This window comes from Leucobacter sp. wl10 (assembly GCF_003569785.1).
Classification (GTDB): domain Bacteria; phylum Actinomycetota; class Actinomycetes; order Actinomycetales; family Microbacteriaceae; genus Leucobacter.
Genome location: NZ_KZ983990.1, coordinates 110,329 through 165,568, shown reverse-complemented (window position 1 = coordinate 165,568; position 55,240 = coordinate 110,329). Strand labels below are relative to the sequence as shown.

At 70.4% G+C, this 55,240-nt stretch carries 54 protein-coding genes and 1 tRNA gene (2 of these 55 running past the window's edge); 29 read left to right on the top strand and 26 right to left on the bottom strand.

Annotated features, from left to right (window positions below; all coding sequences use genetic code 11):
* The 6 genes in view from D1J51_RS05800 to D1J51_RS05775 are tightly spaced (at most 54 nt apart) and all read left to right on the top strand, a layout consistent with a single transcriptional unit that may run on beyond the window.
* On the top strand, window positions 1-492 hold the 3' portion of the coding sequence (locus tag D1J51_RS05800; RefSeq protein WP_240422962.1) for an ABC transporter permease. Its footprint begins 459 nt before the window's first position; only the last 492 of its 951 coding nucleotides appear in the window; its start codon lies beyond the left edge, outside the window; the stop codon is at window positions 490-492.
* Window positions 489-1,373, top strand: coding sequence for an ABC transporter permease (locus D1J51_RS05795; protein ID WP_119074237.1), 885 nt, complete (start codon window positions 489-491; stop codon window positions 1,371-1,373). The genes D1J51_RS05800 and D1J51_RS05795 overlap by 4 nt, the downstream gene beginning before the upstream one ends.
* Window positions 1,370-2,227, top strand: coding sequence for an ABC transporter ATP-binding protein (locus D1J51_RS05790; protein WP_119074236.1), 858 nt, complete (start codon window positions 1,370-1,372; stop codon window positions 2,225-2,227). The genes D1J51_RS05795 and D1J51_RS05790 overlap by 4 nt, the downstream gene beginning before the upstream one ends.
* Window positions 2,224-3,066, top strand: coding sequence for an ATP-binding cassette domain-containing protein (locus tag D1J51_RS05785; RefSeq protein WP_119074235.1), 843 nt, complete (start codon window positions 2,224-2,226; stop codon window positions 3,064-3,066). The genes D1J51_RS05790 and D1J51_RS05785 overlap by 4 nt, the downstream gene beginning before the upstream one ends.
* Window positions 3,063-4,589: a chlorohydrolase family protein gene (locus D1J51_RS05780; RefSeq protein ID WP_119074234.1), complete on the top strand. Its 1,527-nt coding sequence runs from the start codon at window positions 3,063-3,065 to the stop codon at window positions 4,587-4,589. Before D1J51_RS05785 ends, D1J51_RS05780 begins: the two co-directional genes overlap by 4 nt.
* A gap of 54 nt (window positions 4,590-4,643) precedes the next feature.
* Entirely contained in the window at window positions 4,644-5,042 is a 399-nt protein-coding gene (locus D1J51_RS05775; protein WP_119074233.1) for an acyl-CoA thioesterase, read from the top strand.
* A 6-nt stretch (window positions 5,043-5,048) separates the two neighbouring features.
* Here the strand turns inward: D1J51_RS05775 and D1J51_RS05770 are convergent, their stop codons facing one another.
* The 3 genes from D1J51_RS05770 to D1J51_RS05760 all read right to left on the bottom strand — a co-directional run bounded on the left by D1J51_RS05770 (window position 5,049) and on the right by D1J51_RS05760 (window position 7,132).
* Complete coding sequence (locus D1J51_RS05770) at window positions 5,049-5,525, bottom strand: GNAT family N-acetyltransferase (RefSeq protein ID WP_119074232.1); 477 nt, start codon at window positions 5,523-5,525, stop codon at window positions 5,049-5,051.
* A complete protein-coding gene (locus D1J51_RS05765; protein WP_119074231.1) occupies window positions 5,522-5,812 on the bottom strand; it encodes a cupin domain-containing protein in 291 nt (96 codons plus the stop codon). Before D1J51_RS05765 ends, D1J51_RS05770 begins: the two co-directional genes overlap by 4 nt.
* A gap of 96 nt (window positions 5,813-5,908) precedes the next feature.
* Window positions 5,909-7,132 carry a PucR family transcriptional regulator gene (locus tag D1J51_RS05760; protein ID WP_119074230.1) on the bottom strand — a complete coding sequence of 408 codons (1,224 nt, stop codon included), beginning with the start codon at window positions 7,130-7,132 and terminating at the stop codon, window positions 5,909-5,911.
* Window positions 7,133-7,310: 178 nt separating this feature from the next.
* Here D1J51_RS05760 and D1J51_RS05755 point away from each other — a divergent pair, with 178 nt between their 5' ends.
* The 3 genes from D1J51_RS05755 (at window position 7,311) to D1J51_RS05745 (ending at window position 12,931) form a co-directional block, all read left to right on the top strand.
* A complete protein-coding gene (locus D1J51_RS05755) occupies window positions 7,311-9,347 on the top strand; it encodes a hydantoinase/oxoprolinase family protein (RefSeq protein WP_119074229.1) in 2,037 nt (678 codons plus the stop codon).
* Complete coding sequence (locus D1J51_RS05750; protein WP_119074228.1) at window positions 9,347-11,335, top strand: hydantoinase B/oxoprolinase family protein; 1,989 nt, start codon at window positions 9,347-9,349, stop codon at window positions 11,333-11,335. The genes D1J51_RS05755 and D1J51_RS05750 overlap by 1 nt, the downstream gene beginning before the upstream one ends.
* A 210-nt stretch (window positions 11,336-11,545) precedes the next feature.
* Window positions 11,546-12,931: a purine-cytosine permease family protein gene (locus D1J51_RS05745; RefSeq protein WP_119074227.1), complete on the top strand. Its 1,386-nt coding sequence runs from the start codon at window positions 11,546-11,548 to the stop codon at window positions 12,929-12,931.
* A 75-nt stretch (window positions 12,932-13,006) separates the two neighbouring features.
* On the opposite strand, the gene D1J51_RS05740 is transcribed toward D1J51_RS05745, so the two are convergent.
* Window positions 13,007-14,473, bottom strand: a complete 1,467-nt coding sequence (locus D1J51_RS05740) for a helix-turn-helix domain-containing protein (RefSeq protein WP_119074226.1) — start codon at window positions 14,471-14,473, stop codon at window positions 13,007-13,009.
* A gap of 93 nt (window positions 14,474-14,566) precedes the next feature.
* Here D1J51_RS05740 and pxpA point away from each other — a divergent pair, with 93 nt between their 5' ends.
* The 6 genes from pxpA (at window position 14,567) to D1J51_RS05710 (ending at window position 19,070) form a co-directional block, all read left to right on the top strand.
* Window positions 14,567-15,301 carry a 5-oxoprolinase subunit PxpA gene (gene pxpA, locus D1J51_RS05735; protein ID WP_119074225.1) on the top strand — a complete coding sequence of 245 codons (735 nt, stop codon included), beginning with the start codon at window positions 14,567-14,569 and terminating at the stop codon, window positions 15,299-15,301.
* A gap of 95 nt (window positions 15,302-15,396) precedes the next feature.
* Window positions 15,397-15,633, top strand: coding sequence for an acetyl-CoA carboxylase (locus D1J51_RS05730; RefSeq protein ID WP_119074224.1), 237 nt, complete (start codon window positions 15,397-15,399; stop codon window positions 15,631-15,633).
* A gap of 35 nt (window positions 15,634-15,668) precedes the next feature.
* Window positions 15,669-17,024 carry an acetyl-CoA carboxylase biotin carboxylase subunit gene (locus tag D1J51_RS05725; protein WP_119074223.1) on the top strand — a complete coding sequence of 452 codons (1,356 nt, stop codon included), beginning with the start codon at window positions 15,669-15,671 and terminating at the stop codon, window positions 17,022-17,024.
* Window positions 17,021-17,914, top strand: coding sequence for a 5-oxoprolinase subunit B family protein (locus D1J51_RS05720; RefSeq protein ID WP_119074222.1), 894 nt, complete (start codon window positions 17,021-17,023; stop codon window positions 17,912-17,914). Before D1J51_RS05725 ends, D1J51_RS05720 begins: the two co-directional genes overlap by 4 nt.
* Window positions 17,904-18,866, top strand: coding sequence for a 5-oxoprolinase subunit C family protein (locus D1J51_RS05715; protein WP_119074221.1), 963 nt, complete (start codon window positions 17,904-17,906; stop codon window positions 18,864-18,866). Before D1J51_RS05720 ends, D1J51_RS05715 begins: the two co-directional genes overlap by 11 nt.
* Before the next feature lie 9 nt (window positions 18,867-18,875).
* Window positions 18,876-19,070, top strand: coding sequence for a tautomerase family protein (locus D1J51_RS05710; RefSeq protein ID WP_119074220.1), 195 nt, complete (start codon window positions 18,876-18,878; stop codon window positions 19,068-19,070).
* A 58-nt stretch (window positions 19,071-19,128) separates the two neighbouring features.
* On the opposite strand, the gene D1J51_RS05705 is transcribed toward D1J51_RS05710, so the two are convergent.
* The 5 genes from D1J51_RS05705 to D1J51_RS05685 all read right to left on the bottom strand — a co-directional run bounded on the left by D1J51_RS05705 (window position 19,129) and on the right by D1J51_RS05685 (window position 22,092).
* A complete protein-coding gene (locus D1J51_RS05705) occupies window positions 19,129-19,605 on the bottom strand; it encodes an SseB family protein (RefSeq protein ID WP_119074219.1) in 477 nt (158 codons plus the stop codon).
* 54 nt (window positions 19,606-19,659) lie between these two features.
* On the bottom strand, window positions 19,660-20,274 hold the full coding sequence (locus D1J51_RS05700; protein ID WP_119074218.1) for a CbiQ family ECF transporter T component: 615 nt from the start codon (window positions 20,272-20,274) through the stop codon (window positions 19,660-19,662).
* On the bottom strand, window positions 20,271-20,978 hold the full coding sequence (locus tag D1J51_RS05695; RefSeq protein ID WP_119074217.1) for an energy-coupling factor ABC transporter ATP-binding protein: 708 nt from the start codon (window positions 20,976-20,978) through the stop codon (window positions 20,271-20,273). The genes D1J51_RS05700 and D1J51_RS05695 overlap by 4 nt, the downstream gene beginning before the upstream one ends.
* Before the next feature lie 122 nt (window positions 20,979-21,100).
* The gene (locus D1J51_RS05690) at window positions 21,101-21,733 is read right to left on the bottom strand and encodes a biotin transporter BioY (RefSeq protein ID WP_119074216.1); all 633 of its coding nucleotides are present in this window, start codon (window positions 21,731-21,733) and stop codon (window positions 21,101-21,103) included.
* Window positions 21,730-22,092, bottom strand: coding sequence for a CHY zinc finger protein (locus D1J51_RS05685; protein WP_119074215.1), 363 nt, complete (start codon window positions 22,090-22,092; stop codon window positions 21,730-21,732). Before D1J51_RS05685 ends, D1J51_RS05690 begins: the two co-directional genes overlap by 4 nt.
* A gap of 116 nt (window positions 22,093-22,208) precedes the next feature.
* Between D1J51_RS05685 and D1J51_RS05680 the strand changes: the two genes are divergently transcribed.
* A complete protein-coding gene (locus D1J51_RS05680; RefSeq protein WP_119074214.1) occupies window positions 22,209-22,754 on the top strand; it encodes a TetR/AcrR family transcriptional regulator in 546 nt (181 codons plus the stop codon).
* 50 nt (window positions 22,755-22,804) lie between these two features.
* Here the strand turns inward: D1J51_RS05680 and nucS are convergent, their stop codons facing one another.
* The gene (gene nucS / locus D1J51_RS05675) at window positions 22,805-23,497 is read right to left on the bottom strand and encodes an endonuclease NucS (RefSeq protein ID WP_119074213.1); all 693 of its coding nucleotides are present in this window, start codon (window positions 23,495-23,497) and stop codon (window positions 22,805-22,807) included.
* 18 nt (window positions 23,498-23,515) lie between these two features.
* On the bottom strand, window positions 23,516-24,769 hold the full coding sequence (locus D1J51_RS05670; RefSeq protein WP_240422960.1) for an MFS transporter: 1,254 nt from the start codon (window positions 24,767-24,769) through the stop codon (window positions 23,516-23,518).
* A gap of 195 nt (window positions 24,770-24,964) precedes the next feature.
* On the opposite strand from D1J51_RS05670, the gene D1J51_RS05665 reads away from it, so the two are divergent.
* On the top strand, window positions 24,965-25,744 hold the full coding sequence (locus tag D1J51_RS05665; RefSeq protein WP_162903676.1) for a helix-turn-helix domain-containing protein: 780 nt from the start codon (window positions 24,965-24,967) through the stop codon (window positions 25,742-25,744).
* A 254-nt stretch (window positions 25,745-25,998) separates the two neighbouring features.
* Here D1J51_RS05665 and D1J51_RS17860 read toward each other — a convergent pair whose 3' ends face one another.
* Both D1J51_RS17860 and D1J51_RS05660 read right to left on the bottom strand, forming a co-directional pair.
* Window positions 25,999-26,427 (bottom strand): hypothetical protein, encoded by a 429-nt coding sequence (locus D1J51_RS17860; RefSeq protein WP_162903675.1) that lies wholly within the window; start codon window positions 26,425-26,427, stop codon window positions 25,999-26,001.
* 209 nt (window positions 26,428-26,636) lie between these two features.
* The gene (locus tag D1J51_RS05660) at window positions 26,637-28,013 is read right to left on the bottom strand and encodes an MATE family efflux transporter (protein WP_119074210.1); all 1,377 of its coding nucleotides are present in this window, start codon (window positions 28,011-28,013) and stop codon (window positions 26,637-26,639) included.
* Window positions 28,014-28,188: 175 nt separating this feature from the next.
* Here D1J51_RS05660 and D1J51_RS05655 point away from each other — a divergent pair, with 175 nt between their 5' ends.
* Both D1J51_RS05655 and D1J51_RS05650 read left to right on the top strand, forming a co-directional pair.
* Window positions 28,189-29,316: a Fic family protein gene (locus tag D1J51_RS05655; protein ID WP_240422958.1), complete on the top strand. Its 1,128-nt coding sequence runs from the start codon at window positions 28,189-28,191 to the stop codon at window positions 29,314-29,316.
* Window positions 29,317-29,370: 54 nt separating this feature from the next.
* On the top strand, window positions 29,371-31,365 hold the full coding sequence (locus D1J51_RS05650) for a M13 family metallopeptidase (protein ID WP_119074208.1): 1,995 nt from the start codon (window positions 29,371-29,373) through the stop codon (window positions 31,363-31,365).
* Between the two features lie 37 nt (window positions 31,366-31,402).
* Here the strand turns inward: D1J51_RS05650 and D1J51_RS05645 are convergent, their stop codons facing one another.
* The 3 genes from D1J51_RS05645 to D1J51_RS05635 all read right to left on the bottom strand — a co-directional run bounded on the left by D1J51_RS05645 (window position 31,403) and on the right by D1J51_RS05635 (window position 33,055).
* The gene (locus D1J51_RS05645; protein WP_119074207.1) at window positions 31,403-31,627 is read right to left on the bottom strand and encodes a hypothetical protein; all 225 of its coding nucleotides are present in this window, start codon (window positions 31,625-31,627) and stop codon (window positions 31,403-31,405) included.
* Window positions 31,628-31,629: 2 nt separating this feature from the next.
* Window positions 31,630-32,022, bottom strand: coding sequence for an ArsR/SmtB family transcription factor (locus D1J51_RS05640; protein ID WP_119074206.1), 393 nt, complete (start codon window positions 32,020-32,022; stop codon window positions 31,630-31,632).
* Window positions 32,023-32,128: 106 nt separating this feature from the next.
* Complete coding sequence (locus tag D1J51_RS05635) at window positions 32,129-33,055, bottom strand: oxygen-dependent tRNA uridine(34) hydroxylase TrhO (protein ID WP_119074205.1); 927 nt, start codon at window positions 33,053-33,055, stop codon at window positions 32,129-32,131.
* Between the two features lie 301 nt (window positions 33,056-33,356).
* On the opposite strand from D1J51_RS05635, the gene D1J51_RS05630 reads away from it, so the two are divergent.
* Together D1J51_RS05630 and D1J51_RS05625 are read left to right on the top strand one after the other, a co-directional pair.
* Entirely contained in the window at window positions 33,357-34,766 is a 1,410-nt protein-coding gene (locus D1J51_RS05630; RefSeq protein ID WP_119074204.1) for a pyridoxal phosphate-dependent decarboxylase family protein, read from the top strand.
* Window positions 34,767-34,880: 114 nt separating this feature from the next.
* Window positions 34,881-35,774, top strand: a complete 894-nt coding sequence (locus D1J51_RS05625) for a MerR family transcriptional regulator (protein ID WP_119074203.1) — start codon at window positions 34,881-34,883, stop codon at window positions 35,772-35,774.
* Here D1J51_RS05625 and D1J51_RS05620 read toward each other — a convergent pair.
* Together D1J51_RS05620 and D1J51_RS05615 are read right to left on the bottom strand one after the other, a co-directional pair.
* Entirely contained in the window at window positions 35,750-37,201 is a 1,452-nt protein-coding gene (locus D1J51_RS05620) for a carboxylesterase/lipase family protein (RefSeq protein ID WP_119074202.1), read from the bottom strand. The two genes, D1J51_RS05625 and D1J51_RS05620, sit on opposite strands and share 25 nt — an antisense overlap.
* A gap of 15 nt (window positions 37,202-37,216) precedes the next feature.
* Window positions 37,217-37,999: a FadR/GntR family transcriptional regulator gene (locus D1J51_RS05615; RefSeq protein ID WP_119074201.1), complete on the bottom strand. Its 783-nt coding sequence runs from the start codon at window positions 37,997-37,999 to the stop codon at window positions 37,217-37,219.
* 293 nt (window positions 38,000-38,292) lie between these two features.
* Between D1J51_RS05615 and D1J51_RS05610 the strand changes: the two genes are divergently transcribed.
* Window positions 38,293-38,844, top strand: a complete 552-nt coding sequence (locus D1J51_RS05610) for a YbhB/YbcL family Raf kinase inhibitor-like protein (protein WP_119074308.1) — start codon at window positions 38,293-38,295, stop codon at window positions 38,842-38,844.
* 146 nt (window positions 38,845-38,990) lie between these two features.
* Here D1J51_RS05610 and D1J51_RS05605 read toward each other — a convergent pair whose 3' ends face one another.
* Window positions 38,991-40,004 carry an SIS domain-containing protein gene (locus tag D1J51_RS05605; RefSeq protein WP_119074307.1) on the bottom strand — a complete coding sequence of 338 codons (1,014 nt, stop codon included), beginning with the start codon at window positions 40,002-40,004 and terminating at the stop codon, window positions 38,991-38,993.
* Between the two features lie 141 nt (window positions 40,005-40,145).
* Between D1J51_RS05605 and D1J51_RS05600 the strand changes: the two genes are divergently transcribed.
* Window positions 40,146-40,895, top strand: coding sequence for a GntR family transcriptional regulator (locus tag D1J51_RS05600; protein WP_119074200.1), 750 nt, complete (start codon window positions 40,146-40,148; stop codon window positions 40,893-40,895).
* A 23-nt stretch (window positions 40,896-40,918) separates the two neighbouring features.
* Here D1J51_RS05600 and D1J51_RS05595 read toward each other — a convergent pair whose 3' ends face one another.
* From D1J51_RS05595 to D1J51_RS05585, 3 genes are all read right to left on the bottom strand, one after another.
* Entirely contained in the window at window positions 40,919-42,016 is a 1,098-nt protein-coding gene (locus tag D1J51_RS05595; protein ID WP_119074199.1) for a LacI family DNA-binding transcriptional regulator, read from the bottom strand.
* Window positions 42,017-42,042: 26 nt separating this feature from the next.
* Window positions 42,043-42,954 (bottom strand): PfkB family carbohydrate kinase, encoded by a 912-nt coding sequence (locus D1J51_RS05590; protein ID WP_119074198.1) that lies wholly within the window; start codon window positions 42,952-42,954, stop codon window positions 42,043-42,045.
* A gap of 121 nt (window positions 42,955-43,075) precedes the next feature.
* The gene (locus D1J51_RS05585; protein WP_119074197.1) at window positions 43,076-44,077 is read right to left on the bottom strand and encodes an SIS domain-containing protein; all 1,002 of its coding nucleotides are present in this window, start codon (window positions 44,075-44,077) and stop codon (window positions 43,076-43,078) included.
* A 320-nt stretch (window positions 44,078-44,397) separates the two neighbouring features.
* Here D1J51_RS05585 and D1J51_RS05580 point away from each other — a divergent pair, with 320 nt between their 5' ends.
* The 4 genes from D1J51_RS05580 (at window position 44,398) to D1J51_RS05565 (ending at window position 48,407) form a co-directional block, all read left to right on the top strand.
* Window positions 44,398-45,714, top strand: a complete 1,317-nt coding sequence (locus tag D1J51_RS05580) for an ABC transporter substrate-binding protein (protein ID WP_119074196.1) — start codon at window positions 44,398-44,400, stop codon at window positions 45,712-45,714.
* Window positions 45,715-45,785: 71 nt separating this feature from the next.
* On the top strand, window positions 45,786-46,673 hold the full coding sequence (locus tag D1J51_RS05575) for a carbohydrate ABC transporter permease (protein WP_119074195.1): 888 nt from the start codon (window positions 45,786-45,788) through the stop codon (window positions 46,671-46,673).
* Entirely contained in the window at window positions 46,670-47,554 is an 885-nt protein-coding gene (locus D1J51_RS05570; RefSeq protein WP_119074194.1) for a carbohydrate ABC transporter permease, read from the top strand. Before D1J51_RS05575 ends, D1J51_RS05570 begins: the two co-directional genes overlap by 4 nt.
* Before the next feature lie 16 nt (window positions 47,555-47,570).
* Complete coding sequence (locus D1J51_RS05565) at window positions 47,571-48,407, top strand: sugar phosphate isomerase/epimerase family protein (RefSeq protein ID WP_119074193.1); 837 nt, start codon at window positions 47,571-47,573, stop codon at window positions 48,405-48,407.
* Between the two features lie 58 nt (window positions 48,408-48,465).
* On the opposite strand, the gene D1J51_RS05560 is transcribed toward D1J51_RS05565, so the two are convergent.
* A complete protein-coding gene (locus tag D1J51_RS05560; RefSeq protein ID WP_119074192.1) occupies window positions 48,466-49,599 on the bottom strand; it encodes an FAD-dependent oxidoreductase in 1,134 nt (377 codons plus the stop codon).
* On the bottom strand, window positions 49,596-49,718 hold the full coding sequence (locus tag D1J51_RS18540; protein ID WP_256385998.1) for a hypothetical protein: 123 nt from the start codon (window positions 49,716-49,718) through the stop codon (window positions 49,596-49,598). The genes D1J51_RS05560 and D1J51_RS18540 overlap by 4 nt, the downstream gene beginning before the upstream one ends.
* A gap of 506 nt (window positions 49,719-50,224) precedes the next feature.
* Here D1J51_RS18540 and D1J51_RS05550 point away from each other — a divergent pair.
* Complete coding sequence (locus D1J51_RS05550; protein ID WP_119074191.1) at window positions 50,225-53,923, top strand: aldehyde dehydrogenase family protein; 3,699 nt, start codon at window positions 50,225-50,227, stop codon at window positions 53,921-53,923.
* Window positions 53,924-54,012: 89 nt separating this feature from the next.
* Here D1J51_RS05550 and D1J51_RS05545 read toward each other — a convergent pair whose 3' ends face one another.
* Window positions 54,013-54,477: a GNAT family N-acetyltransferase gene (locus D1J51_RS05545; protein WP_119074190.1), complete on the bottom strand. Its 465-nt coding sequence runs from the start codon at window positions 54,475-54,477 to the stop codon at window positions 54,013-54,015.
* Window positions 54,478-54,593: 116 nt separating this feature from the next.
* Here D1J51_RS05545 and D1J51_RS05540 point away from each other — a divergent pair.
* Window positions 54,594-54,675 (top strand) — tRNA-Tyr (locus D1J51_RS05540).
* Between the two features lie 451 nt (window positions 54,676-55,126).
* Here D1J51_RS05540 and D1J51_RS18535 read toward each other — a convergent pair.
* Window positions 55,127-55,240 carry the 3' portion of a hypothetical protein gene (locus D1J51_RS18535; protein ID WP_256385997.1) on the bottom strand. Its footprint extends 15 nt past the window's final position, so the window shows 114 of its 129 coding nt (coding positions 16-129); the start codon falls outside the window, past its right edge; it ends in the stop codon at window positions 55,127-55,129.

Sequence of the window (55,240 nt, the reverse complement as noted above, 5' to 3'; positions counted from 1 at the left end):
ATCAGCGTCTTCGCCGTGGGACTCGGGTGGTTCCCCACCAACGGCAGCGGCGGAGGCGGCCTCAACACGGTCTTCCATCTCACGCTCCCGGCGATCGCGCTCGCCGTCGCGAGCGCAGCGTACCTCGCCCGCATCACCCGCGCCGCGGTCTTGGAGGAGGAGGGGCGCGAGCACGTGCAGACGGCCGTCGCCCGCGGCCTCCGGCCCGGGCTCATCGTGCGGCGGCACGTGCTCCGCAACGCGCTGATCCCGATCACGACCGTCATGGGCCTCACGATCGCCACCCTCATCGCGGGCGCCGTGGTGGTGGAGAACGTGTTCGCGCTCGACGGTCTCGGCTCGCTGCTGGTCCGGGCGATCCTGCAGCGCGACTTCGCGGTCGTGCAAGCCGTGATCCTCGTGCTCGTCATCGCCTTCGTCCTCATCAACGCGATCGTCGACTTCCTCTACACCCTGATCGACCCGCGCATCCAGCTGGGGAGCAAGCAATGACCGTGCCGAGCACCACCCGGATCGCCCTCTCCCGCGACGTCGCGCAGCAACCGGGCCGGTTCGCGCGGCTCACCCGCAAGCTCGGCGTTCCGGGCCTCATCGCGGCCGTCGTGCTCGCGGTGTTCGTGCTCGTCGCGGCGCTCGCGCCCTGGGCGGCTCCCTACGATCCCAACTTCCCCGACCTCCTCGCTGCGCTCTCGGGGCCGAGCGCGCAGCACCTCCTCGGCGCCGACGCGCTCGGCAGGGACCTGCTCTCGCGCCTCATGTGGGGGGCGCGCATCACTCTGCTCGGGCCGACGCTCGTGATCCTCATCTCGACGGTCATCGGCACGATGCTCGCGCTGCTCGCCGCCTGGAACCGCGGCCGGGTCGACACGGTCATCTCGTGGGTGCTCGACGTGCTGTTCGCGGTGCCCGGCATCGTGTTCGGCCTCATCGCGGTCGCGATCTTCGGCCCCAACCTCATGACGGTGGTGGTCGGGCTCTCGATCGGCTACATCCCGTACGTGGCGCGCGTGGTGCGCGGCGCGGCCCTGCGCGAGCGCGGCATGCCGTACGTGCAGGCGGCGTGGTTGCAGGGGCAGTCGGGCATCGGCATCAGCCTCACCCAGATCCTGCCGAACGTGCAGCCCATCGTGGTCGCCCAGGCCGTGTCCTCGCTCGGCTTCGCGGTGATCGACCTCGCCGCCGTCTCGTTCCTGGGACTCGGCGTGCAGCCGCCCACCGCCGATCTCGGCCTCATGGTCAAGAGCGGCTTCGACTCGGTGCTGCGCGGTCAGCCCGCCGAGGCCATCAGCGCGGGCCTCGCCATCGTCCTCATCGTGTGGAGCATCACCGTGATCGGCGACCGCCTCACCTCGAACGCAAGGAGCATCCGATGAGCGAGCCGCTGCTCGAGGTCGCAGACCTGCACGCCACCCTCGTCGGCGGGTACCGCCGGCTCGACCTGCTGAACGGCGTCGCCTTCACGCTCGACCGCGGCGAGGCGCTCGGCCTCGTCGGAGAGTCCGGATCGGGCAAGTCGCTCACCACGCGGGCCATCACCCGCATGCTGGCCAAGGGCTTCCGGGTGCGGGGCGAGATCCGCTTCGACGGCGAATCCGTGCTGCAGATGAACCGCTCCCGGCTGCGGCAGTACCGGGCGAACGACGTGGGCATGATCTTCCAGGATCCGCGCGCGCACGTGAACCCGGTGCACACCGTCGGCGACTTCCTCACCGAGGTGCTCGTGCGCGAGCGGGGCGCGCACCGGGACGAGGCCGAGCGGCGAGCGGTGCAGCTGCTCGACGAGGTCGGCGTGCGGCACCCGGAGCGGCGGCTGCGGCAGTACCCGCACGAGCTGTCGGGCGGCCTGCTGCAGCGCGTGATGATCGCGAGCGTGCTGCTCGCCGAGCCGCGCCTGATCCTCGCCGACGAACCCACCACGGCTCTCGACGTGACCGCGCAGTCGGACGTCATGGCGATCCTCGACGAGCAGCGCCGCGCGCGCGGCCTCGCTCTGCTCTTCATCACCCACGACCTCGAGCTCGCGAACGCGTGCTGCGACCGGCTCGCGGTCATGTACGCGGGCGAGATCGTCGAGCAGGGCGCCCACGTCTACGACGCACCCACCCACCCCTACACGAAGGAGCTGCTGGGCGCGCGCCCCAGCATCGAGCAGCGGCTCGACCGGCTGCCCGTGCTCGAGTACAACCTCGAGCTGCATCAGGAACTGAAGGCGAGGATCACCCCGTGAACGTCGAAGACCAGGGCGCCGGGCCGCTCATCTCGGTGAGCGAGCTGCGCAAGGTGTTCCCCGCGCCGCGCGGCACGAAGGGCGAGGACGTCGTCGCCGTCGACGGCGTCTCGTTCGAGCTGCTGCCCGATGAGTGCCTCGCGATCGTGGGGGAGTCGGGATCGGGCAAGACCACCGTCGCCCGCATGATCGTGGGGCTCGAGACGGTGACGAGCGGCACTGTGACCGTGGACGGGCAGGATCGTTCGCGGCCGCCCAAGCGCCTGCGCGACCGTCGAGCGCGGGCGCGCGAGGTGCAGTACGTCTTCCAGGACCCGTACTCCTCGCTCAACGGCAGGCAGCGCATCGGCGACGTGATCCTCGGCAACCTCCGGCTGCATGCCGCTGAGGGCGACCGCGGCGGCCTGCGCGCCCGCGCGCAGGAGATCCTCGACGCCGTCGGCCTGCCGCAGCGCTTCTTCGACCGCCTGCCCAGGGAGCTCTCGGGCGGGCAGCGGCAGCGCGTCGCCATCGCGCGAGCGCTCGCCGCCGACCCGAAGGTGATCGTGCTCGACGAGGCGGTCGCCGCGCTCGACGTCTCGATCCAGGCGCAGATCCTCAACCTGCTCGCCGACATCAAGGCGCAGCGGCGGATCAGCTACCTGTTCATCTCGCACGACCTCGCCGTGGTCAACCAGATCTCGGACCGCATGATCGTGATGGAGAACGGACTGGTGGTGGACCGGGGCGTCACGGCCGAGCTGCTGGCGAACCCGACCCACCCGTACACGCGCGCACTGCGCGCCGCGGTGCCCGGGCCCGGGTGGAAGCCGGTGCGGCGGGAGCGGCTGGCCTCGTGAGCGCCGCGGAGCGCGGGGTCGCCCGCGAGCGCTCGGTTGCCGTGCGCGCCGCCTTCGCGATCGTGTTCGACGAGGCTCGCGGGGGCTTCGCCGAGCTGCGCGGCGCGGTGGTGCTCGCGCGGGGCGAGCGCATCGAGGCGGTGGCGGGCGGGGCCGAAGGCGAAGCCCTCGCGGCGGCAGCCGACGAGGTGATCGACCTCGGCGAGAGCCTGCTCATGCCGGGCCTCATCGATCTCGAGGGGCTGGTCGACATCGACCACCTGCTGCTCGACTCGTGGTGGAGCCCCGCGCACGAGGCGCGGCTCGAGTGGTCGGCCGCGTACGCACGCGACCCGCGCGAGGTGCTCACCCCCGGCGAGCGCAGCGCGCTGCGCCGGTACGGACTCGTGCAGCTGATCCTGCACGGGATCACGAGCGCGATGCCCATCGCCACCGAGATCCACGGCGCGTGGGCCGAGACCCACGACGACCTGCTCGACACCGCGCGCACCGCGAGCGAGCTCGGCATCCGGGTCTTCCTCGGCCCCTCGTACCGGTCGGGCGCGCACGTGACGCGCGCCGACGGCTCGCACGGCATCCACTGGGACGAGGCGCTCGGCGAGGCCGGCTTCGCCGACGCGGTGCGCTTCCTCGACACCGCCGAGGCGCTCGGCGACCCGCTCATCACAGGCGTGCTCGCGCCGTGCCGGGTCGAGACCGTGAGCGATGCGATCCTCGCCCGCACCGCCGAGGCGTCGGCCGAGCGCGACGCGCTGGTGCGCGTGCACGCGACCCAGGGGCTCGACTCCGAGATCGGCATCCTCGCCGCCGAGCGCGACGCGACGCCGCTCGGGCTCATCGAGCGCGCCGGCCTGCTGAACGAGCGGCTGCTCCTCGCCCACGGCGTCTACCTCGACGTGCACCCCAATGTGCACGGCGAGGATCGCGGCGACCTCGCCCGCCTCGCCGCCGCGGGCGCCACCGTCGTGCACTGCCCGCTCACCAACGCCCGCTACGCCTTCTGGCTCGAACGGCTCTCGCAGTACCTCGACGCCGGGGTGAACGTCGCGCTCGGCACCGACTCCTTCCCGCCCGACCTGGTGCGCGCCATCGACGCGGGCGTGCAGCTCTCGAAGGCCCAGCACGGCGACCTCGGGCGCGGGCTGCTCGCCGAGTACGTCGAGGCGGCGACGCTCGGAGGGGCCCGGGCGCTGCGGCGGCCCGATCTCGGTCGCATCGCGCCGGGTGCGGCCGCCGACCTGGTGGCGTTCTCGCTGAGCGACCTGCGCACGGGCGCCGTCGACGACCCCGTGCGCACGCTCGTGCTCGCCGGCACCGCGCGCGACGCCCGCTTCAGCATGGTGGCGGGGCGCGTCGTGATGCGCGACGGCCGCATCCCCGGAGTCGACGAGGAGGCGCTGCGCGCGGAGGGGCAGCGCGTCTTCGAGAAGCTGCGCGCCGCCTACCCCGAGCGCGACGCCCTCGCCGCGCCCGCCGGATCGCGCGAGGCGGAGCTGTTCCCGCCGGTGTTCCCGCGGGCGTGAGCGGCGATCCGGGCGCCGCGCCGACCCGATCCCCCTCGCGCGTAGGCTGAGGGCATGAGCGAGTACCGGCACATCGTGCGCAAGTGGGTCAAACCGGAGGATCTCAACCAGCACGGGGCGCTCTTCGGCGGGCGCCTGCTGCAGTGGGTCGACGAGGAGGCGGCGATCGTCGCGGTGGCGCAGCTCGGTACCGTCGACGTGGTGACGCGGCACATGTCCGCGATCGACTTCTCGTCGCGCGCCGACCGCGGCGACCTGCTCGAGCTCGAGTACCGGGTCGTCGGGTTCGGGCGCACCTCGATCACGCTCGCGTGCCGCGTCGAGAACGCGGTCACCGGGCAGGAGGTGCTCACCCTCGAGCGCATCGTGTTCGTGTCGGTGGATCGCGACGGCCGCCCGGTCGTGCACGGGCGCGTCGCGACCACGGGCGGAACCGAGCGGCTGCGCGCCTGAGCGCGGCTACTCCGACGGCGGGAGGTCGTAGGTGACCCAGGCGGTCTGCGCGGCGACGCGGTCGTAGAGGCTGCGCGCGGCGGCGTTGCTCTCGGCGGTGATCCAGCGCACGAGCGCGGCGCCCTCATCGCGCGCGATGCCGCCGAGGCGGCGCAGGATCGCGGACGCCGCTCCGGTTCCGCGCGCCTCGGGCGCGGTGAAGAGGTCGTCGAGATACAGCCCGTACCCGCCGTCGATGGGGCGCGCGAAACGCCGGAAGTGCCCGATCCCGACTACCGCGCCGTCGACCTCGGCGACCAGGCAGCGGCTCTCGTGCGCGGGGTCCATGAGCCAGCCCCACACGGTCTCGTACACCGCGGGGTCGTGCGGCTTGCCGTAGAAGTCGCGGTATCCGCGGTACAGGGCGGCCCACGCGTCGCGGTCGGCCTCGGCGACGAACCTGACCGACGCCTCGCCCCGGCCCGCGGCTGCCCCCGCGCTCACGAGAGCCGCTCCACCTCGACGAAGACGATGGGAGCCGTTGAGGCTCGATTCTCCACCCGGTGCTCCGAGCCCGCGGGGCGCGTGTAGCTCCGGCCGGCGGTGAGCTCGGCTACGGCCTCGCTGCCGTCGGCGTTCGTCACGTGCATAGTGTCGGTGACGAGGGGCACCACGACGTACTCGTGCTCGTGGCGGTGCATCGGGATCGCGCCGCCCGGCTCGATGGTCCACCGCGTGACGCGGAAGTGCTCGTTCTCGAGCTGGACGTCTCCGTGCGATCCGGTGCTCACGATCCTCCTCCTTCCCGGCGTCGGATTCCCGGCCCCGGCGCCGTGCACTCACAGCATAGCCAGGTTCCGGGGATGCTCGCCGGGCGCGGGGCTCCGCTACGGCATCGGGTCGTGCAGGTCGAGCCGCCGGTGCTTCGCCGCGACGCCGACGAGCGCCGGGTAGAGGGCGAGCACGAAGTTCGACATCGCCATCGCCGAGGCGACGGGCATGCCGATCGCCTCCTCGATCCGGCTCAGCCGGTACCGGATGGTGTTCGGGTGCACGAAGAGCGCCTCGGCCGTGCGGGCGACATTCTGCTCGGCCGCGAGGAAGGCGATGAGCGTCTCGCGCAGCAGCGGCGAGCCGATCGGGTCGAGGGTGCGGGCGATGCGCTCCTGCAGCTGCCGGGGGTCGACATGGGAGAGCAGCCAGGTGGAGAGGTCTATCCGGTCGATCCGGATCGGTCCGAGCCGCTCGGGGTGCTCGGTCGCACGGGCCCACTGCCGGCCGATCCCGAGGGCGGTCTCGGCTTCGCGCGCGCCGTCCGGAGTCTGCGCCAGCGCGGTGAACGTTCCCGAGGCTCCCACGAGGTAGCGCTCCGACATCGCGTCGATCCACCGCCCGCTGGCGGCCGAGTCGGGGACCAGGGCCGCGATGACGGCGGGCGAGTCGGCGTCCGCCCGATGGAGCATGATCAGCAGCGGGACGTCGTCGGATCGCGCTCTGCCCACGAGGTGCGCGACGTGGGCCTCGCCGGCCGAGGCCTCGCCGAGCGGAACGAGCTCCAGCGCTCGCACCGGCGCGTAGGCGGGGAAGCCGAACTGGGCGATCCGGGTCCAGAACCGGTGCTCCCTCGAGGGGAGTATGCCGTCGTGGAGCGTCGCGATGAGCTGTTCGTTGTCGCGCCGATCGCGCAGCGTCGCCCCGTACTGGATGCCGTGGAGGGCGCCGAGCAGCCGCTCCGAGGTGTCGAGCAGGAGCTCGCCGATGCGCTCGAGCCGCTCGCCTCCCCGGCTCGCCGCGGCGATGACGTGGATCCCGTCGCGCAGGGCGACCCTCCGGGTGACGACGCGCCACCGCCCGATCCGGATGTCGAGCTCGCCGCGGTTGGTGGCGGCGATCTCGTTCCAGATGAGCTGGGTCGGCGCCTCGCCGGTGCTCGCGATGACGGATCCCTCGAAGTCGTAGATGACGGCGGCGCCGCGGCAGACGGTCCCGATGCGGGAGACGAGAGCGTGCACGGGATCGGGCGAGGAGACGGCCGCGAGCAGGGTGTTGGTGATCTCGAGAGTCGTGCGCAAGCGCTCGACTTCGGCCTGGGTGTTCACGTCGGGGGTCATCGTCGATTCTCCCGGAATTGTGCGAAGGGGATGTTTCTCGGCAGAATCATCGCGCATTTCTTGGAGTTTTCACAACTGGGATGCGGGAAAGCTTCGCATTCTCCAGTGACCGCCGCGCCCGATCGATCCATCGTTGAAGGCATCCCGGAACTCGACGAGGAACTTTCAGGAGGAAGTCATGAGCAGTGTCCGTGTCGCCGTGGACGTCGGCGGAACCTTCACCGACGTGTGCATCTTCGAGGACGACACCCAGCAGATGCGAGTGACGAAGGTGCCGTCGACGCCGCACGATCCGATGGTCGCCGTGATGAACGGCGTGGAGCGGGGCGAGATCGACCTCGGCGATGTCAGCCTGTTCTCGCACGGCACCACCGTCGCCACCAACGCGCTCATCACCCGGAACTTCCCGGCCGCGGCCCTCGTCACGACCAGGGGCTTCCGAGACGTTCTGGAGATCCGGGACGGCACGAAGGACGACCTCTGGGACGCCTACAAGGACGTCTCCGCCCCCTATATCCGTCGACGCGACCGCTTCGAGGTGACCGAGCGCGTCGACTACCTGGGCAAGACCGTCACCCCGCTCGACGAGGCCGAGGCGCGGGAGCTCGCCGAGCTGCTGAAGCGGCGCGGGGTGAAGACGATCGCGGTCTGCTTCCTCAACTCCTACGCCAACCCGGACCACGAGACCCGCATGCGGGAGATCCTCGAGGAGATGATCCCGGACGCCACGGTCTCGACCTCGGCCGAGATCCTGCCCGAGATCTTCGAGTACCCCCGCTTCAACACCGCGGTCGCGAACGCGGTGCTCGCGCCGCTCGTGTCGGGCTACGTCAACCGGCTCGCCGCGCAGCTCAAGCAGGGAGGCTACCGGGGCGACCTGCTCCTCCTCCACTCGGGCGGCGGATCGATGACGCCGCGGCTGGTGGAGAAGTTCCCCGTGCGCCTCGCCGCCTCCGGCATCGCCGCCGGCGCGATCTCCGCGAAGCACATCGCCCAGCAGTGCGGCTACGACAACGCGGTGAGCCTCGACATGGGCGGCACCTCCACCGACATCTCCCTCGTCGCCGACGGCGAGCTGCGCGTCGCGCAGGAGTGGCAGGTGGAGTACGGCCACCCCATCATCTTCCCGTCCATCGAGGTGCTCACGATCGGCGCCGGCGGCGGATCCCTGGCCCACATCGACATCGCCGGGTCGCTCCGCAACGGCCCCCAGTCCGCGGGCGCGGATCCCGGCCCGGCCTGCTACGGCACCGGCGGCGACCAGCCGACCAACACCGATGCCAACCTCGTTCTGGGAAGGCTCGGAACCTCGCTCGCGGGCGGCATGAAGCAGCTGGACCGGAGACTCGCCGAGGAGGCGATCCGCAGGGTGATCGCGGAGCCTCTCGGCATGGGCCTCGAGGAGGCCGCGCAGGCCATCGTCTCGGTGGCCAACGCGAACATGGCCGACGCGGTGCGCCTCGTCTCGATCCGCCGCGGCTACGATCCGCGAGACTTCGCGCTGCTCGCCTTCGGCGGTGCGGGGGCGCTCCACGGCGCCGATGTCGCCAGAGAGCTCGGGATCCCCACGGTCGTCGTTCCGCCGAGCCCCGGCGTCACCTCGGCCATGGGGTGCCTGCTCGTCGACATCCAGCACGACCTGGCGCAGATGCGCACCGGCCTCGCCTCCGCCGCCGATGAGGAGGGGATCGAGGAGGCCTTCGTCGCGCTCGAGACCGAGGCCTCCGCGCGGCTGCGGCACGAGGGCGTCTCCGACGAGGACGCGGTCCTGCAGCGCAAGATCTCGATGCGCTACTCCGGCCAGTGGCGTTCGCTCCAGGTGCCCATGGGTCGCGGCCGCGGGGCGCTGCAGCAGGCGGTGCGCACCTTCCACGAGCAGTACGAACGGGAGTTCAACTTCCGACAGGACGACGCCCCGGTCGAGGTGTACCAGCTGCACCTCACCGCGATCGGCAAGACCCCGAAGCCGTCCTTCCGGCCGGCGCAGCCGGTGCCGCAGGGGCCCGGCGATCCGGTCGAGCGACGGGCCGCATACTTTGGGCACGAGTGGATCGACACCCCGGTCTACGAGCGGGTCGCGCTCGCCGCGGGCACGCGCTTCGAGGGGCCCGTCATCATCACCCAGCTCGATTCCACCACCGTCGTTCCGCCGGGCGCCCGCGCCGAGATCGACGAGTGGTTCAACATCCGCATCCATCTGGAGGAGGTCAACTGATGAGCGAGAACGCTTCTCCGTCCGCAACCCTGGTCCGCGAGACCACGCTCGACCCGGTGACGTTCGAGGTGCTGAAGAACGCCTTCGCCACGAGCGTCGACCTGATGAGCGAGCAGATCCTCCGCACCTGCTACTCCTTCGTCATCTACTCCCGCGACTTCTCGTCGGCGCTGTGCGACGCCCGCGGCAACACGGTGATGCAGGGGTCGGGCGACATCGCCGTGCACGTCGGCACGCTCCACTTCCAGTGCAAGGCCGTGCTCGAGGAGTTCGGCGACGACATCCACCCCGGTGACGTCTTCGCGATCAACGACCCGTACCGCGGCGGCACCCACCTCAACGACGTCTCCTTCGTGCGCCCCGTCTTCTCCGAGGGCAGGATCATCGCCTTCGCGCAGAACAAGGGGCACTGGGCCGACATCGGCGGCAATGTTCCCGGCTCGTTCGACGTGTCGGCCTCCGAGCACTTCTCCGAGGGACTGCGCATCACGCCGGTGCGCATCTGGTCGAGGGGCGTGTATCTGCACGACGTCGCCCAGCTGCTGGTCTCGAACACGCGCGCGCCGGACCAGGCGATGGGGGATCTCCACGCCCAGTCGGAGGCGACCGCGGTGTGCGAGCGGGAGGTGCTGCGCCTCGTCGATCGCTACGGCACGGAGACCGTCGTGCTCGCGATGCAGGAGACGCAGGACTACGTCGAGCGCACCGTGCGCCGCCGGCTCGAGGGGTATCCGCGCGGCAGCTGGTCGACCGTCGACTATCTCGACCTCGACCCTGGCGCCGGAGAGGGGCTCGTTCCCGTGGAGATCACGATGACGCTCGACGGGCAGGGCATCCACTACGACGTCAAGGGAGGCCCGGTCGTCAAGACGTTCCTCAATTCGGGGTACGGCACGACGTTCTCCGCGATCTACGCCGGGACGAAGACGTTCTTCCCCGATGTGCCCCTGAACTCCGGCTTCTACGCGGCGGTCACCGCAGACATCGGACCCGAGGGGACTGTGGTGAACGCGGGGTGGCCGTACGCGGTCACGGGCACGGTGTCGGGCCCGTACGAGAAGCTCATGAACGGGATCTTCGAGCTCTGGTCGAAGATCATGCCGGAACGGGCGATGGCCTGCGCCTTCAACCTGGAGTACCTGCTCGTCGGAGGCCGTGACGCCCGCATCGAGAGCAAGCCCTACTTCATGTGGTACGACTGGATGGCCGGCGGCTGGGGCGGCCGGGCGAACAAGGACGGGTCGAGCGCCACCGCGCCCGTGTTCGGCGCGGGCCTCGCGGTGCAGCCCTGCGAGGGCCAGGAGCGGCTCTCGCCGGTCATCACCTCGATGCACCGGATCGGCACCGACTCCGGCGGGCCCGGCCGGTTCCGCGGCGGCTGCGGCATCGAGAAGGGCGGCACCATCACCGACGCCGATGCCACGGTCATGAGCTACTGCTGCGATCGCGCTCGCTCGATCACCTGGGGAATCGAGGGCGGCCTGCCGTCGATTCCGCACGGGGTGTGGCTCAATCGGGGCACCGAGAACGAGCGGTTCCTGGGTTCGATCTTCTCCTCGGTGCCCGTGCAGCCGGGCGACGCCTTCTACCGCCCTTCGGCGGGCGGCGGCGGGTTCGGGGACCCGCTCGAGCGTCCGCCGGAGGAGGTGCTGGAAGACGTGATCGATCAGTACGTCTCGCCCGAGCGGGCGGCGGAGGACTACGGGGTGGTGATCACTCCCGTCGATCCCGCGCTGGATCGGTACGAGATCGACCGCGAGGCCACCGCCGAGAAGCGGGCTTGGATCCGCGAGCACCGGGCCGGGTGGCTCGAGGTGGGGCCGGAGGAGATCGCGGCGAAGTACCGAGCCGGCGAGATCGGCCTGCTCGATGTGATTCGCCGTTACGGCGTCATCCTCGACTGGGGCACGGGCGAGCTCTTCGAGGAGACCACCCGGCAGCATCGCGCGCAGATGCTCCGCCGTTCCGCAGCCCACTGGTCGGACTGACGGGGCGGGCCGGAGAGGCGGTGCTCGGCTCACGGTCTTCCCGGTTCCGCAGCTCATCTTGTGCAAAAGCCTGAAAAATCAATATCGGTTACTGGCTTCAGCCCAATAGTTATGGGCTGACCGTCCCCACACAATTGAGGGCGCGCTAGGAGTTCACCGCCTGCAATCCGCCACCCCTTCCCCGCCCGTATACCAATGGAGGTATCCACCGTGAACATCAATCTGACAGGGACTAACGACGACGTCGAAGCCACCGACGCCCTCGCCCGCGAGGGCGACGACGAAGACCAGATGAAGCGCGGCTCGCTCGCGATGGCCTTCTACGGCGTCGCGAGCGCCTTCTTCTTCGTCTACATCGGCGCCGCGATGGCCTCGGCCTACGGCACCGTCAACGCCATCATCGGGATCGTCCTGACGATCATCGCCTACGGCCTCATCAACGCCGTGCTCTCGAAGTACGCGCTGAACAACCGCACCACCGTCGCCCAGTTCTCGCGCACCATCCTCGGCACCGCGGGGTCGACGATCGCCACGATCATCTTCGCGCTCGTCGCCATCTACTACGCCGTGTTCGAGGGCTCCATCATCGCCTACGCCTTCATGGAGATGTTCGGCGGCGAGATGTGGATGTGGAGCCTGATCGTCGTGATCTACTCCACGCCGCTGATCCTCGGCGGTGCGCGGCGCTTCCTCGACAAGCTGAACGGCTGGCTGATGCCGATCTACTTCTTCGGCCTCGTCGCGGCGGTGATCTGGGCCGGCGTGCAGTACGGCTTCAGCGATACGTGGATCACCCAGGACGTGGGGCCGGTGCCGTTCGCGATGGGCGGTCCCGGCTGGCTCGCCGTGTTCGCCGGCTACATGGGCATCTGGATCATGATGATGTTCACGATGGACTACGCCGCCCTCGGCAAGCGCCAGGACATCAAGTTCCATCAGAACGTCACCTTCGGCTGTGTGTTCTACACGCTCGCCTACGGCTTCGCGGCGTTCGTCGGCGTATTCCTCACGTTCACGATCCCCGGCGTGGAGGTCTCCGAGACGGGGCTGGCCGGCGGTCTGGTCTCCATGATGGGCATCCTCGGCCTGCTCGTGATCTGGGTGTCGCAGACGCGCATCAACACGGCGAACTACTACCTGGGCGCGGCGAACCTCCGGGCGTTCGGCGAGCGGCTGCGCATCCGGATGCCGAACATCGTCTGGATCCTGATCTCCTCGATCATCATCTACCTGCTGATGCTCCTGCCGATCGTGCGGTACCTGCTGCTGGCCCTCGCCTGGCAGGGCGTGCTGGTGACGGCCTGGGTGGCGATCGCGCTCACGCACATCCTCGTATCGCGCGGCAAGCACCAGGAGCACGCGGCCATCGGTGATCAGCACTACCGGGCGTTCAACTCGAACGGCCTGATCGCCTGGATCATCGGCACCGTGGTCGGTCTGGTGTTCCTGCAGCTCGGCAGCTTCAACGCGGATCTCGCGGGCATCGGCGCCACCTGGGGCCCCATCCTGACCGTGGCGCTCTCCGCGGCGGTGTACGCCGCCCTGTGGAAGGCCAATCCGTCGAGCCGCACCGGCCTCATCAGGGTCGTCGGCTGACCGGTCGACGGCGCTGCCGTCCGGGCTCGGGCCGCGGGATCCGTCGGGCTCGCCCGCCGATCCCGCGGCCCGATCTCAGTAGGGCTCGAGGTCGACGAGCCGCAGGGCCATGAGGCAGGTGGCGCGGCCGTCGAGGGTGTCGAGGGAGATGCCGATGATGTCCTCGATGCGGCGCAGCCGATAGCTGAGCGAATTGCGGTGGATGTAGAGCTCCTCGCAGGTGCGGGCGAGGTGGGCGTCGTTGCGCAGCCAGGTGCGCAACGTCGGCAGCAGCTCGGTCGCGCGCTGCTCGTCGTGCAGGATGAGGGGGGCGAGGAACCGCTCGGCCGACTCGCGCGCACCGCGTCCGGCGGCCGCCGCGACGACGGCGCTCAGGCCGAGGATCGGGGCGGAGCAGGGCTTGTCGATGTGCCGCACGAGGTCGAGCGCGTGCACGAGGGCGATGCGCAGCTCGTCGACCGTGCGCGACGGCTGCCTGAGCACGAGAGGGACGGCCGGCTCCATCTGCAGGATGCGGCCCGCAACCGTGGAGAAGTCGTCGCGCGGGAACTGGGCGAGGGCGATCATGTGCTCGTCCAGCTCGGCCACGCGCACGTCGTGGAACGCGTTGTGCAGCGCGACGCGCACCTGCCACGCCGCAGCGGAGTGCTCGCCCGTCATGTCGGCCACGAGCAACGCCGTCTCGGCGCGGCGGCTGAGGCCCAGCTCCTGGAAGGCGTCGGCGACGTCGCTGCGGGTGAACTCCGACCACCCGACGCAGCGGTTCACGAACCGCAGCATGTCGCGCTGGCTGCTCGCATCGACGACCACCGAGCGGTTCAGCTGCAGGGCGAGGATCGAGGTGACGGGAGCGAGCAGAGACTCGATCTCGGCGGTCGAGCCGTAGCGCTGCACCGCGAGCTGGCACGGGTTGCGCAGCCCCATCGGCAGCGACACGGTGAGGGCGTCCGGCTGGGAGGCCCGACCGGCCCCGGTGCGCCAGGTGACCGCCTCCGGGTACTGCGCGATCAGGGCGTCGAAGGCGTCGTAGACGGCGATGGGGAGCTCGAGCGCCGCGTAGATGGCGGCGAGGAGCGTGGTGATCTCCGCGCCCTGGCTGGCGAGGCGGGCGCACTCGTCCGCGAGCGACCAGCCGCGGTCGATGAGCTCGATGCGCTCCGCCTGCAGCACGCTGTCGACGTGCTGCCCGATCTTCAGCAGCGGCACCGTGGTCGGCACCTCGAACAGCGGGACGTCGTAGCGGGTGCAGGCGGAGACGAGCCCCTTCGGCAGGGTGTCGTACGCCGCGCCGACGGCGAAGGCGAGCGCCGCGACGGGCACGCGGGTGAGCCGTTCGACGTACGCGTCCCAGATGCTCTGCTCGGTGAAGTTCATGCCGATGCCAGAGGTGAGCAGCAGCACATTCGTGTCGAGGAAGGGTGTGGGGTCGAGGTGCTCGGTGGGTGCGCATCTGCTCACCTCCCAGCTCAGTCGGTCCGTTCCCGAGGGGGTCTCGAGGCGGAGCTGCAGCGAGGGCTCGGTGAGAAGATCAGCTACGCGCATGCGGCCGCCGTTCTACGTTGTGCATGATCAAAGCTCAATAATTCTTGCATATGCACAGTAACGATTTGCGCGCGGGCGACGTAGCTTGGGTGCATGGATGCACAAAGCCGTGAGAATCTGACTCTGAACTCCGATATGGGCGAGGGCTTCGGACTGCACCGCTTCGGCAACGACCCCGCGCTGATGACCATCATCGACGTCGCCAACGCGGCCTGCGGGTTCCACGCGGGAGACCCGAGCGTCATGGACGAGACGGTCGCACTCGCCAAGGAGCACGGGGTGCGCGTCGGCGCGCATCCCGGTCTTCCCGACCTGACCGGCTTCGGGCGCCGAGAGATGAAGCTCACCCCCGAGGAGGTCGAGAGCATCGTCCGCTATCAGGTGGGCGCGCTCGCCGGCTTCCTGACCAAGCACGGAATGCCGCTCAATCACATCAAGCCGCACGGCTCCCTCTACGGCATGCTCGCGCGCGACGAGCAGCTCATGGCCGGAGCTGTGCGCGTGGCGAAGGACTTCGGCGTGCCCGTCTTCGGCATCGCGGGCTCGGCGCACCAGCGCGTGGCGGAGCGGGAGGGCGTGGAGTTCGTCGGTGAGCTCTACGTCGATCTCGACTACAACGCGGAGGGCGGGCTCATCATCCTCCGTCAACCGCACGCCACCGATCCCGCCGCGGCGGCCGAGCGGGTACAGCGCGTTCTCGACGAAGGCGTGGTCCTCGCGAACGACGGCACCGAGCTCTCGATCTCCTTCTCGAGCGTCTGCGTGCACTCGGACACCCCGAACGCCGTCGAGGTAGCCACGGCCGTGCGCAAGGTCCTCGGAGGCTAGGTCTCCACTCCGCCGTCGATAGGCGACGAACCTCGCCGCGCGGTGCGCCCCGCCCGAGCACGGCGCCCCACCCCAAGGAAAAGAGAAACACACCCATGAGTTCGCAGATCACCGCACCGCTTCCCGGCATCTTCTACCGTCGTCCGGGCCCGGACAAGGACCCCTTCGTCGAGGTCGGCGACACCGTCGAGGAGGGTCAGACGATCGGCCTCATCGAGATCATGAAGCAGTTCACCGAAGTGCGCTCCGAAGCGGCCGGCGTACTCACCGCGTTCCAGATCGATGACCTGGGGATGGTCGGCCCCGGCGACGTGATCGCGACCATCGACTAGCGGCGTCGCGCAGACACTTGATGAATGAGGCAACCGTGAAGAAGCTACTCATCGCCAATCGAGGCGAGATCGCCGTCCGCATCATCCGCGCGGCGCATGAGATGGGCATCGAAGCCGTCGCGGTGGTGAGCGAGGCCGATCGGGCGTCGAGCGCCGCCGATCTCGCCGACGAGACGGCGGTCATCGGTCCCGCCCCGGCGAACCTGAGTTACCTCAACCACGAGGCCGTGCTGCAGGCCGCCGTCGACACGGGCGCCGATGCGATCCACCCGGGCTACGGATTCCTCTCGGAGAACGCGGAGTTCGCCCGGAAGGTGCAGCAGGCCGGCATCACCTGGGTCGGCCCGAACCCCGATGCGATCGAACTGATGGGGGACAAGTCGCGCGCCCGGCAGGCCGCGATCGACGCCGGTGTGCCGACGCTCGCCGGTACCGCCGGCGCGCTCGACACCTCCGTCGATATCGAGGCGATCGCGGACGAGATCGGCTACCCGCTCCTGGTGAAGGCGTCCGCCGGCGGGGGAGGCCGCGGCATCCGCCTCATCGGCTCCCGCGAGGAGGTCCGCAGCACCGTCGAGGTCGCGCAGGCAGAGGCTCTCGCAGCCTTCAACTCGAGCGAAGTGTACTTCGAGCGCTTCGTGACGCGTGCGCGCCACGTCGAGGTGCAGGTGCTGGGAGACGGCGAGAGCTGGGTGCACCTCGGGGACCGCGACTGCTCGATGCAGCGCCGTCAGCAGAAGGTCATCGAGGAGGCTCCTGCGCCGGGCCTGCCCGACGAGGTGCGGCAGCGCATGCGGGACAGCTCGGTCGAGCTCGCCCGGCAGGTGGGATACATCGGAGCCGGCACCGTCGAGTTTCTCTACGATCCCGATCGCCGAGAGGTGGCGTTCATCGAGATGAACACCCGCCTCCAGGTGGAGCACCCCATCAGCGAGGCCATCACCGGCATCGATCTCGTGCGCGAGCAGCTCCGCGTCGCGGCCGGGGAGAAGCTCGGCTTCGCGCAGGAGGACATCCGCTTCGACGGGCACGCCTTCGAGTTCCGCATCAACGCGGAGGACCCCGACAACAATTTCATGCCGAGCCCCGGCGTGATCGAGCTCCTCGAGTGCTCCGGCGGCCCCGGCATACGCTCCGACTTCGGCTTCACGGCGGGCAAGACGGTGATGCCGTTCTACGATTCGCTGCTCGGCAAGCTCATCGTCTGGGCGCCGGATCGCGATCGCGCGATCGCACGCGCGGTGCGCGCCCTCGGCGAGAGCCGGATCGAAGGGGTGAAGACGACGGTGCCCCTCATGCGCCGTCTGATAGCCCTCGACGACTTCCGCTCGGCCCAGCACCACACGACCTACATCGAGTCCGTTCCCGGCCTGCTAGGAGTGAACCCATGACACTGCCCGAACACGCTCGTTACACCTGGGGAGGCGACGAGTTCCTGCTCGTCGAGATCTCGGACGAGATGTCCCTCGAGGCGAACTTCGTCTCCAACTCCATCGCCGAGGGTCTGCAGGCCCGCGGCCTCGACGGCATCGTCGACATCTGTCCCGCCAACGCGTCGCTGCTCGTGCGCTTCGATCCGGATCGCCTCGACTACCGGACGCTCGAGCGCGTCGTCCGCGATCTCGAGCAGGAGGTGCGCGCGGCCACGGTGCAGGAGCTGCAGACGCGCATCATCGAGGTGCCCGTCTGGTACGACGACCCGTACACCCGCGAGACCGGCGCACGGTTCCGCGAGGGGTACCACCAGCGGCCCGAGGGCACCGACCTCGACTACGCCGCCGAGGTGAACGGGCTCGCCGACGCCGAGGAGTTCATCCGCCGCCACAGCGAGACGCCCTGGCTCGTCTCGATGGTCGGCTTCGTGGCGGGGCTTCCCTTCCTCTTCCAGCTGACCCCCCGCGAGCACCAGCTCGTCGTGCCCAAGTATCTGAGCCCTCGGACGGATACGCCGGCCCTGACCGTCGGCATCGGAGGCTGCTTCACCGCGCACTACTCCGTGCGCGGGGCGGGCGGCTACCAGATGCTCGGCGTCGCCCCGGCGCCGATCTACGACCCCGAGCAGCGCCTCGGCGACTTCGCGGACTTCCAGGTGTTCTTCCGCACCGGGGACATCGTCAAGTACCGTCCCGTCGACGAGGCCGAGTACCGTGCGGTCCAGGCCGAGGTCGAGGCCGGCACCTACACGTACAGGCAGGCCCCGGTGACCTTCGTCCTGGCCGACGCGCTCGCCGACCCCGAAGCCTGCAACCGCACACTCCTGGAGGCCCTCGATGTCGCTTGAGATTCTCACCCCCGGACTCGCCACGACCGTGCAGGATCGCGGGCGCTTCGGCTACTACAACGTCGGGATCCCGCAGGGCGGGGCCATGGACCAGTACAGCGCGGCGCTCGGCAACCGCCTGGTCGGGAACACCCCCGATGAGGCGGTGCTCGAGTGCACCTACCTCGGGCCCGGGCTGAAGACCGACAGCGACGCCGTGGTCGCGGTGACGGGCGCTCCGGTCGAGGTGCTCGTGAACGGGGAGCCGGCCGCGCAGAACGCCCGGCTCGAGCTGCGCGCGGGCGACGAGCTCTCCTTCGGGCCGCTGCGCGGCGGCGCGAGATTCTACATCGCGGTCGCGGGCGGCATCGACGTCCCCGTCGCGCTCGGATCCCGCTCGACCTACCCGATCGGGAGGCTGGGCGGGGTCAATGGCCGCGCGATCCAGGCCGGCGACGTACTGCCCGTCGGAACGCCTTCAGGGGCGCTTCCGCAGCTCGACTCCCTGCCCGAGGATCTCATCCCCGAGTACGAGCGCGAGGTCTCCGTGCGCATCATGCTCGGCCTCTACGATCACAAGCTCACCGACGAGGGGCGCAGCAACCTCGTCGAGGCCGAGTGGACGCTGACGCCGGTCGCGGACCGTATGGGCTTGCGCCTCGACGGGCCGGGCGCCCCCTGGAAGGAGGGCGAGCAGCCCTTCGGCGCGGGGCAGGACCCGTCGAACATCGTCGACGCCGGGTACGCCGTCGGTTCGATCCAGATCCCGGGCGGCACCCAGCCCATCATCCTGCACCGCGACGCGGTATCGGGGGGCGGCTACGCGCAGGCGGGAACGGTGATCAGCGCCGACATGGACCTGGTCGCGCGCCTCGCGCCCGGCTCCAAGGTGCGCTTCGTACCCGTCACGATGGAGGAGGCGCTCGCCGCGCGCGCCGAGCGGAACGCCCTCCTCGAGCGGGTCTGGTCGTAGGAGGTTCCGATGCCGCTGGTCAACGTCAAACTGTTCGAGCATCGACTGCGGGAGGATCCCGAGCTGGCGAAACGCCTCGCCGTCGCCATCGACGAGGTCGTCGCCGAGCACTGCACCGCGCCGGGCGGCAAGCGACCCGACACGTGGGTCACGGTGGAGGGCGTGCCGCGGGAGCAGTGGACGTTCAACGGAGAGACCCGCTGAGCCGGCTCGGAACGGAGGCGGGGTCTTCTCCGCCGTGCCGGACTCAGCCGCCCGCCGTCTAGCGCATCGCCTCGAGCCCGTCGCCCGTGATCGGCTCGTCGCCGGCCGCGAGCGACACGTACTTGCGCAGCACCACGAGCGAGGCCGAGGCCTTGTCGAACTCGGCCGCCACGAAGCGGTCGGAGCCGATCAGCGCGAGCGCCTCGCGCGCCGGCATCACGGCGCCCCTCAGCTGGTCGCGCCGCTCGGCCGGCACGACGGCGCGCAGCTCGTCCATCGACGTGAAGAGCGGCAGCACGAGCTGGCCCTTCGTCGAGCGGATCGTGCGCACGCGGTGGCCCTTCTTCTTCGGCGGGGCGCCCGAGACGTCGACCACGAGGTATCCCTCGCGCAGCGACGTCAGAAACGCGGCGAGATGCTCGTAGTCGGGCGTTCGCTGCAGGGACTCCAGCGCCGCGCGCGCCCCATCGTTCGCGTAGTCGGCGTGCACCTCGTCGGGAATGTCCGGCGCCCCCGGCGCGTCGTCTCGAACCATGCCCCCAGCCTACGGCCTGCGGGGCGGGGAAGAGGGCAAGGGCGCTCCGACCGCTCACTCCTCGCCGATACCGCGCGCCGCGAGCGCCTCGCCCGTCAACTGCGCGTGGGCGACCGTGCGCAGCACGAGGGGGACGACGAGCGCCCGCGGGCTTCGCTCGAGCCCGCGCGCCTTCGCCGCGGCGCGGGTCTCGCGGGCGATGCCGAGGATGTTCGGGATCGCGGTGATCACGAGGGAGAACGCGAGCGCGGCGCGATCCGGATCCACCCTCAGCGGACGCAGCGGCCGGAGCGCCCGGGCCACCGTGTCGAGCATGTCGGCGACAGCGGTGCTCGCGGTCACGGCGCTCGCCGCGAGGATCAATGCGAGGAGGTCGCCGACGACCTCGAAGCCGCGCTCCCAGCCGCGCTGCCACCACTGGAACGCGAACAGCGGGATCGCGATGAACGCGAAGCCTCTGGCGACGCGCAGGAGGTGGCGCCCGCGGAGTCCCGCGATGACGGCGAGCGCGAGCGCGACGGCGAGCCCGAGCGCGGTGGCGAGCGCCCCGCGCTGAGCGATCGCGGTGATCGCGAAGCCGAAGAGGCCGAGCAGCTTCGCGCCGGGGCGCAGCCGGTGCAGCGGGCCGCGTCCCGGAATGTAGGCGCCGAGCGGCGACCAGGCGTTCACGCGACGCTCGCCCGGTAGTGGGCGACGGCCTCGCGGGAGTCGCCGTCGAAGGCGACGCGACCGGACGCGATGACGATCGTGCGGTCGGCGCGCTCCGCGAGTTCGAGGTCGTGCGTCACGACGACGACCTGCTGCGGCAGCGACATCAGCAGATCGCCGACCAGGCGGCTGTTGCGCAGGTCGAGCAGGGTCGTAGGCTCGTCGGCGACGAGAATCGAAGGCCCCGTCGCCAGCACGGTCGCGATCGCGAGCAGCTGCTTCTGCCCGCCCGAGAGGGTGTGCACGCTGCGATCGGCGAGGTGGTCGAGCCCGAAGCGCTCGAGCGCGGCGAGAGCCGCGGCGTTCCGCTCCCGCCTGTCGCGATGGCTGCGCCGCAGGGAGAGCGCGACGTCCTCGAGCACCGTCGGCATGATGAGCTGGGCTGCGGGATCGGTGAAGACGAAACCCACGGCGCGCCGCACGGCGGGACCGTCGCGACGGGTGTCGAGGGCGTCGGATCCCGCCTCCGGGCGGAGGACCAGCACCTCGCCCGTCGTCGGCTCGAGGAGCCCGTTGAGGAGGCGCGCGAGCGTCGATTTGCCGGAGCCGTTGCCGCCGATGATCGAGATGCGGTGCTCGCTCAGCTCGAGCGATGTCGGCTGCAGGATCGTCGTCTCGCCCTCGGGCGTGGGCGCGACGACGCCGGCGCTGCGGAGTGCGATCACGCGGGGCTCCTCGGGGATGCTGGGCGTTTTGCCGGGGTGCGGCTCGGGTTCTGCAATCGAGGTGCGCCTTTCAGGCGGTTCGGATCTGTCAAAGCGCCTGAAAGGCGCACCTCGATTCCGGGCTACCGGGACGAACCCGAGCCATTGGATCGGCGGAGCAGCAGCGCCGGGAAGGCGCGGTGCACCGCGGCCGCGACGAGGGCGGCGAGCAGCGCCTTCACGACGTCGCCGGGCACGAACACGACGTCCACGACGGCCGCCTCGCCGAGCGACATGCCGCCGCGCCAGGCGAGGCCGACGATGCCGAGCGCGTGGTTGACCGCCACGCCGGCCAGGGTCGCGAGGAAGAGGAGGAGCGCCGTCGACACGCCGCTGCGGCGCGGGATCCGAGCCGCGACGAGGCCCGCCGTCGCAGCCGCGAACGGGAACGAGACGAGATATCCGACGGTCGGACCGGCGAAGGGGGCGAGACCCGCGCTTCCCCCCGCGAACACGGGGAGGCCGATCGCGCCGATCGCGAGGTACAGCAGGGCGGCGAGGAAGCCGCGGCGCGCGCCGAGCACGGCGCCGGTGAGCACGACCGCGAAGGTCTGCAGGGTGAAGGGCACGGGGCCGACGGAGACGGCGGGGAGGATCGCGGACACGGCGATGAGCGCCGCGAACGTCGCGACGAGGGCGAGATCGGTCGCGGGGCTGCGCCGCGGCGCCGATCTCCCGCGCTGGGAGTCGATGTCGGTGGACGCGTGTTCGGTCATGGTGTCTCCGTGGTGAAGTCGAAGTAGATGTCGTGATGGAGGCTGCAGCCGGGGTTGAACCGTGCGGCGCAGGAGGGGCAGGCGTCGGTGCGCAGGTACTCGTCGATGCGCAGCTCGGTTCTGCAGACGCCGCAGAGCACCGCGCGGCGCCCGGCGTCGTCGGCGCCCCACCTCTCGATCGGGTGCCCGGCCGATTCCTCGTGGCACTCGAAACAGGGGTAGAACTCGCCGCAGCACTTGAACCTCAGGGCGATCACGTCGGTCTCGCCGCGGTAGTGCGCGCAGCGGGTCTGGGCGTCGACGGTGCTGCCGAGCACGCGGGGGCCGGGCGGGGGTACCGCTGTCGAGCTCGGGGTCACGGGCGTCTCCTGGGTGGGGGCGGCTCGCGGCGCCCGCGCCTGTCGCGGAGCGGTCGTCGCGTCTACCTGAACGGTGTTCTGGTGAACGATGTTCAGGTTAGCGCTAAGCTGGGGGAATGCGCAACACCCTCGCCGACGTCGTCGCCGGGGCGCTGCGGGTGCTCGACGCGCAGGGGCTCGAGGGATGCTCCATGCGGCGGGTCGCCGCCGAGCTCGACGTCCAGCCGAGCGCGCTGTACCACCACGTACCCGACAAGCAGACGCTGCTCGCGCTGATGGCCGACGAGATCGTCGGGGGAGTCGGCGGGATCGGCGGCGAAAGCGCCCCCGAGGCCGGGGACGCGCGTGCGCTCTGCATCGAACTGCGCCGCGCTATGCTCGCGGTGCGCGACGGGGCCGACGTCGTGGCGACCGCCGCCGCGTTCAGGCTCGGCGCCTCTCGGGTGGAGGACCGCCTCGCCGCGCTCGCCGGGGCCGACGGCGCCCGCACGCTGCTGCTCTACACCTTCGGCCACGCGCAGTCGACGCAGACGCACCTGCAGGCGGCGGCGCTGGGTGCGCTGGTGGATCCCGGGTCCGCGGCGCCGGCGGATCCCGCCGACCTCGACGCCTCGTTCGAGCGGGGGCTCGACATCATCCTCGCCGGGCTCGGGGCGCGGTAGCGGAGCCTCCGGCGCCGCCCCGTTCCCCTCCGGGGCAAACGGGGCGGCGCTCAGAACAGCGTGTTCCGATCCTCCATGCCGCGCATCGCGTCGTAGTCGAGCACGAGGCAGCGGATCCCGCGATCCTCGGCGAGCGTGCGCGCCTGCGGTTTGATCTCCTGCGCCGCGAAGACGCCGCGCACGGGGGCAAGCACGGGGTCGCGGTTCATGAGCTCGAGGTATCTCGTCAACTGCTCGACCCCGTCGACCCCGCCTCTTCGCTTGATCTCGATCGCCACGGAGGATCCCGAGGCGTCGCGCGCCAGGATGTCGACCGGGCCGATCGCCGTCATGTACTCGCGGCGCACGAGGGTGTGCCCGGCGCCGACGAGCTCGATCTGGTCGGCGAGCAGCTCCTGCAGGTGGGCCTCGACGCCGTCCTTGATGAGGCCGGGATCGACGCCCAGATCGTGCGAGGAGTCGTGGAAGATCTCGAACACCGACACGATCAGCCGGTCGGCGGTCTTCTTGTGCGTCACCTGCCAGGCCTCGACGATGCCCGCCTTCGCCTGCTCGTCGGAGAGCTCGACTGCGGCGAGCGTGCAGGGCGGGCTCATCCAGTTGAGCGGCTTGTACGAGCCGCCGTCGGAGTGCACGAGGATGCTGCCGTCGTTCTTCAGCATGAGCACCCGCCTGGCCCGCGGCAGATGCGCGGAGAGGCGGCCCGCATAGTCGACGGAGCAGTCAGCAACAACGATTCGCACTCGCGGTAGTTTACCCGCTCACCCTCGGGCTGCGCCGGTCCGCCCCGGCTCGCGCGCGGCGCCCGCCGCCAGCCCGCCGAGAAGGGCCGCGGCGGCGAGCAGCCAGAAGGCGGTCAGCAGCCCGATGCGCTCGCCGAGGAAGCCGAAGATCATCGGGCCGAGGAGCATCGCCGTGTAGGCGATGGCCGAGACCGCGGCGACATCGCGCACGGCGGTATCGGGGTTGTCGGCGGCCGCCGAGATGCCGACGGGAAATCCGAGGGCGCAGCCCACGCCCCAGCAGATCGTGCCGAGCACGATGGCCCAGGGATACGGCGCGAGGATCACCGTGACGACGCCCGCCGCGCAGATCAGCGCCCCGCCGCGCAGCACCGCGACGCGTCCGAAGCGGTGCAGGATCGGGGAGCCGACGACGCGGGTGACGGTCATGGAGACGAAGAAGGCACCGAGGATCAGGGCGCCGAGCTCGTTGGAGAGGCCGCGCCCGTCGACGAGCGCGAGCGGCAGCCAGTCGGCGGCGGTGCCCTCGGCGAGCGACATGCTCATGGCGACGAACCCGACGAGCAGGATGCGCGGATCGGTCCAGGGGCTGCGGCGGCGGGAGGGCGCCCCGCTCGGCTGCGGCGGCTGGACCGCGATCGGACCGGTCTTCGTCGCAGGGGTGGCTGCGACGGCCGCAGTGAGGGGCTCAGCGATGCGATCGTCGTGCGGGATCCAGCGCAGCACCGCCAGCGAGATGCCGATGATGAGCAGGAACACCGCCGCGAGGTGCAGCGGAACGGGGATCCGCAGCGCCTCGGCGGCGGCGCCGAGGCCCATGGCGCTCACGCTGCCCAGGCTGAAGCCGGCGTGCAGCAGGGGGAGCCTCGCACGCCCGAGCGCGCGCTCGGCCGAGGCGCCGCTGACGTTCATGGCGACATCCGAGCTGCTGAAGGCGAAGCCGTAGCCGAAGAGCAGGGCGAGGCCGAGCGGCAGCTGCTCGATCCATAGAATCAGCGCGGCGGACGGCATGAAGGCGGCCTGGGCCGTGATCCCGAGCAGCAGGGTGCGGCGCGGGCCGAGCCGCGAGATGATCCGCCCGGCGAGCATGAGGCCGACGACCGATCCGACCGCGAGGCAGAAGCCGTAGACGCTCATCTGCAGCGTCGTGGCGCCGAGGTGGTCGCGAACCGCGGGCAGCCGCGAGAGCCAGCTGCCGAAACCGAAGCCGAGCATGGCGAAGACGACGACGAGCGCGGTCACCCAGCGGGTGATGGCGCGGCGATTCTGCATGCGTTCCAGGCTAGTGGGCAAGGGGGGGCGACAGGGGCGCCGGCGCGGCCCTTGGGTGCCCGAGCACGACCCAGTGGGTAGCGCAGATTGGCCGGTTCTTCGCTCACAATAAGGGTGCGCCGACCGGTTGCGCACAGATTTGCAAGAAGTGCATGAGTTGGGATTATCCCAATGGATTTCACATGCCATGGAGCTATGACTTCTTCGGTTGGTGATCGGGTGAAAGGGCTCATCCGAGCTGCGCAACCGCAACTGACTCAAGCGGCGGTGGCAGCGCAGGTTGAGATGACCCCGGATACGCTCTCGCGCGCGTTGAATGGCTCACGCGGATTCGCGGCGTCCGAGCTCGCGCGGGTATCTGAGGTCTTCGGCATCTCGATGTACTGGCTCGCAACGGGGAAGGAAGATCCGAGGCGCTCGTTGCTCGCGGCTCGTCATGAGTACGATCACGAGACGGGTCTGCATAAGCGAGTCGATCTCGAGAAGAGCGCTGAAGCGCGCGAGGCGATTGAACTCGTCTATCAGCAAGGGTTCCCAGAGCCCGCAGAGCTCGTCCCCTTGCGAGTCCGCACGCCGGAAGAAATGCGTGCCGCTCTCGGTTCGGGCTTCGTCATCGACTTCGCCGATCGTATCGAGCGGGAACTCGAGATCGATGTTCTGCGCTTCGAGGGCTTGCATACCGCGCTGAGCCTTATCGTTGCCGGACGCCGTTGCATCGCCTTGCAGCCCAGCCCCAACTGGTTCTATCAGAACTGGTCGCTTGCGCACGAACTCGGGCATCTCATACTCGGAGATCAGACGGATCCTGAACAGGTGGCGGCGAGTACTGAGTCGGCGGCCAATCGGTTCGCGGCCGAGCTGCTGCTTCCCGAGACAGAGATGAGATCTATCGAGTGGCAGACGCTTCAAGCGGAGGGACTTGCTGAGCTGCTGTGGGAGTGGGGGTCTCCACGAAGGCCATCGGGTTCCGATTGAGCGGTCTGCGACTTGAATCCTCGGCCGTAGTGTCGAGCCTCCTCGAGCAGACGACGCAGGCAGTGATTCAACGCCATTACCGCCCAAAAGTCAAGAGCCTATTCTCTGATGAGATGGGGGACCGCATGCAGGCGGCGTCGACGCGAAGATTCCCGGGCCAACTTCTGGAGGCCCATTCGCAAGGTGTGGATTCGGGCCGTCTGCATGCGGGATCACTGGCTTGGATGCTCGGTGTGGCTGAGGATGAGATCGAATCACGGCGCGGAGCGAGGACGGCTGGCATTGAGCCGGATGAGCTGGCGCAACTTCTCGGCCACTCGCTCTGAGACATCGAGGCCGAGGCGTTCTTCTTCGCCGACAGCACCGTGTCGGTGCACTTTGCTGCAATCCGGCGGGTGGATATCCTCGCTCGGACCCTCTCCGGCAAGGGGCATTGGTGCGGCTCCGTGGCAGACGAGTGCTCGCGTCTCGCAGCGCGGCGAGGCGCCCCCGAACTCGCGCGATACGAAGAAGTGCTCGGCCCGCCCGTCTTTCCAGAGGGCGCGGAGCACGTCGACATCCAGGTGATGCGGAGCAACTTCGCAGCTCCGGGCGAGCACCCGCGTCAGCACCTGGGAGAAGCCGAGACCATCGTCATCATGCGCAGTCGATTCGCGTCGTGCGTATTGATCACCGATGATCATCGAGCTCAAGAGGTAGCGCGCTACGAGCGGATCGGAACCGTCACTACCTGGGATCTGCTACGGCTGGCCGTGCGTATCGGGATCATCGACTGCGGTGGAGCCCGGGGATACGTCACTGCCCTCGACGGGCACAGACGCGCAGGTCGTTACCCTCATCTGAGAGCGTGGAGCAGCTTCGAAGCCTGGTGCGGAACAGGATGAAGACTCGGTCACTCTCCCAGTCGCACCCAGCGTTCGCCTCGCGCGCGGAGCCCGAGCGTGGCCGCCCGGGCTCCCATGTACACGATGGCGTAGCCAGCGGTGAGCGCGAGCAGCCCGACGGTCCCGGTCGGTAGAAGGGTGAGCGCCCACACCACCGGGAGGTAGACGACCAGGTTAGCGAGGCCGGCCCAGGCGAGATAGCGGACATCGCCCGCCCCCATGAGCACGCCGTCGAGCACGAACACGTAGCCGGCGAGCGGCATCGTGAGCCCCAGCACCGCGAGCGCCCAGGGCAGGATCGCGAGCACTCCCTCGTCGTTCGTGAATATGCGGCCGATCAGCGGGCTGCACACCACCAGCAGAGCGCCGGCAGCCGCGCCGAGCGCGAGACCCCAGAAGATCACCCGGCGCACCACGGCTCGGGCATGCTCGGCGTCGGAGGCGCCGAGGGCCGCACCCACGAGCGCCTGCGCCGCGATGGCCAGTGCGTCGAGGGCGAACGCGGCCGTGGACAGGATCGTGAACACCACCTGGAACCCCGCCGTCGCGACCGTGCCGTGGCTCGCCGCCGCAGCGACCGTCGCGAGGATCGCCGCGCGCAGGCCCAGGGTGCGGACGAACATCCACCATCCGCTGCGCCCCGTCAGTGCGAGTCCGTCGCGGCGGGGCATGAGACCGGCGCCGCTCCTGCGCACGTGCCGCACGACGACGACCGTGTAGGTCGCCACCATCGCCCACTGCGCGATCACGGTTCCGGTCGCCGAGCCGGCGATTCCGAACCCCAGCCCGTAGATGAACCACCAGTTCAGCAGTGCGTTGAGGGTGAAGCCGATCCCGGCGACGAGCAGCGGAGTGCGCGTGTCCTGCAGCCCGCGCAGCAGGCCGGTCGTGGCGAAGACGATGAGCATCGCCGGGATGCCGGCGGAGGAGATCGACAGGTAGACGCGCGCCTGCTCGGCCGCGGCAGGCTCGGCCTCGAAGGCGCCGACGAGGGCGGGGGTCGCGGCCCACACGCCGATCCCGATCAGCGCGCCGATCCCGATCGCGATCCACAGTCCGTCGACGCCCGCCTGCACCGCCCCCTGCAGCCGGCCGGCGCCCATCCGGCGCGCCACCAGGGGAGTGGTCGAGTAGGCCAGGAACACCATGAGGCCGACGGCGGTCTGCAGGATCGCGCTCGCGATCGCGAGGCCGGCGAGCGACGTGGCGCCGAGGTGGCCCACCATCGCCGAGTCGACGATGAGGAAGAGCGGCTCGGCGATGAGCGCGCCGAGCGCCGGGAGCGCGAGGCGGGCGATGCTCCGATCGATGCGTCTGCTGTTCTCCCGTCGGGCGGGGCTGTCGTGTTCTTCAGATCGTCCGGGATTGGGAGCGGGCAGGGACATGTTCACTAGCCTAGCGAGTACGAACTTAGTGATCATGTTACTAAACTTATAGATAAAGAATATTATGGCTATCTATATGGTCGTATTTAAGTGATTTAATAACATTATGGATTTGAGAATGTTCGGGAGTGACTCTCCTGGTGTGCTCGTGCCCATTCACGGCACGGATCCTCGCTTGGGTGAGTGGACGCATCGTGCTTTCCTGCCTGATCCACTGGGAGACGAGGCGCCGGAGCTGAGTCCGAAGACTTATATGGCGGTCGCGAACGCACGAGCCGCGCTCGCCGCGCTCGACGCGACTGCGAAGCAGCTGCCCAACCCGACTCTTTTCCGCCTTCCCGCGCTGCGACGGGAGGCGCAGAGCACCTCCGCGCTGGAAGGCGCATACGCCCCGCTCGCAGCGGTATACGCCGCGGATGAAGACGATCCGAGCACGTCGGACCTCGTCGAGATCCTCAACTATGTGGCGATGGCGAACCTGGGTTTTGGCAGGATCGAACTCGGGCAGTCGTTTTCCGTCTCATTGCTCAGCGAACTGCAGGGCGCACTCATGCGGGGGTTGCCATTGGAGAACGCGTCGGGTCACGTGCGCGAACAACAGGTTGTGATCGGCCGGCGTGAGAACGCCAACCCACTGGGTTTCCCCGTCGAGGGGGCACGATTCGTACCTTCGCCGGGTGGCTTCGAGCTGGAGACGAGGCTGAGGGACCTCGTGGACTGGATGCGGGTCGCCCGGAGCGAACGCATCGATCCGATCGTCGCCGCTGCCATGGCACACTACCAGTTCGAGGCGCTGCACCCGTTCACAGACGGCAACGGGCGAATCGGGCGCTACCTGATCGTGCTGCATCTGCACGCGCTGGGAGTGCTTGATGAGCCCACGCTCACCGTGTCCCCGTGGTTTGAGGAGCGTCGAGCCGCATACTACGACGCCTTGCTCGGGGTGAGCGCGCGCGGGCACTGGGACGTCTTTATCTGGCTCTTCGCGCACGGCATCCGTGCCGCAGCCGAGTCGACCCGCTCGCAGATGCTGGCGCTTGCCGAGGTGCACGCAGAGCTTAAGGAGCACGTGCGCGCCTCTTCGCTCCGGGCGGACAGTGCTCAAGCGCTGATCGACTTCGCCGTCGCGAACCCCTCTTTCACCGTGCGGAGAGTCGAATCCGCTCTCGGACTCTCCTACGGGCGGTCGAACAAGCTCGTCGGTCAGCTGGTCGAACTCGGAATCCTCAGGATGCTCGATGCGGACGCACACCAGCGCAGGTTCTACGCGCCGCTCGTCATGCGCGTGCTGACCGCCGGTTGACACAGGCCCGCATCCGCAGGCCGCACACCGTCGCCCGCCGCTAGGCTGGTGCGCATGACCGACGCAGCCCCCGTCTCGACCGCATCCGGCATCGACCTCGCCGAGCTCGACCCCGCGATCCGCCCCCAGGACGACCTCTTCAGACACGTCAACGGCAGGTGGATCGAACGCACCGCGATCCCCGCCGACAAGGCGCGCTACGGGTCGTTCGCGGTGCTCGCCGAGAACGCGGAGGAGGCCGTGCGCGACATCATCACCGGTACCGAGGCTCCTGCGGCCGGGACGATCGAGGGTGCGGGCGAGGCCGAAGCCGACAAGGTGGCCGCGCTGTACGCGAGCTTCATGGACGTGGGGCGGGTCGACCGGCTGGGAGCGGCGCCCATCGCCGACGACATCGAGCGCGCGCTCGCCGTCGACTCGATCGAGGGGCTCACGCGGCTCGTCGCCGAGCTCGAGCGGCAGGGGCTCGGCGGCTTCTACGGCATGTTCGTCGACAACGACCCGGGCGACCCGAGCCGCTACATCGTGTTCGTGATGCAGGGCGGCATCGGCCTGCCCGACGAGTCGTACTACCGCGAGGAGCAGTTCGAGACGATCCGGGATCAGTACCGGGCGCACATCGCGCGCATGCTCGGGCTGGTAGGCGTCGCGGATCCGGAGCGCCTCGCCGGCCTCGCCTACGAGCTCGAGCGGCGCATCGCCGACTCCCACTGGGACAAGGTGGCGAGCCGCGACATCCAGAAGCTGTACAACCTGCGCACGTTCGAGGGGCTGCGCGAGATCACGCCGCAGCTCGACTGGCCCGCCTACCTCGCCGCGATGGGCGCGCCCGAGGCGGCCTTCTCCGAGGTCGTCGCCGCGCAGCCCGAGGCGCTCGCGGGGCTTGCGGAGCTGCTCGTCGAGGAGGAGCTGGAGGCCTGGCGGGCGTGGCTGGTGTGGTCGATCGTGCGGGGATCGGCGGCGCTGCTCTCGCAGAAGATCTCGCGGGCCAACTTCGACTTCTACGGCACCGCGCTCACGGGTGCGCCCGAGCAGCGCGACCGCTGGCGCCGCGGCGTCTCCTTCGTGGAGGGCGCGATGGGCGAGGCCGTGGGCCGGCTCTACGTGGAGCGCCACTTCGACGAGAACTCGAAGGCGGCCATGGACGAGCTGGTGGGCCACCTCATCGAGGCCTACCGCGAGTCGATCGAGCGGCTCGAGTGGATGGGCTCCGAGACCCGCGACCGCGCGCTCGAGAAGCTCGACCGCTTCACCCCCAAGATCGGCTACCCCGTCAAGTGGCGCGACTACTCGGCGCTCGCCGTCGACTCGAGCGACCTCGTCGGCAACTCGCGCCGCGTGTCCGACTTCGAGTTCCATCGCGAGCTGGGCAAGGTCGGCAGGCCCATCGACCGCGACGAGTGGTTCATGACCCCGCAGACGGTCAACGCCTACTACAACCCAGGCTTCAACGAGATCGTGTTCCCGGCCGCGATCCTGCAGCCGCCGTTCTTCCACGCGTCGTGGGATGCGGCCGCGAACTTCGGCGCGATCGGCGCGGTGATCGGCCACGAGATCGGTCACGGCTTCGACGACCAGGGATCCCGCTACGATGGCGACGGCCGGCTGACCGACTGGTGGACCGAGGAGGACCGCGCGGCCTTCGAGGAGCTGACGGGCGCGCTCATCGGCCAGTACAACGCGCTCTCGCCCGAGGGCGCCGACGGCCGGACCGTCAACGGCGAGCTGACGATCGGCGAGAACATCGGCGACCTCGCCGGGCTCGAGATCGCGTGGAAGGCCTACCTGCGCTCGCTCGGCGGCGAGGATCCTCCCGTCATCGACGGACTCGGGGGTGCCGAGCGCTTCTTCCTCGCCTGGGCGCAGGCCTGGCAGCAGAAGTCGCGACCCGAGGAGACGGTGCGGCTGCTCACCATCGACCCGCACTCGCCCAACGAGTTCCGCTGCAACCAGATCGTGCGCAACCTCGCGCCCTTCCACGAGGCCTACGGCACGCAGCCGGGCGACGGCCTCTGGCTCGATCCGGCGGAGCGCGTCCGCATCTGGTAGCCGCTCGGCAGCCGGCTTCGGCCGCACGCGCTGTCTCTTACTGCCCCGTGTAGAAGCCGTACGTGGCATCGGCGGCTCGGGCTGCGGTCTCGGGGTCGGCTCCTGCTGCGATGTGCGCGGCGCTCGTGGCCGCGTCCCACACGTCGTCGATGGCGGCGGGGTACCGCTGCACGAGGGTCTGCACGTGAGCGGGCTCGCCCTCCACGTCCTCGGTGCGCAGCGCGCGGGTGACGGCTGCGATCTGCTGGGAGGTGTCGACCATGATCACTCCTTGCTCTTCGGTGGTTCGGGATCCGCGATCGGCCTCGGATCCGAGGTCTGTTCGGCGGCCGGGCGCCGCTGCCGCTTGCCGCGGGCGAGTTCGGTGCCGAGCGCCGCGAGCGGGCCGCGCCAGAAGCGCTCGAACGGGGTGAGCCACTCGCTCGCCTGCTGCGGTCCGCGGGGATCGACGGCGTAGAGGCGCCGGGTGCCTTCGGGGCGCACGGTCACGAAGCCGTTCTCGCGCAGCACGCGCAGGTGCTGCGACACCGCCGGCTGGCTGATGCCGAACTGCTGCGAGATGGCATCGGCGATCGCGCCGGCGGGCTCCTCGCCGTCGATGACGAGCTCGAGAATGCGCCGGCGCACCGGGTCTCCGAGGACATCGAGTGCGTGCATGATCCTATTTTTCATTCTCAACTTATATAAGTCAAACGTTATGTTCTATTTCTGGGGCGCTTTGAGCGAGGCGGAGCACCTCGCGGATGAGTGCCGAGGCGTGATCTCAGTGCTCGGCGCAGCGCGGGTCCGGGTGCTCCGCGCAGGCCACGAAGCGCTCGCGGCACGACGGCTCAGCGCAGTCGCCCAGCCGGTTCGAGGCCGCACCGCACACCGCGCAGCGGCCCAGCACGGCCGCCCCGGGGCCGAAGTCCACCCTCTCGCGCCCGTCGAACACCGCGAGCGATCCCTCCCACAGCCCCTCGTTGCCGAAGGCCTCCCCGTAGCGCACGATACCGCCGTCGATCTGGTACACCTCGGCGAAGCCGCGATCCCGCATCGCCGCCGACAGGATCTCGCAGCGCACACCGCCGGTGCAGTAGGTGACGACGGGCCGCTGCTTGAGGTCGTCGAACGCGCCGCTCTCGATCTGCGCGATGAAGTCGTGCGTGGTGCGGGCCTCGGGCACGACCGCGCCCCTGAAACGCCCGATCTCGGCCTCCCACGCGTTGCGCCCGTCGAAGAACACGACTTCCTCGCCCCGCGCGGCCACCAGCTCGTTCACGGCTTCGGGCGAGAGGTGCTCGCCGCCGCCCACCACGCCGTCGGCGTCGACCCGCAGCTCGTCGGGGATCCCGAACGCCACCAGCTCGTCGCGAGCCTTCACGCTGAGCTTCGGAAAATCGGAGATGCGCAGCCACCGGGCCGCGCGGTCGACGCCGTGCAGCGGCTCGGGGCGCGGATCGTCGAAGCCCGTGCCGTCGCTCCACTTCGCCTCGAGCCGCGCGAACGGCCCGTACTCGCGTGTGCGCCGCAGGTAGCGCTTGCAGGCGTCGAGCTCGCCGCCGACAGTGCCGTTGATGCCGTGCCTCGAGACGATGATGCGCCCGCGCAGCCCCAGCGACTCGCAGAGCTCGCGCTGCCACAGCCGCACGGCCTCGGGGTCGGCGACCGGCGCGAAGACGTAGTACAGCAGGATCTTGGGCTCGGTCACCCGACCATGCTAGTCGCGGGGGAGCGGGTGAGGTCCGGCGAGGAGTGGGGCCGATCCCGCGCCGCCGATCCCGCGCGGCCCCGGGGCCGACGCCGCCGAAACAACACGGTTCTCCCGAGAGGCCAGGATATTCACGGGATTACCGTGGCCTCTCGGGAGAACCGTGCGTCTTCGGTGTGCGAAAACGCGGCGGCCGTCGCCCCCGCGCTCCCGCCCCGCATCCGACTTGCGCGCCTCGACTCCGACCGCGCACACTGGCATCACCGGCACACCAGGATCCCGACCCGACAGAGAGGCCCCGATGACCGACGAGGCAGCCCAGCCCGCCCAGCCCGCGCACGCCCGCATGCACTCCGTTTCGCCGGAGACCCAGGACATCGTCGACCTCGTGCTCGACTACTCGCGCCGCCGCATCCTCGCGACCGACACGCCGCTCGACCATGCGGCCTCGCCGAGCGAGCTGCGACGTCTCGCGGGCACGACCATCGGCGAGGAGGGGCTGGGCAGCCGGCGTGCGCTCGCGGTCTTCGAGCACGTGCTCGCACCGGCGTGCATCACGACCGACCACCCGCAGTACCTCTCGTTCATTCCCAGTGCGCCGTCGAAGGCCGCGATCGCGTTCGACCTCGTCGTCTCGGCGAGCGCCCTGTACGGCGGGTCGTGGATGGAGGGCGCGGGCGCCGTGCACGCCGAGAACGAGGTGCTGGCGTGGCTGGCCGCGGAGTTCGGGCTGCCCGAGGGGGCGGGCGGCGTGTTCGTGCAGGGCGGTACGATCGGCAATCTGTCGGCGCTGGTCGCGGCTCGGGACGACGCACGTTCGCGCCGGGAGGCGGCGGGTCTCGCCTCGCGCCCCGAGGGCGGCTGGGTCGTCGTGTGCAGCGCCGAGGCGCACTCCTCGGTCGCGTCGGCGGCGCGGGTGATGGACGTCGACGTGATCCCGGTGACGGCGGACGAGGGCGGGGTGCTGCGGCCGGACGGCGTGCGTGCGGCGCTCGAGGAGCACGGCGAGCGGGTGTTCGCGGTGGTGGCGACGGGCGGATCGACCAACTTCGGCGTCGTCGATGACATCGCGGGTATCGCCGAGCTGAAGCGTGACTTCGAGTTCTGGCTGCACGTCGACGGCGCGTACGGCCTCACCGCGATGCTCTCGCCGCTCGGCCGCCCGCACTTCGGCGGCGTGGAGGGCGCCGACTCCGTGATCGTGGACCCGCACAAGTGGCTCTTCGCGCCCTACGACGTGTGCGCGCTCATCTACCGCGATCCCGATACCGGCCGTCAGGCCCACACGCAGCACGCGGAGTACCTCGACGTGCTCACTGACCAGGCGCACTACGATCCGTCCGACTACTCGATCCAGCTCACCCGCCGCCCGCGGGGTCTGCCGCTGTGGTTCTCGCTCGCCACCTACGGCGCGGCGGCCTACCGCGAGGCGGTGACGCACTCGCTCGCGCTCGCCCGGCAGATCGCCGATGAGATCAGGCGGCGCCCGGGCCTGCGTCTCGTGCGCGAGCCGCAGCTGTCGGTCGTGGTGTTCGAGCGCGACGGCTGGGAGCGGGAGGACTACGACCGGTGGTCGGATCGCCTGCTCGAGGAGCAGCGCGCCTTCGTCGTGCCGAGCTCGCACGCCGGGCGCCCCAACACCCGCTTCGCGATCGTCAATCCGCTCACCACCTTCGAGCAGCTCGTCGCGATCCTCGATTCCATGGGGTGAGGCCCCTCCGAGCGCCGGGCGGATCTTGGTCCACAACTCGGGCTTGACCTTGACGCAACGTCAACTCGTAACGTGGAAGCGTCCGCTGGAGAGCCGCGTGAGAGGGGAGAGGTCGTGGAGCGTTCGATTCAGGAGGTCGCGCACGCGGCGGGGGTGACCTCGCGCACGCTGCGACACTACGACAGCGTCGGCCTCGTGCCGCCGAGCCGCGTGGGCCGCAACGGCTACCGCTATTACGACGACCGCTCGCTCGTGCGGTTGCAGCGCGTACTGCTGCTGCGCGAGCTGGGCCTCGGGCTCGACGCGATCGGCCAGGTGCTCGAGGCGCAGGATGCCCGGGTCTCGGGCGCGTCGGTGGAGCCCGCGGAGGCCGAGGCGAGGATCCTGCGGGCGCACCTGGAGCTGCTGCACCGAGAGCGCGGCCGGATCGAGGCCCAGATCGGCTCGGTCGAGCGCACGATCGCCGCTCTCCTCCGCGGAAGCGCGAACGACGGTGGACACCGGGAATCGGAGGGAGAGGATCTCATGTCAGAGAGCATGTTCGAGGGGTTCGATCATACGCAGTACCGCGAGGAGGTCGAGCAGCGCTGGGGCGCCGACGCGTATGCGACGAGCGACCGCTGGCGGCGCAGTATGAGCGATGAGGAGCGGGCCGAGTGGCAGGCTCGCGTGGCTCGGGTGTCGGCCGACTGGGCCGCGGCGGCGGAGCGGGGCGAGGATCCCGCCTCTCTCGAGGCGCAGGATCTCGCGCGGCGCCACGTCGAGTGGCTGCGGGGGATCCCCGGAACTCCGGCTTGGGAGGGAGCGCACCGCGTTTCCGAGTCGGAGTCCGTGCGGCCGCTGCCGAGCCCGGCGAGCGAGCCGAGCGGCGACCTCGCGGGCTATGTGCTCGGTCTCGCCGACATGTACGTCGCCGACGAGCGCTTCGGAGCGAACTACGGAGGCGTCGAGGGCGCTGCCTTCGTGCGCGACGCGCTGCGCGTCTACGTCGAGCGCGGGCGCGCGTAACCGGCCGGTGCGCGCCGGCGCAGCTCGGAGCGGGCGACCGACGCGTAGGCGTTCGGCTCGTCGCGAACCGGGCGGTCGAAGACGCGGCTCGGGCCGCGCCCGCCGTCGTCCGGCGCCCACCCGGGTTCGCCCGTCTTCGCGAGCGCGACGAGCGCCCCGTGCACCGCGTCCGCAAGCTCCTGCGGCGGCGACGCCCCCGCGACGCGCTCCACGCCGGGGGCGTCGAGGCGGTCGAACACGAAGGGTACGTCGATGCAGTGCCCGGCGCGGGGCGGATCGTCGGGGCGCCAGGCGAAGCGGTAGCTCCAGGTGGGGCCCGCCTGCGGGGAGTCGGAGCGCGCGGCTGCGATCCGCGGCACCCAGCCGCGGAAGACGGCGTCGGTCGTGTAGCGGCCGAGCCGTCTGCGCCTGGGGAAGAGCCCCATCAGCTCGTCGTCGGCGGTGCCGAGCACGAGCGGCAGGCCCGCGCTCGGTCCGTTCGCCGCCGACGCGACGGCGCCGCCCGGCACGATCTCGCCGTCGGCGACGGGGCCGATCATCAGCCCGTCGCGGATCAGGCCGTGCAGCTCGCGCAGCAGGCGCGGAGCCGCGGGCGCGGTCACCCTCGGCTGCAGCTCGAGGATCCGGGCCTCGGGCACGGCGGAGAACCCCGCCAGGTTCGGCGCGACCCCGGCGAGGCGGGCCAGCCGTCGCCCGCGGGCCCTGGCCTCCTCGACCGAGGGATCCGCGACCGCGGCCGACATCGCGTAAGCGCCATGGAACAGTCCAGCCGCGCCCGGCGCCCCCAGCAGGGTGAGCACCGCGCTGCCGCCGGCGGACTGGCCCGCGATCGTGACCCGCCCGGGGTCGCCACCGAACGCGCCGATGTGATCCCTCACCCACCGCAGCGCGCAGATCCAGTCGAGCACGCCCCGGTTCGGCGTCGCCCCCTCGATCCAGCCGAAGCCCGTGAAGCCGAGCCGGTAGGAGAGCGTCACCAGCACCGTTCCGTCGCGCGCGAATGCGCCGCCGTCGTACCAGGGACTCGTGGGCGACCCGGAGATGAAGCCGCCGCCGTGGATCCAGACCACCACCGGCAGCGCGGCCGCGGGGTCGGGATCGGGGGTCCAGATGTTGACGCTCAGCGTGTCGTCGCCCGGGATCGAGGGCTCGGGGATGAGCGTGATCCCGGCGTCGCCGCGCTGCGGGGTCGGCCCGAAGGCGGTGGCGTCGAGGGAACCCTCCCAGGGGCTCCGCGGCTGCGGCGGGGCGAAGCGAAGCGGCCCCACCGGCGGCTCGGCGTAGGGGATGCCGCGGAACGCCGCGACGCGAGCGACGGTTTCGCCGGAGAGGCCGCCCGGATAGGCCCAGGCGCCGCGCACGGCGCCGGCCGAGGTGCGGACGACCGGCGCGGCGTCCTCGATCGCCTCCGCCGCGGTCCTGCTCATCGGCTGCCCGGCGCGCTAGATATGCGCCTGCGCCTCGGCGGCCGTGTGCGCGTCGATGCGCTGCTGCTGTTCCGGGGTGCGGGCGAGCGGAGGGACGACCTCGTGCTGGTCGTTGACGATGACCACGTCGTGGTCGACGTGCTCCACCATGGCGTGCACGGCGTCGATGAAGTCGCGACGGCGGATCGCGTCGACCACGCGGGCGTGATCCCGCTCCATGTCGGCGGCGGTGGCCACGTTGGCGAGCCGCCCGCGGTGCTTGGGCGAGCGCAGCTGATCGTTGATGCCCGCGTACAGCGAGGCGAGCAGGCGGTTCTTGGCGGAGTCGAAGATGAGGCGGTGGAACTTGCTGTCGAACGCGTTGTCGTCGGCGCCGTTCGCGAGTCCCAGCACGGGGCAGCGGGTGCAGCCGATCTCCTCGATGGCCGCGCGCTCGAGGGCCGCGAGATCGTCATCGGTGCGGTGCGTCGAGGCCTGCTGCGCCGCCTCGATCTCGAGCGCGCGCCGATAGCTGAGAATCTCCTCGAGCGTGAAATCGGCGAGGAACTCGTTGAGCAGCGTGCTCGTGGGCGCCGCAGAGCGCACGAAGGTGCCGCGGCCCGGCAGCGTCTCGAGCATGCCGATGCTGGCGAGCGAGCGCACGGCTTCGCGCACGGTGGAGCGGCCGACGCCGGTCTGCTCGGCGAGCTCCGGCTCGATCGGGATCCTGCTGCCCACGGGCCACTCGCCGGTGGTGATCTTGCGGCGCAGGTAGGCGAGCGTCGCGCGAGCGCGCTCGGATCCTGTCGTCATTGCCATGGTCACTCCGCTTCGGTGGAGGCGTCGTCGTCTGCTGCTTTCGAGTATACCGGCCGGGAACGCGGCGATCCTTGAAGCGCGGCGCCCTTCGAGTGCGGTGCAGGCGGCCTGAGCGGACGCTTTTGGTGCGAGTGCGCCGCTTGCGAACCGCTCGTGGGGCCTTCGCTCCCGGCGTGCACGGGACGGAGCGGGGCGGGGACGCCCCCTGGAGACCAGGAGGAGCGCGGCCTATGCTGGTGGCAGAGTTCGGGGCCGCGCTCGGCCCCGAGACCGAGAGATATCGAGGGAGAGCGATGACGCAGCCGAGCCGTGGCCAGATCAACCCGTACGCGGGAATGCGCGAGGTGCCGGGCTTCTCGCTGACCAGCACCGACATCGAAGACGGCGAACCGCTGCCGGCCGAGCTGTACGCGGAGCACGCGGGCGGCTCGAACCGCTCGCCGCAGCTCAGCTGGTCGGGCTTCCCCGACGGAACCAAGAGTTTCGCGGTGACCTGCTTCGACCCCGACGCCCCGACGGGATCCGGATTCTGGCACTGGGCCGTCGCGAACCTCCCGGCCGCGGTGACGGATCTGCCGGCGGGTGCGGGATCCCTCGGAAGTTCGCTGCTGCCCGAGGGGGCGATCACCATGCCCAACGAGCAGCGCGAGCCGGCCTTCACGGGGGCGGCCCCGCCCGAGGGCACGGGCGTGCACCACTACTGGTTCGCCGTGCACGCACTCGACGTGGAGCGCATCGACATCGATCCCGGGGCGACGCCCGCCGTGATGGGCTTCATGATGCGCAACGCGGTGCTCGCGCGGGCGATCATCGTCGCGACCGGGGAATACGGCCAGGCGGCGTAGGGCGCGAGCACTCTCCGTCCGCGATCGCGCGGGCGTACTGCTCGAGGATCCAGGCCGGGATCGGCTCGGTCGGCTGCGGAAAGCCGCCGAGGCGCGGACGGGAAATAGTGTGGCGGATCGGGGGCCCGCGGCGTGCGGCCGAGGGCCTAGTAGTCGCCCTTCTTGTAGTAGCGGCGGATCGTGAGATCGTGGCCGCGCGCCCGCTCGAGGTGCGTGCTGAGCCGCTCGAGGACCGCCGCGAGCACGACTGGCGAGACGAGGGCGCGCACGCGGGGGGACAGGCCGGCGAGCTCGAACTCCGCGGCGTCGAGCACGCGCAGCCTGCTCGTCACGGTGCGCGCGAAGCGCTCCACGCGCTCGGTGAGCGGCCGCTGCTCGTCCTCGCCCTTGAGCAGGAGAACGCTCGTGTCCTCCTCGAGCAGCTCGAGCGTGCCGTGGAAGAAATCCGAGGCGTGCACGGGTCGCGTCCAGATCCACTGCATCTCCTCGAGGATGCACATGCCGTAGTAGGCGGCCTCGTACCACGAGCCGCCCGCCGAGGTGATGATGTGGTGCTGCTCGTCCCTGATCTCGTCGGCCAGCGCCTCGGCGCGCGGCTCGAACTGCTGCTTCGCGGCGACCAGCAGTTCGGGCAGGGTCTGCAGCTGCCCCACCACCTCGCCGTAGTCGTCGATCTCGCCGCGCGCGTCCATGATGGCGAGGGCCAGGAGCAGCGACTGCAGGGCGAAGTTCTCGCTCGAGGTCGGATCTGCGCAGTCGTTCGCGAAGCTGACGTCGGCGAGCCGCGCGATGGGCGTATCGGGCTTCGCGGTGAGGCTGAGGATCGTCGCGCCGCGCTCCCTCGCGAACTCGATGGCGGCGATGGCCTCCTTGGTGGTGCCGGAGACCGAGGGGAAGACGGCGATCGATCCGGGGCCGAGATGCGCGCTGCCGGTGTTCACGATCTCGGCGCCCATCTCGACGTGCGCCGGAAAGGTCGAGCGCGTCTGCAGCAGGCGGGCCGCCGGGAGCATGAGCAGGTTCACGCCGCCCGCCCCGGTGAAGAAGACGTTCGGGGCGCCGTCTCTGAGCAGTCGCCCGACCGTCTCGCGGATGGGGGCGGCGAGGGCGACCGCGCCCCTCTGCACGGCGAGGTAGTGGGCGGGGTCGAAGTTCAGCATCATTGCTCCTGTCCGTCTTCTCAACTACTTGTCGGACAACTCTAGCATTTGTCGGATCAACCTCGCCAGGTCGTGCGAAGATGCTATGGTCGCCGGTATGGTCGCGGATTCCGCTCGGGATCCGCCGAGGATGGGAGAGCGATGCGGTCGGCTGCGAGGGGATCGGCGGATCGGGCGCCCATCAGCGCCGTGGATCGCGCCTACGGCCGGGTGCTGCAGCTCGTCGAGCAGCTCGGACTCCGGCCGGGCGACCGCCTGCACACGGAGGCCGAGTTGTCAGACCTCTTCGGCGTCTCGCGCTCCACGGTGCGCGAGGCTCTGCGCCGTCTGGAGCAGGAGGGCGTCGTCGTCGCCGTGCAGGGCCAGGGGCGCTTCATCTCGGCGTCGGCATCGCTGAGTCTCGAACGCCCCATGACGAAGTACGAGAGCATCACCGAGATGCTGGCGGCGCGCGGCTACGCCGTGACGAGCGCGGTGCTCGACGTCTCCGAGGGCGACGCGGCCGAACCGGAGGCCGAAGCGCTGGAGCTCGCGCCCGGGGACCCGGTGATCCGGCTGCTGCGGATCCGGTTCGGTGACGATCAGCCGCTCGTCGTCAGCGAGAACACGATCCCGCGCGAGTTGCTGCCCGGTCCCATCGAGTACCGGGACTGGAGCGGGTCCCTGACCGCGGCGCTCGCGGCCCACGGACAGCACGTGCGCTCGTCGCTCGCCACCATATCCGCTGCGGAGCTGCCGCAGGGGTGGCGCGAACGGCACGGTCTCGAGGGTCTCGGTCCCTGGTTGCTCGTGACCGAGGTCGGCCTGACGAAGGAGGGACGCCGTGTGCTCTACGCGCGCGACTACCACCGGGGGGACGAGATCTCGTTCAGCGTGCTCCGTCAGCGGTAGCGCGGGGGCGGCGGTCGGCCGGTTCATCGCGGCGGCGCGACGGACTCGCGCTCGATGAGCCTCGCCTGCAGCTCCATCTGCGTGTGCTGACCCTCGCCGTCGCCGTCGCCGTCGCCGTCGATGCGGGCGAGCAGCAGCTCGGCGGCGCACCGGCCGAGCTCGAGCATCGGCTGCTCGACCATCGTGAGCGGCGGATCCATCACGGCGGCCCAGGAGCTGTCGTCGAAGCCGATGACCGAGACCCGCGAGGGGATCGGGAGGCCGGCGTCGCGGAGCGCGTGGAGCGTGCCGGTGAGCGCGTCGGTCTCGGTGCAGAAGAACGCCGTGGGCGGGTCGTCGAGGGCGAGCATGCGCGCGACTTCGTCGTACGCGTGCTCCTCGGTCTTCGGGCCGACGGTGACCAGGTCGGGGTCGACCGGAAGGGCCGAGTCGTCGAGGGCGTCGAGATAGCCCATGAGGCGCTCGCCGTCGGTCCAGAGGTTGCGCGCGGCGGCGTCGACGAGCTCTCGCCTGAAACGGGGGCGCTCGGCGATGGGCGGGCCCCACACGAACCCGACGCGCGTGTGCCCCGCGGTGATCAGCCGGGTGGTGGCGGTGCGAGCGGCGGAGCGGTTCTCGATGACGACGGCATCGAGCTCGACGCCGTGGATGAGGCGGTCGAGCAGCACGAGCGGGATGTCTTGGTCTCGGGCGAGCTGCAGGTGGGCGGTGGAGGCGGGATCGCACGCCGCGGAGGAGAGGATGATGCCGTCGACCCGCTTGTCGACGAGCACGTTCACGGCCGCCACCTCCTCGTCGAGATGCTCGTACGTGCTGATGACGAGCGCATCGAAGCCCCGGGCGCTCGCGACCTCGGAGACGCCCCGCACCACCCCGCCGAAGAAGGGATTGGAGATGTCGGCGACGACCACGCCGATCGTGTGGCTCACGCCCGTGGAGACGCTGCGCGCCAGCTGGTTCGCCCTATAGCCGAGCTGTTCCGCGGCGGTGAGGACCCGTTCGCGCATCTCCGCGCTCACGTATCCGTAACCCCCGAGCGTTCTCGCGGCGGTCGCGCGGCCGACACCGGCGGCGGCGGCGACCTCGGAGATCGTGGGGGAGGATGATCGAGCTCTGCCCAATGTCCCTCCTCTGTGGAGTCTCCAGTCTAGAGCGTGGGCTCCGGAGTGCGTGGCTCCGACGCCGCGGGCTCGGCGGGCGTCGCCCGGCCCCGCCCGAAGGCGGCCTCGACGAAGCACTGGTCGCGCGATGCCGAGGCCCCGGCGCGCAGCGCGTCTCGCAGCTCCTCGGCGCTCGGGGAGCGGTCGCGGGACCAGCCGATGCCGAGCAGGTGCACGATGAACCCGGTCACGAAGGCGTCGCCGCAGCCCATGGTGTCGACGATGCTCGTCGGATTCTCGATGAGCAGAGCGGGCTCCGAGACCCGGTGCGCGCCGTCCGCCACGACGGCGCCGTCGGTGCCGCGGGTCGCGAGGGCGAGTGCGGCCCCGTGCGAGATGAGGGAGTCGAGGATCGCGTGCGTCTCGGCCTCGCTCTGCTCCGAGCAGGAGATCAGCGCGAGGTCGATGTGGGGGGCGACCCGTGCGAAGTAGCCCTCCGTGCGATGCTCGGGCTCCGAGGAGAAGTCGAAGCCGACGAGCGTCTGGAGTCCCGCGAGGCGGGAGAGCTCGGGCAAGATGCCGGAGTACACGCTCGTGTGGACGAGGTCGAAACCGGCGACGTAGTCGAGCCGGCCGTCGTCGAGGTCGATGGGCTCGCGCACGGTGACGCCGCCGCCGTTCCATCCGAGGAAGGTGCGGTCTCCGTCGACGACGTGCAGCGAGGTGACCCCGGATTCGCCCTCGCGCACGATCGAGCGGCCGAGGTCCACGCCCTCCGCCGCGACGGCCCGGCGCAGGAAGTCTCCGGCCTCGTCGTCGCCGAACACCCCGAGGTAGCCGGACTCGGCTCCCAGGCGGTGCGCGTGTACGGCGACGTTGACGGCGTTGCCGCCGGGGTAATCGGTGCCGCGGTCGAGAAAGCGGTCGACGATGTTGTCGCCGAGGCCGAGAATTCTCACGAGGGGCTCCTCTCCGTTGTGGGCCGATGCGGACCCGCCGCGGCCGGGCGCGGGCGGGGGATGCGGTGCCGGATCGGCGCATCCGGCTCGGCGGACCCCGCTCGGCACCGCATCCTCGAGATCAGTAGTCCATCACGCGGTAGTAGCGACGCAGGTCGAGCGAGTGGTCCCGCACGCGCTCGAGGTGCTTGCTGACGCGGCCCATCACGGCGTCGAGCACGATCGGGGCGATGAGCGCGCGGTTCTCGGGGCTGAAGCCCTCGAGCTCGTAGTCGCGGGTGTCGAACACCGCGACGTTCTTCGAGATTCGCCTCGCGAAGGCCTCGGCCCGGTCGGTCAGCGGGCGGGTCTCGTCCTCGCCCTGGAAGACGATGACCGAGGTGTCCTCCTCGAGCAGCTCGAGCGATCCGTGGAAGAACTCCGCCGAGTTGACGCGCGTGGTGCGCAGCCACTGCATCTCCTCGAGGATGCACATCGAGTACAGGTAGGTGAACGCCCAGAGGGGGCCGCCGCCGATGAGGAAGTGGTAATCGGTGTCCTTGTTCGCCTCGGCGAAGGCGACGGCCTTGTCCTCGGCGGCCTTGGCGGCCTCGATGATCGCGTCGGGCAGGCCGGCGAGTTCGTCGGCCAGCGATTCATAGCCCGGGAACTCGCCGCGCTTGTGCATGATTGCGCCGACGAGCAGCAGCAGCTGCGGATCGAAGGGCCAGGCCTTCGGCGCGGAGGTCAGCGTGTGGTCGACCTCCTGCGCGATGGGCGACTCGGGCACTCCGGTGAAGGAGACCGTCGTCGCGCCCTGCGACTTGACGTAGTCGATGGCCGCCAGCACGTCCTCGGTGGTGCCCGACACGGACAGGAAGACGGCGAGGGTGCTCTCGCCGAGCCAGGCGTCGCCCGACTGGATGAGCTCGCGGGAGTTCGCCGCGCGGATCGGGAGCTTCGAGAAGCGGCGGGCGAGGTACTCGTACGGCCACATCTGGGCGTAGGTGCCGCCCGAGCCGACGAGCAGCACGCTGTCGATCCGCTGAGCGAGGAGGCGGTCGACCAGCTCCTCGATCTGCGGGCGCAGAGCGACCGCGCTGGTGAGCTGTTCGCGAACCTGGGCTTCGTTGAAACCGAGCATCGTTGATCCTTTCGTGCCGAGACCCTGCCCGATCTGGTACCGGTATCAGGTGCGATCCATCGTGGCATAGGCGCATGAGAACGTCAACATCGCGGGCGGCCGAGGGGATCCTTCGGCAAAACTTGCCATGAATTTGAGAACAAATCGGCATTCTTCCGAGAACGCCACTTGCGAAGTGCGCCCGCTTGGGCGACAATTCAATGCAAGTTGGTGGTACCGGTATCAGGATCTGATACCTCGAAGCATCGGCTCAACGCCACATCACGACCCAGCGGGCGGTCGCAGCGGAAGCGGCGCTCTCGAAGAGGAGGGGCATACACATGCAACGGAAGAAGACCATTCTGGCGGCCATGGCCGCCGGCGCAGCTCTCGTGCTGAGCGGATGCGCCGGCGGAGGCAACAGCGGGGCGGCCGCCGATGTGACGGCCGAGCCCGAGTTCTCGGGCAAGCTCAGCATCCTCACCAAGTTCGCCGGCGAGCCGCTCGGCCCCTACTTCGAGGAACTCGCCGCCGCCTACCAGAAGCAGTACCCGGACGTCGAGTTCGAACTCATCCAGGAAACCGATCAGTCGGTGAAGGACAAGACGAAGACGCTGACGGCATCGGGGGCGCTGCCCGACATCTACTTCACCTGGACCGGCACCTGGGCGCAGAACTTCGTCGACGGCGGTCTCGCCGCCGACCTCACCGAGGTGATCGCGCCCGGCACCGAGTGGGGCGACACCTTCGGCAAGGCGTCGCTCGACGCCTTCAAGTACGGCGACAAGTACTACGGCATTCCGCTCTACAACAACGGCAAGTTCATGGGCTACAACAAAGATGCGTTCGCGAAGGCCGGTATCCAGGTGCCGAAGACCTTCGAGGAGCTGATCGGCAGCTGCGGCCCGCTGCGCGACGCCGGCTACGAGCCCATCGCCTTCGGCAACAAGGACGGCTGGCCCGGTCTGCACTACCTGCAGCAGCTCTTCGCCTACAACGTGCCCAGCGACACGCTGAACGCCGACTTCGACCCCCAGACCGCGAAGTGGGACGATCCCGGGTACGTCAAATCGCTCAAGCAGTTCAGCCGGCTCGTGAACGAGTGCACCGATTCCGGAAAGGGCACCAACGGCGTGCTGTACACGACGGCGCAGGAAGCGCTGGCGGGCGGACGCGCGGCCATGTACTACCAGGAGATCCTCGAGTTCGATCAGCTCACCTCCGGCGAAACGCTCGCCCCCGAGAGCTTCGGCATCTTCAAGCTGCCGGTTCCCGAGGGCGCCGAGGGCGATCCCGGCGCGGTCGAGGGCTCTCCCGAGGGCTACCTGATCAACGCCAAGTCGCCGCGGGCCGCGCTCGCGATCGACTTCATGAAATTCGTGACGAACCCCGAGAACGCGAAGACGCTGTCGTCGCCGCCCTACGGGCAGCCGAGCACCGTGATCGACGCGGTGACCGAGGAGACCTCGAGCGCGGCGGTCTACGACGGCATCCGGCAGGTGAACGAGGCCTCGCAACTCGTCACCTGGCTCGACACCGTCACGGTGCCCGAGGTCGCCGACGCGTGGCTCGCGGGAGGTGAAGCGCTCATCAGCGGCGACTCCTCTCCCGAGGAGGTCATCAAGAGCGTTCAGAAGGCGAACGAGATGGCCCGCTGAGCGGTCGCACGCGGGGTCGGCGGTACGGCCGGCTCCGCCGCCCGCTGTCGATTCGGTATCGAGGAAGCAACATGCACTCACGCCTCTCCAGGGCCGGCGGGCTCCTCTGGCTCGCCCCCGCGATCCTGATCCTGATCGCGTTCGTCTACGTCCCTCTCGTGCAGAACTTCGGGTTCGCCGCCTCCGAGTGGGACATCTACTCCGGCACGAACGAGTTCGTCGGGGCGAAGAACTTCGAGCGCCTCGTGGGCGATCCGGTGTTCTGGCGCTCGCTCGGCAACAACCTGCTGTACGCGGCGGTGTCGATCGTTCTCCAGGTCGGCGCCGCGCTGGTGATCGCCGCGCTCATCGAGAGCGTGCGCAGCCGCCGCACGCGCAACGCGCTGCGCACGATCTACTTCATCCCGTCGGCGATCTCGATCACGGTCTCGGGTCTGCTGTTCTACTTCATCTACGAGCCGAACATCGGCATGCTGAACAGCTTCCTCGACACCATCGGTCTGGGCGCGCTGGCCCAGCCCTGGCTCGGTCAGGAGAGCACGGCCATGATGGGCGTCATCGCGATGAGCCAGTGGCAGGGGTTCGGCTACTCGGCCCTGCTGTTCACGGTCGCGATCCAGCGCATCCCCTCCGAACTCTACGAGGCGGCCCAGATCGACGGCATCGGCTCCGTGCGGCGCTTCTTCACCATCACCGTCCCCCTCGTGCGCGAGATGACCGGCCTCATGATGATCGTGACCATCTCGGGCGCGTTCCAGGTCTTCAACGAGGTCATGGTCATGACCACCGGCGGGCCCAACAATTCCACCCAGGTGCTGGGCACCTGGCTGTACCGCAACGGTTTCGTGCGCAACGATTTCGGGTACGCGGCCGCCATCGCCGTGGTCGTCTTCGTGCTGTCGCTCGCGATCGGCCTGGCGCAGCTGTGGTACACGAGGAAACGGAGAGTAGAGGTATGAGCACGGAGACAGCCGTCCTGCTGGCGGTTCGCCCCGAGCGGTCGCGCATGGGCAAGCTGGGCTTTCTCGGGATCATCGGACGCATCTTCGTCTGGTCGTTCCTGATCGGCCTCGTCGTCATCGTGCTCTATCCGCTGCTGTGGATGATCTTCAACGGCTTCAAGACGAACACCGAGCTCTTCGGCAATCCGTTCGCGGTGCCGCAGCAGTGGAGCTGGGAGAACTACGCCAAGGCCTGGAACCGCGGGGTGAGCAACTACCTCGCGACGAGCGTGCTCGTCACGGTCTCCTCCACGATCACGACTGTGTTCATCAGCGCGTGGGCGGCGTACGGGCTCACCCGGGTGAGGATCCCCTTCAACGCCGTGTGGACCGGGGCCATCCTCGGCGGGCTCATGCTCGCACCGACCGTCGCGCTCGTGCCCCTCGTGAGAATGTTCCAGTCGCTGGGCCTCTACAACACCTTCTGGGCGCTCATGATCCTCTACACCGCGTTCAGGATCCCGTTCACGACCTTCCTCATCCGCTCGTACATGATCGACCTGCCGACCGAGGTCGACGAGGCCGCGCAGATCGACGGCGCGAGCCGGTGGACGACGTTCTGGCGGATCATCCTGCCCATGTGCAGGCCGATCCTCGTCTCGACCGTGCTGCTGCACGTGCTCTTCGCGTGGAACGAGTACCTCTTCGCCATGGTGTTCACGAGCGGTACGGGCGTACAGCCGCTGCCCGTCGGTCTGACCAGCCTCATGAGCAAGTACGGCACCGACTACCCGGTCGTGTTCGCCGGCATGGTGATCGCCGCGGTTCCCGTGATCGTGCTGTTCCTCGCCTGCCAGCGCTACTTCGTCAAGGGCCTCGCCGACGGGGTCGGCAAGTAGGGGATCGCGGTCGCTCATGCTCTCGCTCGTGCAGGTCAGCGGATCCAACTTCTCGTACCAGCACCGCCCGCTGGACGAGTGCTTCGATGACCTCGCCGCGCTGGGACGCACGGCCGTCGAGCTGTGGGGGATCGCTCCGCAGCTCCACGTGCCGTGGCTCAGCGATGCCGAGGCGCGCGCGGTGCGCCGGGGCGCCGCGGCCCGCGGCCTCGAGATCGTCTGTTTCACGCCCGAGCAGGTGATCTACCCCGTCAACATCGCGTCGCCCGACAGCCGTCTGCGCGCCGCGAGCATCGCGATGTTCAAGCGCGCGGCCGAGCTCGCCGTGGAACTCGGGGCGCCGCGGCTGTTCCTCACGCCCGGACGCGGCTTCGAGGGCGAGCCCGTCGACGCGGCCCGGCGTCGTGCGATCGACGCGCTCGGCGAGATCTGCGGTTATGCCGGGCGGCTCGGCCTCGAGTGCCTGCTCGAGCCGCTGCAGCGCGTCGAGTCGAACCTCGTGAACTCGGCCGCCGACGCGGCCCGCGCGCTCGCGGACGTCGCCGCGCCGAACCTCGGCGTGGCCCTCGATACGGTGGCCATGGCGGTCGCGGGCGACACGGTCGACGGCTGCTTCGCGGCGCTGGGGGATCGCGTGCGGCACGTGCACCTCGTCGACGGGGCGCCGGCGGGACATCTCGCCTGGGGCGACGGCGAGCTGCCGCTCGCCGAGATCCTGCGCGCCCTCGACCGCAACGGTTACGAGGGATGGATGACGGTCGAGCTGTTCGGCGACGGCGGCTACGCGCTCGACCCGCGTCCCGCGCTCGAGCGCTCGTACGCCGCGATCGAGGCGGCGCTGTCCGCCGGGTAGCCGGAGCGCCGGGGAGCATCCGGGCGAGCCCGGTCGGGAGCGAGATCCGGATCCGGCCTCACACGCCGTGCGCGGCGAGCCGGAAGGCCTCGGGCACCGGCGCGGCTCCGAGGCTCGCGTCGGCGAGCACGCGGCCGATCGCCGGAACGAACTTGAAGCCGTGCCCGGAGAATCCGGCGCCCACGGTGACGCGGCCGCGAGTGTCGAGCACGAAGCGCTCAGACGGGGTCAGCGTGTAGGTGCAGCTCACCTCCGCGGCGGAGTAGGGGTCGACGCCGGGGAACCAGCGGGCCACGTGCTCGCGCAGCTGGGCGCGCGCCTCGTTCGGGGCGCGGAAGCGGCGACGATCCGGATCGACCTCGTCGCCCGTCCCGTGGAAGCCCACCTTGACGCCCTCGCCCGGCGTGAGCATGCCGTAGACGTCGCCGCGGTAGCCGGTGAGCCGCTCTGCGGGCTGGAAGTGGTTGAAGGATGGCCATGCGGCGGATGCGAACTCGGGGCGCAGGGTGAAGTGCGCCGGGTGCTCCTCGGTGACCCGCATCGGCGGCAGCCCGACGAGCCCTTCGAGCAACCGCGCGCTCCAGGCCCCGGCCGTCACCACCACGCCCTCGGCCTCGGCGGCGGCGCGCTCGCCATCGGGGGTCTCGGCGGTGACGACCACGCGATTCTCGCCCGGCTCGATCGCCAGCACGCGGTGCTCGGAGCGCAGCTCCGCGCCGCGCTCCCGCGACAGCGCGTCGAGCACCTCGAGCGCCTCGGCGGCGTGGACGCGCCCCGCATCGCGGTTCACCAGCACCTCGCCCTCGAAGCGCATGCCGGTCCAGCGCGCCTCGGCGTCGGCGGTCGTGATCAGTCCCGCCGACGCGCCGCGCGCCACGAGCGCGGTGTGCGTCGCTCGCACGCGCTCGGGATCGCCGTGCGTGACCAGCCCGCAGAGCGTGAGCAGCCGCCTGCCCGAATCGGCCTCGAGTTCGCGCCACAGCCGCAGCGCTTCGTCGTAGAGGTCGAGGTAGTGGTGCTCGGCGTACGCGTTGTTCATGTTGCGGGTGGCGCCGTGCGATGCCCCGCGGCGGTGCCCCGGCGCGAAGCGCTCGAGCATGAGCACGCGCAGGCCGCGACTCGCGAGCTGCCAGGTCGTCGCGAGGCCCATCGCCCCTCCGCCGACGACGATGCGGTCGAACTGCTCGGTCATGTCTTCTCCTCCACGGTGGCCTGCACGAGCGGCAGCGTGCGGTTCTTGAAGTGGCTCTCGAGGGAGAGGCGCGTCGACACCCTCGCGACCCCCTCGGTGTTCGACATGAGGTCGAGCACGCGCTGCAGGTCGTTCGTCGAGCCGGCACTGCGCGGTGGCGCGCGCGACGCCGAGGGGCCTGGCGCACTCGACCATCGAGATGCCCGCCTGCTCGGTGGGCAGCGCGATGAGTCGCGCGTCCAGCCGGTCGATGCCCATGCGGCCTCCTCGACCTCGGTGCCGCACCAGTCATTCTGCGCATGGATGTCTTGCAGCTACTGCACGAACCGAGCATGGTGTTGTGTCAGAAGTGTACCGATTGCGGAGTGCGGCGCAAACGCTTCGGCCTGGCTCACGTCGGACTCCGAACCGGAGGGGAGGCGCCGATGACGCCGCATGCACCGCGGACCGGGGACACCGCCCGGGCAGTGCACTCATTTCGCCCCGGGCTCGAGCAGATCGCCGCGTACCGCGCGGGTCGGCAGATCCCGGTGCTGCTCGCTGAACGGGTCGAGGCCGCGCCGGTCGATGAGATCCCGCGGCGCGCATCCGTACTAATGTCAGCGGCGCGCCATACAGTGGGCACATGGCTGCAGAATCCTTGGCTCCGGAGGCGGTGTGGAGCGCCGTGGAAGGCCGGGCGGAAGTCCGCGCAGACGAGTGGGTCACCGCGCTGCGCGCCCGGAGCGGGGAGTCCGCGTCGGCGGGTCGCGAACTGCTCGGGGGCGGGGATCCGGAGACCTTCGAGTTCACCCGCCGCCTGCTCGAGCTGGTCGCCGGCACCGAGAACGCCTTCGCCTCCGCGGTGGGCCTGCGCGAGGTGGCTCAGGAGGTGCCGCGCTCCCTGCCCGCCAGGGACCGCCTCGCCGTGCGGGCGGGCGGGGCCGCGTCGCTCGGACTGCCCTGGGCCGTGATGCCCGTGGCGCGACGGTGGCTGCGCGACCGGGTGTCGGAAATGGTGCTCGCAGCGAGGCTGCCCGCCGGAGCCGCGGCACCGGGCCGTCTCGGCCGCCTCGCGGAGGCGCTGCGCCGGCACCGCGAAGCGGGGTTCGTGCCCGTGACCGTGCCGCTGGGCGAGGCCGTGCACGGCCCGGCGGCGGCCGAGGCCGAGGCCGCGAGGCTCGCCGCGCTCGCGGCGGCGCCGACGGTGACGCATCTGGTGGTCGATCCGGCCCGCATCGCCCCGGGCGGCAGCGACTGGTCGGCCGAGGACGACATCGCCCGGGCCGCGCACGGGCTCCGGCCGGTGCTCGAGGCTGCCGTCGAGCACGGCACCACCGTGCACCTCGAACCGCGGAGCGTGCGGTGGGCGCGCCTGCTCCCCGACGTCGTCGTGCGGGCGCTCACCGACGCGGCTCTCGACCGGGCGCGCATCGGGGTGCGTCTGATGGCGGAACTGCCCGAGTCCCGGGAGCACTACGACCGCCTGAGCCGCTGGGCCCAGCGTCGCGTCGCCGACGGGGGAGCGCCCGCAGAGGTCGTCATCGGAGTGGCGGGGGTGGCCGGCGCGGAGCGCATCGCGTCGCTGCAGAGCGGGCTTCCGGTGCCGGTGCTGGAGGGTCGTCGCGAGGTGACCGCGCAGCTGCTGCGCCTCGTCGAGCTCGCGCTGCACCCGGGCCGCGCCGCGGTGCTGAGGCCCGTCGTCGCCTCCGAGGACGTGTTCGTGCTGGCGGCGGCGGTCGAGCTCGCCGAGCACCTCGGCGGGGCCGAGCTCTGCTCCATGCAGCTCCGCGCAGGCGTCGCGCCGGGCCTCGCCGAGACGGTGGCAGACTCCGTTTCCGAAGTGCGGATCGCGGTGCCCGTGATCGCCCCGCGAGAGTTTGCGGGCGCCGTCGACGCGCTCGTCGGCCTGGTGGCCGAGGCCGCGGATCCCGCGTCGACCGCGTCGCGGCTCGCGGCGCTGCTGCGGGAGAGCGACTCCGAGGAGACCCCGGAACTCGCTGCGGAGCGCGCGGCCTTCCGCGCCGCGGCCGCCCTCGCCGCCGAGCCGGCCGCGGTATCGCATCGCACCCAGTTGCGCGCTCGGGAGTGGGATCCGAGCGAGCGCGACAGCGCCCTGTTCTACCGCGAGCCCGACGAGCCCGCGGGCCTCGAGACCGGCGGACTCACAGCAGCCGTGCTGGGGCTCGCGCGTGGCAGCACGGGCGAGCTCACGCTCGAGGAGCTCGTGCCGCAGAGAGCCATTCCAGTGGTCTCGCAGTCCGGGTTCGCGAACGAACCGGGTACCGACGCGAGCGTGGCCGCCAATCGCGACTGGGTGCGCGACCTCCTCGTCGAAGCCGCGGGCGTAGCGGAGGAGCGCGACGCGATCAACGAGACCGTGGCGCTATCCGCAGCAGACCTTGATCCCGAGCGCGCCGCGCAGGAGGCGCGCGCAGCCGGGCAGCGGTGGGCCGAGCTGCCCCATTCCGCCAGGGCCTCGCGGTTGCGCCGCGCCGCGCTCGCGCTCGTGGCCGCGCGAGACAGGCTGCTGCAGGCGCTCGCCGTCGACACGGGGGCGCCCGCGGCCGAGCTCGACGCCGAGGTCGACGACATTGTCGACGCCGCCCGCTATTGCGGGCAGCTGGCGGAGGGGCTCGGCGCCGTGCGCGGCGCGAGCTTCGTACCGCAGGGGCTCATGCTCGTCGCGGCCGACGAGTGCACACCGCTCTCGACCCAGGCGGAAGCCGTGCTCGCGGCCCTCGGCGCCGGCAGCGGTGTCCTGTGGTCGGTGCCGCAGCGCCTGGTGCGGTCCGCCGCCGTGCTGCTGGAGGAGTGGGAGGCGGGCGGGCTCCTGCCGGGATCGGTGCGACTCGAGGCGGTGATCGTGGGGCGCACGCTCCCCGAACTCGCGGCCCACCCCGAGATCGACCGCGCTGTGGTGCTCGGGGACCGCGCAGCCGCGCGGGAGCTGGCCCGCCGGCGTCCCGATCTGCGGGTGGAGGGGCGGTTCCGCGCGCGCGGCGCGATCCTCGTGACCCCCTCGGCCGACCTCGACCGGGCCGTCGCCGACGTCGTGGCGTCCGGCTTCCGCGGCGCGGGAACCGACCCCCGGGCCGCGCACGCCGTGATCCTGCTGGGCGGTGCGGCGCGATCCCGGCGCTTCCGCGACGGTCTCGCCGACGCCGTGCGCGCGCTGCGGGTCGGCGACACCGCCAGGCCGGGCGACGCGGACCCCCTCGGCTTCGACGTGGGTCCGCTGCCCGCACCGCCCGACGCCGGCGGGCTGCGGGCGCTCACCGAGCTGGGCCGCGGCGAGGAGTGGCTGGTGGAGCCGCGCCGGCTCGACGATGAGGGCCGGCTGTGGAGCCCCGGCGTGCGGCTCGGGGTGCCCGCATCCTCCCCCTTCTGGGACGACGCGAGGGGCGTGCCCGTCATCGGCATCGCGCATGCCCACACGCTGGGCGAGGCGCTCGCCGTGCAGAACGCGGAGGGCAGCGGCGCCGTCGCGGGGCTGCAGTCGAACGACGCCGACGAGATCCTCGTCTGGCTCGACGGCATCGAAGCTGCCGCCGTGTCGCTGAACCGTCCCACCACGGCGGCGCGCATCGAGCGGCAGCCGGGCGGAGGGTGGAACGAGGCCGCGATGGGGCTGTCAGCGCTGAGCGGCGGGCCGAACCGGCTGGTACCGCTCGGCTCCTGGCAACTGCGATCCGGCACGCGCAGCGAGACGCTGCACCTGCGCGGGCTCGATCCGGAAGTGCGGGTGCTGGTCGAGGCCGCGCAGTCCCTGCTCGACTACGAGGACTTCGACGAGGTTCGCCGTGCGGCGCTCTCCGACGCGCTCGTCTGGCGCACGTCGTTCGGTGTGGAGCACGACACGATCGGCCTGGGCATCGAGCGCAACGTGATCCGGCACCGTCCCGTCGTCACCCACCTGCGCCTCGCCGAGGGCGCGCGATTCGCCTCGCTCGTACGGGTGCTGGCGGCGGCGCTGCTCGTGCGCGCGCCCGTATCGGTGTCGACCGGCGAGGTGCTGCCCGCCGAACTCAGCGACTTCCTCGAGAAGGTCGGCATCGAGGTGTCGCTCGAGCGCGACGACGACTGGGTGCAGCGCCTCGCGGTGTCGGGTCCGGTCGGCGCGGACGGCGTGGCCGCGGCCCGGGTTCGGCTCATCGGCGGCGATGCGGTGCGCACCGCCGAGTGGATGGGCGGGCTGGACCGCGCGGCACTCTGGGCGGAGCCGGTGACGATGGCGGGCCCGGTCGAGCTGCTCACCCTGCTGCGCGAGCAGTCGGTGTCGGCGCGGGCGAACCGGCACGATCTCGCGGTTCCCGTGCCCGGGCTCGACGAGCTCGTGGGATAGGAGCGGATGGCGGATCCCGCGGCCCGCGCGGCTCCGACTCCGTGGTGTCGGGGAAGCGCCGCCCACTGCGGCGAGGATCGAGTTCGGCGTCAGCCGATCCTCATGGGAAGGTGCGGGATCCCGTCCTCGAGAAATCCCTCGCCGGAGGCCGCGAACCCGAAGCGCTCGTACCAGGCCTCCAGGTGAGCCTGAGCGTGGATGAGGATCGGTCCACCCGCGCACTCCGCGATGGCCGCCTCGAGCAGGGCGGCGGCGACCCCGCGCCCGCGCCAGGCCGGGGCGGTGACGACTCGTCCGATGCTGCGCAGCCCCGGCTCCCGGCGGCTCTCGTCGAGAGTGCGCACGGTCGCCGCGACCTCGCCGTCGGCCGCTTCGGCCCAGAGCTGCACCGCGGTCGACTCGAGGTCGCGCCCGTCGAGGTCGAGGTAGACGCAGCCCTGCTCGACGACGAAGACCTCCTGGCGCAGCCGAGCGACGCCGTAGAAGGTGCGAGCGGGGATGTCGTCGATGCTCCGCGCGATGCGCAGCGACAGTTCGGTGGGGAGGCGGGCCATCCCCCGATTCTGCCACGCGAGCGGGTGGGATCCTCGGGCAGGATCGGGCCGGATCGATTTCCGTTCCGTCGCACGAGGCGGTAATGTAATCTCTCGGTCGTGTTCGCATGGCCGACGGCGGGTTACCCGAGCGGCCAAAGGGGGCTGACTGTAAATCAGCTGGCACTGCCTACGGGGGTTCGAATCCCTCACCCGCCACCGGAAGAAAGCCCGGTCAGACGCAAAATCTGTCCGGGTTTTCCTGCTTTCGGGGTTTGTGTGGCTTCAGCCGACTCGCGGTTTTCGCTGAATAGTTCCTACAGGACTTCGGCCACCTGCGGGCCCCTTCGAGAACGGGCGACGTAATACTTCGGGTTGCCGAGCCCGGCGTGTCCGGGCTGATCCGCAGCTTCCTTCTCGCCAAGAGCGCGTGCGATGTGCGTCGCAACACTCTTTCGGTAGAGGCCGGGCGCCAGCCCCTTGTGCTTGGAATCTTAGAGCGCCTGATGCCAATCGCGACGGAAGGCGTCGGGCGACCCCACCGTGCCAGTAGCGCTTGGGAAGACCATGCCGACACCCGCGTTGAGCCTTCGCCGCATAATGATCGGGACAACTTCATGGGGGAGCTCGAGGCTACGGTTCGAGTTGCTCGTCTTGGGGTGATTCTGAATCACATATTTGCCCGCGCGGCGTGCGCGTAGTAGGTGGACGAGGCGACGCCGATTCCATGCGCGTTCAGCACGGTCAGGATCGGCTCGACCCCGAACCGGTTCGCATGGGTGCG

Excerpts from the sequence above, each read along its gene's own strand:
- D1J51_RS05795 (WP_119074237.1), top strand. The coding sequence starts at position 489 with ATGACCGTGCCGAGCACCACCCGGATCGCCCTCTCCCGCGACGTCGCG.
- D1J51_RS05790 (WP_119074236.1), top strand. The coding sequence starts at position 1,370 with ATGAGCGAGCCGCTGCTCGAGGTCGCAGACCTGCACGCCACCCTCGTC.
- D1J51_RS05775 (WP_119074233.1), top strand. The coding sequence starts at position 4,644 with ATGAGCGAGTACCGGCACATCGTGCGCAAGTGGGTCAAACCGGAGGAT.
- D1J51_RS05760 (WP_119074230.1), bottom strand. The coding sequence starts at position 7,132 with ATGACCCCCGACGTGAACACCCAGGCCGAAGTCGAGCGCTTGCGCACG.
- D1J51_RS05755 (WP_119074229.1), top strand. The coding sequence starts at position 7,311 with ATGAGCAGTGTCCGTGTCGCCGTGGACGTCGGCGGAACCTTCACCGAC.
- D1J51_RS05750 (WP_119074228.1), top strand. The coding sequence starts at position 9,347 with ATGAGCGAGAACGCTTCTCCGTCCGCAACCCTGGTCCGCGAGACCACG.
- D1J51_RS05740 (WP_119074226.1), bottom strand. The coding sequence starts at position 14,473 with ATGCGCGTAGCTGATCTTCTCACCGAGCCCTCGCTGCAGCTCCGCCTC.
- pxpA (WP_119074225.1), top strand. The coding sequence starts at position 14,567 with ATGGATGCACAAAGCCGTGAGAATCTGACTCTGAACTCCGATATGGGC.
- D1J51_RS05730 (WP_119074224.1), top strand. The coding sequence starts at position 15,397 with ATGAGTTCGCAGATCACCGCACCGCTTCCCGGCATCTTCTACCGTCGT.
- D1J51_RS05720 (WP_119074222.1), top strand. The coding sequence starts at position 17,021 with ATGACACTGCCCGAACACGCTCGTTACACCTGGGGAGGCGACGAGTTC.
- D1J51_RS05715 (WP_119074221.1), top strand. The coding sequence starts at position 17,904 with ATGTCGCTTGAGATTCTCACCCCCGGACTCGCCACGACCGTGCAGGAT.
- D1J51_RS05710 (WP_119074220.1), top strand. The coding sequence starts at position 18,876 with ATGCCGCTGGTCAACGTCAAACTGTTCGAGCATCGACTGCGGGAGGAT.
- D1J51_RS05705 (WP_119074219.1), bottom strand. The coding sequence starts at position 19,605 with ATGGTTCGAGACGACGCGCCGGGGGCGCCGGACATTCCCGACGAGGTG.
- D1J51_RS05690 (WP_119074216.1), bottom strand. The coding sequence starts at position 21,733 with ATGACCGAACACGCGTCCACCGACATCGACTCCCAGCGCGGGAGATCG.
- D1J51_RS05680 (WP_119074214.1), top strand. The coding sequence starts at position 22,209 with ATGCGCAACACCCTCGCCGACGTCGTCGCCGGGGCGCTGCGGGTGCTC.
- D1J51_RS05670 (WP_240422960.1), bottom strand. The coding sequence starts at position 24,769 with ATGCAGAATCGCCGCGCCATCACCCGCTGGGTGACCGCGCTCGTCGTC.
- D1J51_RS05665 (WP_162903676.1), top strand. The coding sequence starts at position 24,965 with ATGACTTCTTCGGTTGGTGATCGGGTGAAAGGGCTCATCCGAGCTGCG.
- D1J51_RS17860 (WP_162903675.1), bottom strand. The coding sequence starts at position 26,427 with ATGATCATCGGTGATCAATACGCACGACGCGAATCGACTGCGCATGAT.
- D1J51_RS05660 (WP_119074210.1), bottom strand. The coding sequence starts at position 28,013 with ATGTCCCTGCCCGCTCCCAATCCCGGACGATCTGAAGAACACGACAGC.
- D1J51_RS05650 (WP_119074208.1), top strand. The coding sequence starts at position 29,371 with ATGACCGACGCAGCCCCCGTCTCGACCGCATCCGGCATCGACCTCGCC.
- D1J51_RS05645 (WP_119074207.1), bottom strand. The coding sequence starts at position 31,627 with ATGGTCGACACCTCCCAGCAGATCGCAGCCGTCACCCGCGCGCTGCGC.
- D1J51_RS05640 (WP_119074206.1), bottom strand. The coding sequence starts at position 32,022 with ATGCACGCACTCGATGTCCTCGGAGACCCGGTGCGCCGGCGCATTCTC.
- D1J51_RS05630 (WP_119074204.1), top strand. The coding sequence starts at position 33,357 with ATGACCGACGAGGCAGCCCAGCCCGCCCAGCCCGCGCACGCCCGCATG.
- D1J51_RS05620 (WP_119074202.1), bottom strand. The coding sequence starts at position 37,201 with ATGAGCAGGACCGCGGCGGAGGCGATCGAGGACGCCGCGCCGGTCGTC.
- D1J51_RS05615 (WP_119074201.1), bottom strand. The coding sequence starts at position 37,999 with ATGGCAATGACGACAGGATCCGAGCGCGCTCGCGCGACGCTCGCCTAC.
- D1J51_RS05610 (WP_119074308.1), top strand. The coding sequence starts at position 38,293 with ATGACGCAGCCGAGCCGTGGCCAGATCAACCCGTACGCGGGAATGCGC.
- D1J51_RS05605 (WP_119074307.1), bottom strand. The coding sequence starts at position 40,004 with ATGCTGAACTTCGACCCCGCCCACTACCTCGCCGTGCAGAGGGGCGCG.
- D1J51_RS05600 (WP_119074200.1), top strand. The coding sequence starts at position 40,146 with ATGCGGTCGGCTGCGAGGGGATCGGCGGATCGGGCGCCCATCAGCGCC.
- D1J51_RS05585 (WP_119074197.1), bottom strand. The coding sequence starts at position 44,077 with ATGCTCGGTTTCAACGAAGCCCAGGTTCGCGAACAGCTCACCAGCGCG.
- D1J51_RS05580 (WP_119074196.1), top strand. The coding sequence starts at position 44,398 with ATGCAACGGAAGAAGACCATTCTGGCGGCCATGGCCGCCGGCGCAGCT.
- D1J51_RS05575 (WP_119074195.1), top strand. The coding sequence starts at position 45,786 with ATGCACTCACGCCTCTCCAGGGCCGGCGGGCTCCTCTGGCTCGCCCCC.
- D1J51_RS05570 (WP_119074194.1), top strand. The coding sequence starts at position 46,670 with ATGAGCACGGAGACAGCCGTCCTGCTGGCGGTTCGCCCCGAGCGGTCG.
- D1J51_RS05565 (WP_119074193.1), top strand. The coding sequence starts at position 47,571 with ATGCTCTCGCTCGTGCAGGTCAGCGGATCCAACTTCTCGTACCAGCAC.
- D1J51_RS05560 (WP_119074192.1), bottom strand. The coding sequence starts at position 49,599 with ATGACCGAGCAGTTCGACCGCATCGTCGTCGGCGGAGGGGCGATGGGC.
- D1J51_RS05550 (WP_119074191.1), top strand. The coding sequence starts at position 50,225 with ATGGCTGCAGAATCCTTGGCTCCGGAGGCGGTGTGGAGCGCCGTGGAA.
- D1J51_RS05545 (WP_119074190.1), bottom strand. The coding sequence starts at position 54,477 with ATGGCCCGCCTCCCCACCGAACTGTCGCTGCGCATCGCGCGGAGCATC.